Consider the following 56970-nt stretch of genomic DNA (forward strand, 5'->3'; position numbering starts at 1 on the left):
TCCAGCGCGCAGTGGTGCACCTTGGAATAGAACGCCACGTGGCGGCTGCCGGGCGGCGCGTTGGCCGGCGTTTCCAGCCCTTCAATGACGTAGAACTCCCACAGCGGGCGACTGCGGTCCAGCAGGCTGGAGTGCAGCCGGCCCACCAGTTTGTCCAGTTGGGCGCGGCTGCCCGGCTTGGGCAGCACGGTGCTGCGGATGTGGTATTCCATGTCCAGGTCGTCGTCGGCCACCCAGATCGGGTTGGCCAGCTCGAACGGCATGTTGACCAGCTTGCGCTGGAAGATGGGCGACAGGTGCATGCGGCTGGCGATGTGCTTGCGCACGTCTTCCAGGAAGTCGCCGTCGTAGCCTGGTGGCAGCTCAAAAATGTTCAGCCCGCCCACGTGCATGGGGGTTTCCGGGGTCTCCACGTAAAGGAAGGTGGCGTCCAGCCCGCTCAGATGGTCCATGGCAACTCCAGATGTTGGGCAACCATCTTGCCAGCTTTGTCCTGGGGCGGGCCACCTGAACGGCATCCTGACAAACCCGCATGGGTTGCCGGGTCGGATCTAAATAAGTTGTTTAAAGATACTAATTTAGTTGCTTTAAGAAACTTTATGGTTTACAGTCAGCGTATGCCGCGCCTGAAACCCAACGATTCCTGCTGTTCCGTCGCCAAGGCCATTGACCTGCTGGGCGAGCGCTGGATGTTGCTCATCGTGCGCGAGGTGGCCTTCGGCACCCGCCGCTTTGACGACTTCATCGCCAATCTGGGCATTGCCCGCAATGTGCTGACCAACCGGCTGGCCACGCTGGTGGCTGCCGGCGTGCTGGAGCAGCAACCGCTGCGCTCGGACGGCCGGCGCATGGGCTACCGCTTCACACCCATGGGTGAAGAGCTGATGCCCATGCTGATCGGCTTCATGCAGTGGGGTGACCGCTGGCTGCAAACCCCGGACAGCGTGCCGGTGCGCGTGCTGGAGCGCGCCACCGGCAAACTGTTGCCGTCCGTGCGCATACGCAACGACGAAGGCAAGGCGCTGGGCCTGCGCGACCTGGACTGGGAACCCGGCCCAGGCGCTGGCCACCCGCAAGTGGCGGCGCTGGTGAAGGCCTACGAAGCACAGCGTGTTGCAACGCCGCGGCCCGTGCCGGCGTCGCCAACAGCCGCCAAACCGGCCCGCAAGGCCGCCGTCAAACGAACCTGAGGAGCTCCGCACCATGAACCTTTACCTGCGCCTGATCTGGACCTGGCTGCGCGCCCGTTTCTTCAAACCCGACATCCAGATGGGTAACACGATAGAAATGCAGCTGCGTGTCTGGCCCAATGACCTGGACATCAACGGCCACATGAACAACGGCCGCTACATGACCATCACCGACCTGGCCCTGGTCGAGTATTTCACCCGCAGCGGCTTTCTGCCGCTGGCGCTGCGTCGCGGCTGGCGGCCCATGCTGGGCGGCAGCCTGATCTCGTTCCGGCGCGGCTTGAAGCCGTTCAAGACCTACACGCTGCGCTTCGCCGTGCTGTGCTGGGACGAGCGCTGGAACTACTTCCGCTTCGAGTTCCAGCACCAGGGCCAGACCATGGCGGTGGGCTACAGCAAGGGTGCGGTGGTGGGGCGCGACGGCATCGTCAGCAGCCTTGAGACCCGTGCCGCGCTGGGCCAGGACCCGGCATCGCCCGCCTTCCCGGCTGCGGTGGCCGCGTGGATAGAAGCCGACCGGCTGGTGCGCGGGGTGGCAGCATGAACGGCATCGTCACATTCACGGCCTGGCTGCTGGTATTGGCCTTTTCGCTGATCGGCGCCATCCACGCCTACTGGGTGGCGGGTGGCCGCTGGGCGCTGGCAGCCGCTGTGCCGACGCTGCCCGGCAAAAGCAATTCAGAACCCCGGCGCAAGGCCTTCAGCCCATCGGGTGCCGCCACGCTGGCGGTGGCGCTGGGCTTGTGGGGCATCGCGCTGCTGGTGGCCATGCGCGCCGGCCTGTGGGCCGATGCCGTCACCCACGTCGCGCTGCAAGGCATGCTGGCCCTGTTGGCGCTGGCCATGTTCGCCCGCGCCGTGGGCGATTTCAGGCTGGTGGGCTTCTTCAAGACGGTGACCGGCTCGCGCTTTGCCTGGTTGGACACGCGGCTGTTCTCACCGCTGTGCGTGGCACTGGGTGCGGGGCTGGCCTGCGTGGCCTTCGCCGGCTAGCCAATAGGCACTACCATTACGTACCTGCGCGCCGCGCAGCCCCACAAGGGCTGCGGGGCGTTTTGCCACAAGCTACTGAAAACGGAACTACCGTACCGCCATCACCATGTCTTCTGCCATTTCACCATCCCCCCTCTCGGATACCCGCCGCTGGGCCTGGCTGCCGCCCGTGGGCAGCTGGGGCTATTACGCGCTGCTTGCCGCCATCGGCATGCTGGTGCTGGGGCCGCTGGGCGGCATCACCGCCGCCTTCATGAACTTTTCCATCGGCTTCTTTGTCGGTGGCCAAGTGCTGGCCGGCATCCTGGGCTCGGTGGTGACTTATGGCTACGGTGCCGAGGGCAAGCACGGCGCCAACTACATCCAGACCACGGCTGCATCCGTGGCCGGCATGATGGCCATGAGCACGCTGATCCAGGCCATGACCTGGATGGGCATGCCCGCCATTCCCGCCTGGCAGCTGATCACCTACATGATGTGCATTGGCATGATGGCCGCCGGCATCGGCATGCTGTACACGCCCATCCTGGTGGAGCGCATGCGGCTGACGTACCCGTCGGGCCTGGCGGTGGCCAACATCCTGCGCGCATTGACCGACCCGGTGCTGCTGAAGCGCTCGGTCGGTCGCCTGTTCGGCGGCATGGGCACTGGTTTTGCCGGCGGCCTGGCGGCGGCCAAGCTGCCGATTCTGGGCGCCATCGACCTGTCGACCTCCACCTTCGGCGCCGGGCTGATCGTGGGCGCCCGCGTCGGCGTGCCGGTGATCGTGGCCGGCGTGATCTTCTGGCAACTGACGCCATATCTGGTCAGTATTGGTTGGCTGCGCGAGGGCGAGCCTTATCGCAAGCTGTCTTTCCTGATTGGCCTGGGCATGGTGCTGGGCGCGGCCATCGTGGACATGAGCCTGATCTTCTGGCGTGCCGTGGCACGCCTGCGCGCCACCGCCGACGGCAACCTGACGCCCGCCCCGGAAGAGCAGCGCACCGGCCCGCGCGCCAGCACGCCGCGACTGCTGGCCTGGGTGGCCTGCTGGACGGTGGCCACCATCTTCTGCGGCACCCAGTTCTTCAACGAGCCGCTGCTGTACATGCTGATCGCCGTGGCCCTGGTCTATGTGTTCGCCATGGTCAACGGCATCTCGCTGGGCCTGACGGACAACAACCCGATTTCGTCGGCCTTCGTGGTCACCGTGCTGGTGCTGGCCAGCATAGGCCTGAAGGACCCGGTGCTGGGCCTGCTGGCTGCCATGGTGGTGTTCATCTCGGCCAGCGTGGCCGGCGACATGCAGCAGGACCGCTCCACCGGCTGGCGTTTGGGCAGCAACCGCACGCTGCAGTTCCGCTTCCAGGTCGTGGGCCTGGTGCTGGGCGCGGTGATGGCGGTGGTGATCGCCAAGCTGTTCATGACCGCCTACCCGGTGCTGAACCTGGACCAGACGGTGATGAGCAAGGATCAGGCACCGGCGCTGTGGACTTCGGCCATGACCTACAAGTTCGTCGGCGCGCTGCGCAGCCTGGCCGACCCGAAACCGTTCCAGACCCACGCCATCCTGCTGGGCATTGGCCTGGGCTTCGCCATCGAGGTGGTGCGCAAGCTGCTGAAGGCAGCGGCCAGCTACAGGCGCTTCGTGGCCAGTGGCAAGGCCGGCTTTGCCACCGATTTCGCGCTGGACGCTTTCCTGCTGCCCAGCCCGTATGCGTTTGCCTTCGGCTGCTTCATCAACTTGCACACCTCGGCCTGGTTCGCCGGCGGCAGCGTGATCTCCAGCCTGGTCAACACCTTCACCAAGCCCAAGGAGGGTGAGGATGCGCTGCCTTCGGACATGAGCTCCACGTCGCTGGTAGGGGGAGGGCTGATCGCCGGTGACGCACTTGCGGCACTGGCGCTGGGGGTGGTCGGCCTGCTGGCGGTGATCTGACGCTCAGGGCGCGGGCGCCAGGTGCCCCCGGTCGAATTTGACCGGGTCGGTGGGCTGCAGGCGCTTGCGGAAGAACTCGGCCCGTTGCTCTTTGTAGTGCTTGCGGGATTCCGGCGTCAGCCAGGGGATGGCGGCTTCCACATACGCCTTGTTGCCGGCCAGCCGGGCCACCAGGGCATCGATCTTGACGATGGCCTCGCGTCCCCAGGGTGTGCGTGGGCACGCAATGCCCGACACCTGCGGTGCCGTGCCGGCAATCGGCACCGCCAACAGGTGTCTGTCCTTGAAGAACCCAGGTTCCGTGTGCTGCCGGTAGGTCAGCGCGAAGTCGTAGTCCACCGTGTAGTCGGCGCGGCTCAGCGCCACCATCTTGAACAGGTTCCCGCCGCCGGACGCCGGCGCCACGAATTCCACGCCGGCATGGCTGCTCTCGTCTTTCAGCAGCGCGTCCACCATGGGCATATAGCTGCGGCGGTGCTCCATCACGCCTCGCAGGGCGGCTTTGCGGAACAATGGGTCAAGCAGCACCTCGCCGGCGGCATTGCGCGGCAGCCGCGGCAGCACGTCGGGCCGGGTGATCAGCTGCAGCGGAATGACGAAGTTGGTGGGCGAAAAATACGCGATGCGCTCGTGCTCCGGCGTCAGCAGCAGGCCGTTGAGGCAGCTTGGTGCGCCGCTGGCCAGCAACGCGATGGCCCGCGGCACGTTGGACACCACGTAGCGGTGCTCCACCTGCGGCCATTGCTGCACGATCATGCGCAGCAGCACGTCGGTGACGCCGTCTGTGGGTTTGCCGTTGACGGGCTTGGCCAACGGCGGGAAGTCCTGCATGAGCCAGGTCATCACGGGCTTCTCGGGCGCCGCCAGGCACAGGCCTGACACCACCAGGGACACGGCCGCCAGCAACCGCGGCAGATGAGCGGAAAACGTCATACCCCGATTCTGCTTCAGGTTTTGCCGCACAATGCCCGCTATGATCACCGTACACCACCTGAACAACTCGCGTTCGCAGCGCGTGCTGTGGCTGCTGGAAGAGCTGGGCCTGCCTTATGAGATCAAGCACTACCAGCGCGACCCGAAAACCATGCTGGCGCCGCCGGAGCTGCGTGCAGTGCACCCGCTGGGCAAGTCGCCGGTCATCACGGACGACGGCAACACGCTGGCCGAGTCGGGCGCCATCATCGAGTACCTGGTGCAGCGGCACGGCGCAGGCCGCCTGAAACCAGCCGACGGCACGCCCGAGCAGCTGCGCTACACCTACTGGCTGCACTTCGCCGAGGGCTCGGCGATGCCGCCGTTGTTGCTGAAGCTGCTGTTCAACAAGATCGAGAAGGCGCCGATGCCGTTCTTCATCAAACCCATCGCACGCGGCATCTCGGCCAAGGCGAAGAAATCGTTCATCGATCCGAACATCCGCGCACAGTTGGATTTCATGGAGGCGGAACTGACGCGCAGCGCCTGGTTTGCCGGTGACGAATTCAGCGCTGCCGACATCCAGATGAGCTTCCCGGTGGAGGCCGCCGCCGCGCGCAGTGGGCTGGACGCCAGCCGGCCCCAGCTGATGGCGTATCTGCAGCGCATCCATGCGCGGCCGGCGTACCAAAAGGCGTTGCAGCGCGGTGGGCCGTATGACTTGCTGAGCTGAGTCTTTGTAAAGCGATTTGGGGGCCAAGAAAGCCTGAATCGCTTTACAGGTCTACCAGATTTGGCGCTTTTGCATAGGCGCCGTAAAGATATGCAAATAGCGGGGTTTTCTGCCTTTATCAGCCGCGCTTGCACCTGTCACTGCCGATATCCAATGGAACTCCTTCAACCCACTGAACGAGGTCCCAGCGATGAACATCAGCAGCATTTCCTCCACCTACAGTGCCTTGGGCACGAGTGCCGTGTCGGCGCCGCAGGTCAGCGGCGACATGCCACCACCGCCGGATGACGATTCCGGCCAGGTGCATCGCCGTCACGGCGGCCACGGCCATGGCCAGGGCGGCAGCCAGATGATGCAGGCCGTAGCGCAGGCGCTGCAAAGCCTGGGCCTGTCGCTGCCTGACAAGACAGAGGCCACCGATGGCGCCACGGCGGTGTCGGCGACAGACGCCGCCAGCAGCGCCACGTCGGCCACCACCAGCAGCGCCACGGCCAGCACCGCAAGCAGCGCTACGGGTGATATCCGCAAGGACATGCACGACTTCATGCACGCGCTGTTCGAGGCGGTGAAGGCCGACAGCAGCGCGGACAACGGTTCTAGCAGCGGCAGCAGTGGCGACAGCGGACAAGGCAACGGTGACCCGCGCGCCAATTTCGCTTCGGGCCTGGCGGCGCTGGTCACGCAGGCCGCCAATGGCAATGCGCCCAGCGAATTGCAGTCGGCGTTCGCCAAGCTGCAGGCCGACCTGACTGGCAGTTCCGGCACAGACACCGGCAGCAGCGACAGCACGGCGACCGCCAGCACGACCAGCGGCAGCGGCAGCGCCGCGCAAGCCACTTTACAGGCTTTATTGACGCAATTGCAGCAAAACCTGGGTTACGGCAGCAGCGCCAGCCTGGCGGCCACCGGCAACGTCATCAGCACCCAAGTCTGAGACGGGGCTGGGCGGACAGCCGGCGGCTGTGTTTCCTTGCTGTAGGCCTTTGCCTGACAATGCATTGCGCCGTACGCCGACTTACCGTCTTGGGGTGGCGGCAGTACAGTGACTTGACCGCGACACAATGCTTGCGGTCAAGGAGCCTGACATGATTACTGCCCCCATTCCACTGAACCCCTTTAGCCTGATGATGGAGCCTGACCGGGTGTTGAAGGCCATGGAGCGCTCCACCGAGTTGCGTCACCTGCGCCGCCGCACGCTGCGGCCGCTGGACAAGCCCGCCATCCCCTACAGCGCCGCCACCCTGCAAGCCATGCAGGACGACGAAGACGAAGGCAACGACGCGCGGGCCATGGCACTGGACGACGACATCGCCCCCTGACCGCGCCCTGCCTTCTCCTCCCTAGAGAGCTTCCCCCAAAACACCCCTGGGTCTGTCCGCATTGTCCGTTCCCACGCGCGCACCTTAAAGTGCGCGGCAGTTGCATGAACGGATTTGCGAGATGGATTTTGACTACATCGTCGTCGGCGGCGGTTCGGCCGGCAGTGTGCTGGCCGCCAGGCTGAGCGAGAACCCCCACGTCAATGTGGCCCTGCTGGAAGCCGGTGGTGCCGACAGCAGCGTGCTGATCCATTGCCCCGCCGGCCTGGCGCTGCTGGCCAAGACGCACCAGCACAACTGGGCTTTCGAGACTGTGCCGCAAGCTGGCTTGAATGGTCGCAAGGGCTACCAGCCGCGCGGCAAGACGCTGGGCGGCTCCAGCTCGGTCAACGCCATGGTCTACATCCGCGGCCAGCGTGAAGACTACGACGCCTGGGCCGCCGCCGGCAACCCCGGCTGGGGTTATGACGACCTGTTGCCCTACTTCAAGCGCGCCGAGCACAACGAGCGCGGCGCTGACGCCTTCCACGGCAGCGGTGGCCCGCTGAACGTGATGGACCTGCGCAGCCCCAACCGCTTTGGCCCGGTGTTTGTGCAGGCCGCGCAGCAGGCCGGTTACCCGCTGAACCCCGACTTCAATGGCGCCAGCCAAGAGGGCGTGGGCATGTACCAGGTGACGCATAAAAATGGCGAGCGCCACAGTGCCGCCAAGGCCTACCTGACGCCCAACCTGGTTCGCCCCAACCTGAACGTCATCACCCAGGCCCACACCACACGGCTGCTGCTGGAAGGCCGGCGCGTGGTGGGCGTGGAATACAGCGTGGACGGCGCGCTGCAAACCTTGCGCGCGCGCCGCGAGGTGCTGCTGTGCGCCGGGTCCCTGCAGTCGCCGCAGGTGCTGATGCTGTCGGGCATTGGGCCTGGCGAGCATCTGCAGAGCCTGGGCATTCCGGTGGCGCACGCCTTGCAGGGCGTGGGCCAGAACCTTCACGACCACGTGGACGTGGTGGCGGTGTACAACGCGCCGGAGCTGACCGAGCTGTTCGGCCTGTCGTTGACCGGCATGGTGCGCGCGTTCAAGGGCATTCAGGAATGGCGGCGCAGCCGCAGCGGCATGCTGACCACCAATTTCGCCGAGGCTGGCGGCTTCATCAAGAGCCAGCCGGGCGTGGCCACGCCGGATTTGCAGCTGCACTTCGTCATCGGCAAGCTGATGGACCACGGCCGCAAGACGGTGTTTGGCCACGGCTATTCCTGCCATGTGTGCCTGCTGCGGCCCAAGAGCCGCGGTGCGCTGACGCTGGCCAGTGCAGACCCGCATGCCGCGCCGTTGATCGACCCCAACTTCCTGGGCGAGCGCGAGGACATGGACGCGCTGCTGCGCGGCTTCAAGCAGATGCGGCAGATCCTGCAACAGCCGGCGCTGGCGGCCTTCCAGGCGCGCGAGGCGGCGATGTCGGCCGGCGCTCAGACTGATGCGCAGCTGGAGCAGTTCATACGCAGCTACGCCGACACCATCTACCACCCGGTGGGCAGTTGCCGTATGGGCAGCGACCCCATGGCCGTGGTGGACGCCCAGTTGCGCGTGCACGGCATGCAGGGCCTGCGCGTGGTGGACGCCTCCGTCATGCCGCAGGTGGTCAGCGGCAACACCAATGCGCCGGTGATTGCGATGGCCGAGAAGGCGGCGGACATGATCCGTAAAGAGGCCATCCTGGCTTAGCCCTCAACTGGCCCTAAACTCCCGGGCCATGCAGACTTACTACCAGGCCACCGCTGACGCGAACCTGCATTTCGCGCCGGCACATGGCGCGCAGGAGATCGACACGTTGGTCATAGGCGGCGGCTACGCCGGCCTGGCCACCGCCTTGAGCCTGTTGGAGCGTGGCCAACGCGACGTGGCTGTGCTGGAAGCTCAAACCATTGGCTTTGGCGCCTCCGGCCGCAATGGCGGTTTCGTGTTTGGCGGCTTCAGCCTGGACAATGCCGCGCTGGCGGGCCAGCTGGGCCTGCCTGCCGCGCGCGGGCTGTACCAGCTGACACTGGACGCGGTGCAGCGCATACGCCAACGCATTGCCACGCATCACATCGACTGCGACGCCCACTACAACGGCGTATTGCTGGCCAACTGGTTTCGCGACGAAGCCCCCTTGCGCGCCTTGCAGCAGCGCATGCAGGACCAGTTTGGCGTCGCCTGGCAGTGGCTGGACCGCGACGCCACGCGCGCCCGGCTCAACAGCCAGCGCTACCACGCCGCGCTGCTGGAGCCCAACGCCTTTCACTTCCACCCGCTGAAGTACGCCCAGGGCGAGGCCCGCGCGCTGCAGCAGGGCGGCGTGCGGGTGCACGAGCACTCGCGCGTGACGGCCATCACGCCGGATGGCGCCGGGTGGCGCGTGGCCACGGCTGATTCGCAATGGCGCTGCCGCCAGGTGGTGGTGTGCTGCGGCGGCTACATCGGCGCGCTGTATCCGGCGCTGGCGCGTGCCGTGCTGCCCATCGCCACCTATGTGATGACCACCGAACCGCTGGGCGAGCAGCGGCTGCGCGAGGCCATGACCACCCCCGCCGCGGTGTACGACACCCGCTTTGCCTTCGACTACTACCGGCCGCTGGCCGACACCCGCATCCTGTGGGGCGGGCGCATTTCCATCCGCGACCTGGCGCCGCCGCAGGTGCAGCGGCTGCTGCGGCGCGATCTGTTGCGGGTCTACCCGCAGTTGGAGGGCGTGCGCATCAGCCATGCCTGGAGCGGGCTGATGAGCTACGCCCGCCACCAGATGCCGCAGATCGGCCGCCTGCCCAACGGCCTGTGGTACGCCATGGGCTTTGGCGGCCACGGCGTGGCGCCCACCACGCTGGCCGGCGAGGTGCTGGCGCAAGCGCTGGTGGGTGAGGCACCCATCCCGGCCGGCTTCGCGGCCTATGGCCTGCCGCGTACTTATGGGCCGCTGGGTCTGGCTGCGGCGCAGGCGCATTACTGGTGGGCGCAGGCCAGGGACGCACTGCGCGAACGCATGTAAAGCGCCGCCACCCTTGCCCCCGGCGCAAGGCCGCCGTATGCTTGGCCGGCCCGCTCAGGAAGACAGCCGAAAGACCGCCATGGACCAAGCCGTACGCGATGCCGCCAGCCCCGCCACCGGTGACAGCAATTCCACCCCGCCAGCCAGCCCGCCGCTGGTGCGCCACATGCGGCAAATCCTGCTTTGGCCGTTGCGCTTGATGCCGCTGCCCGCCACGGAGCCGCGCCGGCCCTGGCAGATTCTGCGCGAGCTGCCCGGCTCGCCCTGGCAGGAGGTGGCCGACGAGTTCACCGGCGACGCCGCCAAGTTCCACGAGCGGCACTACAACGAGTTCGTCACCTTCCTGCCCTATGTGCAGCGTTTCCTGTATGGCGAAGGCCGCGCGCGCCGGGAGGCGGGCCACGGCCACAGCGGCGCGGATTCGCCCATGCGGGTGTTCCGCCGCCATGACGTGGCCGCGGTGCGGGTGCAACCGCGGCCGGGCGACACGCCGGTGCTGCTGAACATCGTGCACGTGGACCTGTACTTCTTCCTCGACGTCGACCTGGTGCTACTGAACGTGGAGGTCAGCACCGACAACCTGCCGTTGCCCCAGGCGCAGGAGCTGTTGTACCGCTTTGGACGTGGCTACCCGGCCGGTTGGGACGCCGAGGGCATGCCCATGCACAGCCCGGCCAGCGTGCAGTGGCTGGGCGCGGACGGCCAGGTGCTGGCGAGCTCGGATGCCCAGGACCGCAATGCCTTCATGTCCCATGTGGCGGAGCACCGGGCGCCGCGCATTGCCCAGCACTGGGCCTTCATGCTGCACCCGCTGATCAACCACCATTCGGGCGAGGCCGGTCTGCTGCGCTACCGCCAGATCGAGTACTACCGCATGCCGCTGATGGGCTATCTGGGGCTGGACGACCCGCGTGCCGTCAGCCGCAGCGAGTTCATCCGCCTGGGCCTGGTCACCGGCGCTAACCCGGAAGACCGCGGCAGCGACAACAGCCTGCCCTATGGTGAGGACCACCTGGCCGACTTCGAGCACCGCTTCTGCTACGACCGTTTCTGGACCCGTGGCGGCACCGCGCCCAACACCCGCTACCTGTGCAGCGGGCATTCGCTGATCGTGGTGGGCGACGCCAATTCCACCTTTTACAGTTGCCGCGACCGTGGCGTGCTGGCGCAGTTCCGCCACCAGCACTTCATGCTGTTCCTGATCGCGCATTTCCAGAAGGCCGCGCTGTTGATGTATTCCGACAAGCTGGTGGAGGCGCTGCAGCAGCTCAACATCCAGGACCCAGACAGCGTGCGCCGCTTCAAGCGCGCGATCCGCAGCAGCTTCGAGAGCTTCTTGCGCTTCACCCACCGCTACTGGTTCCACGAGGTGGCCGAGCAGGCGCAGTCGCGGGCGCTGTTCCACATGTGCGCCAACCACCTGGGGCTGGATGCGCTGCACAAGGAGGTGAAGGAGCGCGTGGCCGACATGAACACCTACCTGGAAGCCGACAGCCTGCGCCGACAGGCCAACACCGTGGTGCGTTTGACTGTGGTGACCATCTTCGGCCTGATAGGCACCGTCACCACCGGCTTTCTGGGCATGAACCTGATCGCCGAGGCCGATGCCCCCATGAGCCGGCGCGTGGTGATCTTCAGCATCGTGTTCGTACTGACCACTCTGTTGACCGTCTACACCATGGCCAAGTCAAAGCGCTTGTCGGATTTCCTGGACAATCTGTCGGACGAGCGCCTGACCGTGTGGCAGAAAACCAAGTCGCTGGCGGCCATCTGGGGCCGCGCACCGCAGGACTGATTGACCGCCCAGGCTCCCCATTTCCATTGTTGTTCAAGACCACCGATGACCGCTGCCTATTCTTCGCTGACCCACACCTTCACCCGCCTTTACCGTTACCAGCACCTGGGCGCCTTCGTCGGCTGGGACCAGGCCGCCATGATGCCACCCAGTGGCAACGACGCCCGCGGCGCCGCGATGGCCGAGCTGCAGGTGCTGATGCACCACACGTTGACCAACAAGGCCCTGCCCAGCCTGATGCAACAGGCCGCGCAGGAGCCGCTGGATGCCCTGCAAAAAGCCAGCCTGCGAGAGATGCGCCGCGACTGGGAGAAGGCCAACCTGCTGCCCGAAAAGCTGGTGGAGGCCAAGGCGCTGGCCGGCTCGCGCTGCGAGCACGCCTGGCGCAGCCAGCGGCCGGCCAACGACTGGAAGGGTTTTCTGGAGAACCTGCGCGAGGTGGTGAAGCTGGCGCGCGAGGAGGCGCACATCCTGTCGCAGGCCGGTGGCTTGAGCCCCTATGACGCGTTGATGGACAAGTACGAGCCCGGCACGCGCAGTGCCGACATAGAGCGCATCTTTGGTGACGTGAAAACCTGGCTGCCCGGGCTGATCCGCCAGGTGCAGGACAAGCAGGCCGGCGAGACCACGCTGGAGGCCAAGGGGCCATTCGCCATCGACAAGCAGCGTGCGCTGGGGCTGGAGATCATGGGCTTGCTGGGTTTTGATTTCAACGGCGGCCGGCTGGACATCTCCACCCATCCGTTTTGCGGCGGCGTGGCCGAAGACGTGCGCATCACCACCCGCTACAACGAGGACGACTTCAAGCGCAGCATGATGGGCATCGTGCATGAGACCGGCCATGCCCGTTACGAGCAGCGCCTGCCGCGCGAGCTGGTGCACCTGCCGGTGGGGCGGGCGCGCTCCATGGGCATCCATGAGAGCCAGAGCCTGTCGTTCGAGATGCAGATTGGCCGCAACCCGGCCTTCCTGCGTCTGATTGCACCGCTGGTGAAAAAGCACCTGGGCGAGCAGCCGGCCTTTGACGCCGACAACCTGGTCAAGCTGTACACCCGCGTCAAGCCCGACTTCATCCGCGTGGATGCTGATGAGTTGAGCTACCCGGCCCACATCATCCTGCGCTTCGAGATCGAGCGCGCGCTGGTGGACGGCGCCATCCAGCCCGACGACATTCCGGCGCTGTGGGACGAGAAAATGATGCAGTACCTGGGCGTGGACACGCGCGGCAACTACCGCAACGGCTGCCTGCAGGACGTCCACTGGACGGACGGCAGCTTTGGCTACTTCCCCAGCTACACGCTGGGCGCGATGTACGCGGCGCAGTACTTCCAGGCGATACGCGCGGCCCATCCGGATGTGGATGCGCGCATGGCAGCCGGCGACCTGTCAGTCGTCTTCAACTGGCTGGAGGCCAACATCTGGAGCCAGGCCAGCCGCTGGGAGACCGATGAGCTGGTGCGCCGCGCCACCGGCGAGACGCTGAACCCGGCGCATTTCAAGCGCCACCTAGAGCACCGGTACCTGGGGGTCTAGCTCGGGCGGGCCGGCCTTGGCGGTGCCCTTGTGCGGCGCCGGCAGGCTGCGCACATTGCGTATCACGGGGTGGCGCCAGGCCCAGGCGGCCAGCAGCAGCGAGCCGATACCGCCAATGCCCAGCGCATAACGCAACCCCAGGTGTTCGCCGACGTACCCGCCCAACAGCGCGCCGGGGCCGGCCGGTATCAGGATCAGCCAGCGCATGGTGCTGGTCATGCGGCCCAGCAGCGGCTCGGGCGTCACCGCCTGGCGCAGCGCCAGGAAGTTGATGAAGATCAGCACCGCACCGGCTGCAAAGCACAGCAGCATGAAAACAAAGGAGACGATGCCCCAGGTGCCCACCGGCGCCAGTGCCAGTTGCAGCCAGCCCACGCCGGTGACGGCAAAGCCCAGCACCAGGCACGGCCCCGGGCCGACGCGGCGCGAAATGCGGTTGCCCAGCGTGCTGGCGGTGATGGTGCCGACACCCAAGCCCACGTAGCACAGGCCGACTTGGTTTTCGTTCAGCCCCAGCTCGCGTGTGGCCACCAGGATCTGCACCACCATCGCGCACTGGTGCCACAGCTGCCAGCAACCCACTGCGGTGGCCAGCGACACCAGCAGCTTTTGGCTGCGCACGAAGTTCAGGCCCTCTTTCAGGTCGCGCCAGAAGTGCGCGTCTTCCTTGGTCTTCAGGTTTTCGGTGACTTTCAGGCCGCGCAGGATCCACACGCTCCAGAACAGCAGCGCGGCATCGGCCAGCAGCGCGAACGGCGCGCCCACCACCTTGATCAGCGCGCCGGCCACGCCCGGCCCCGCCACCTCGGCGCCGGAAGAAGCCAGCGCGTTCTTCGCGTGCGCCTCCACCAGCCGCTCGCGCGGCACCACCTGCGTCAGCACGATCTGCGCTGCGGTCCCGGCGGTGACGAACACGCAGCCAATGGCAAACGCCACGCAGTACATGTAGGGCATGCTGAGCCAGCCCAGGTACCAGCACAGGGGCACACTGGCCAGCACCACGCCGATCATGCCCTCGCCGGTCACGTAGACCGGCAGCTTGCGCACCCGGTCCAGCCACACGCCGGCAGGCAGCGACAACAACACGAAAGGCGCCAGCTCCACCGCGGTGAGCACGCCCATCTGCGACGGCGTGGCGTGCAGCAACACGGCGGCTGTCAGCGGCAGCGCCAGCATGGTGATCTGGCCTCCGAAGGAGCTGATCAGGATGGACGACCACAGGCGCCGGTACGTGGCATCACGCAACAGGTCCTGGGGCGGCAGCGCGAACCGGCTAGGCCACCATTTGAGCAGCCAGGAATGCCAGCGGCGCCCTGCGCTTGTGGCTTTGGGCGACATGAATGTGAACGGGAGTGCAACGGCGCCTGGCGTGGGTAACGACGGCGCCTTGGTATGTGCTCCATTCTAGCGAAGCTGTCGTGACCGCGTTGTGGCGGGGGACACGCTTTTTGTTTCTTCACGCATGCGGTTCGCTGGTGGCATTGGGTTGATGTCGTTTGGAGCACGATGTTTGGCGTGTTGATCCGGCCGCCACGGCACTCCGCTCCGCGGCTGTCCCCCGGCCCTGCGGGCCTCCTCCTTGATGCCGCTGCGCAGAGTGCCATGACGACCTGATCCTGCGAACGTGGCTGGTTGGCGTTCCGGCATTCAGGCGTTCCGGCGCGGCGTGCGCCAATTGATCCGATGTCGCTGGGGCGTGTGGCGGAGCGGAATCAAGGAGGAGGGCCGAAGGCCCGGGGGACATCCGCGTAGCCACGCGCCCCAGCGGCGTCGGCAGCCAGCAACCTTCGTCGGGAACACTGGCCCACAACGCGCGCAGAGCTACGCGGCAACGCAGCTCAGCAGGATGTCAACAAGCTCGCCCGGCGCCGTGATCATCGGATCATGCCCGGTGCGCATCTCCACCACGCGCGAACCCGACAGCCATGCGCCGCCCCAGAACTCGCGGCTGGCCACGCGCGGGCGTATCGCGTCTATCGTGCCCAGCGACGGCGCGACGCAGCTGATGAAGGTGCGCGGCAGGCTGGCCACGCGCTGCTCGTCGAACTGCAACGCGGCCTCATAAGGCTGGGCGGGTTGCGGGGTCTGGCGGCGCTTGACCCAATCGTAGTCATCACCGGAGAGGCCGAACACTGCGGGGTCCGGCGCCGGGAAGGCGTTCAGCGGCGAGGCTTTCGCGGCTTCCAGCCGTGCATTGCGGGTCGTGGGCGCATGCGTGCTGCCCCAGGCTTCGCCCGGCTTGGGCACCACGGCGTCCACGTAGACCAGGTGCGACAGGCGAGGGGTCATGCGGTCGGCCACGGCGGTGACCAGCATGCCGGCGTAGCTGTGGCCCACCAACACCACGTCGCGCAGTTCTTCGGCTTCGATGGTCTGCATCACGTCGGTGATGTGCGTCTCCAGCGTGATGTCGGCACTCAGCAAATGGGCGCGGTCGCCCAGGCCGGTCAGCGTGACAGCGTGCGTGCGGTGGCCGGCACGCATCAGCGCCGGCAGCACGCGCTGCCAGCACCAGGCGCCGTGCCAGGCGCCGTGTACGAGAACGAAATTGGCCATGATGACGGTGGCTCCTTCAGAGTGGCACCGCGGACGGCGCCTGCTTCGTCACATGTTGCGCCGGTACTGACCACCCACCTCGAACAGCGCACTGGTGATCTGGCCCAGTGAGCACACGCGCACCGCGTCCATCAGCACCTCGAACACGTTCTGGTTGTCGATCACGGCTTGCTGCAGCCGCTTGAGCATCGCGGGTGCCTTGCCGGCGTGGTGGGCGTGGAAGTCGGCCAGGCGCTTGAGCTGGCTCTGCTTCTCTTCCTCGGTGGAGCGGGCCAGCTCCAGCTTGTCCTGCACGGCGTCGCCATGCGGATTGCGGAAGGTGTTGACGCCGATGATGGGCAGCTCGCCGGTGTGCTTCAGCATCTCGTAGTGCATGCTCTCGTCCTGGATGCGGCCGCGCTGGTAGCCGGTTTCCATCGCCCCGAGCACACCGCCGCGTTCCGCGATGCGCTCGAACTCGGTCAGCACAGCTTCCTCCACCAGTTCGGTCAGCTCTTCAATGATGAAGGAACCTTGGTTCGGGTTTTCGTTCTTGGCCAGGCCCCACTCGCGGTTGATGATCAGCTGTATCGCCATCGCGCGGCGCACGCTGTCTTCGGTGGGGGTGGTGATGGCCTCGTCAAACGCGTTGGTGTGCAGGCTGTTGCAGTTGTCGTAGATGGCGATCAGCGCCTGCAAGGTGGTTCGGATGTCGTTGAACTGGATTTCCTGCGCATGCAGGCTGCGTCCCGACGTCTGGATGTGGTACTTCAGCTTCTGGCTGCGTTCGTTGGCGCCGTACTTCTCTTTCATGGCCACCGCCCAGATGCGGCGTGCCACCCGGCCCATCACGGTGTATTCCGGGTCCATGCCGTTGCTGAAGAAGAAGCTCAGGTTGGGCGCGAAGTCGTCGATGTGCATGCCGCGCGCCAGGTACGCCTCCACAAAGGTGAAGCCATTGCTCAGCGTGAAGGCCAGCTGGCTGATCGGGTTGGCCCCGGCCTCGGCGATGTGGTAGCCGCTGATGGACACCGAATAGAAATTGCGTACGCCGTGGTGCACGAAATACTGGGCGATGTCGCCCATCACCTTCAGGCTGAATTCGGTGGAGAAGATGCAGGTGTTCTGGCCCTGGTCTTCCTTCAGGATGTCGGCCTGCACCGTGCCGCGCACGTTCTCCAGCACCCATTCGCGTATCTTCTGCGCCTCAGTGTCTGTGGGCTCGCGGCCATTGTCGGCCTTGAACTTGTCCAGGTTCTGGTCGATGGCGGTGTTCATGAACATCGCCAGGATGCTGGGCGCCGGGCCGTTGATGGTCATGGAGACCGACGTGGCCGGGTTGCACAGGTCAAACCCGCCGTACAGCACCTTCATGTCGTCCAGCGTGGCGATGGACACGCCGCTGTTGCCCACCTTGCCGTAGATGTCGGGTCGCGGCGCCGGATCGGCGCCGTACAGCGTCACCGAGTCAAAGGCGGTGGACAAGCGCTTGGCCGGCAGGCCTTCGCTGAGCAGCTTGAAACGCGTGTTGGTGCGGAAGGCGTCGCCCTCGCCGGCGAACATGCGGGTCGGGTCCTCGCCCTCGCGCTTGAAGGCGAAGGTGCCGGCGGTGTAGGGGTAGCTGCCCGGCACGTTGTCCAGCATCAGCCACTTCAACTGCTCGCCGTGGTCTTCAAACTGCGGCAACGCCACCTTGCGGATGACCGTGCCGGACAGCGATTTGACGGTCAGCGCGGTGCGGATTTCCTTGTCGCGAATCTTCACCACGTACTCGTCACCGGCATAGGCCTGCTGCATCTGCGGCCACTGGGCCAGCAGCTTTTTCGCCGTCGGATCCTGCACCGCCTCGCGCTGCTCGGCCAGGTCAATGGCCGCCTCGGCGGCGCGCGCCTTGTCGGGTTTGCCCACGGTCAGCATCTGGGCCGCCGCGCGCAGTTGCTGGATTTCGCGCGCCAGCTTGGCCTGCTCGCGGGCACGCTGCTTGTAGCCGCGCACCGTGTCGGAAATTTCGGCCAGGTAGCGGGTGCGCGCTGCCGGCACCACCGGCGTCTGGTTGGTGCTGGCACGGCCGGCCACGTGCGGCAGCATGCCGTCCTTCAGCGCCAGGCCCAGTGCGGCCAGCCGGCGCTTCAGCGCCTGGTACAGCGCGGTGACGCCGTCGTCGTTGAAGCGTGCGGCCATGGTGCCGAACACCGGCATCTGGTCGGCCGGGGTGGTCCAGGCCTCCTTGTTGCGCTGCACCTGCTTGGAGACGTCGCGCAGCGCGTCGGCCGCGCCCTTGCGGTCGAACTTGTTGATGGCCACGAATTCGGCAAAGTCCAGCATGTCGATTTTCTCGAGCTGGCTGGCGGCGCCGAACTCGGGCGTCATCACGTACATGGGCACATCCACATGCGGCACGATGGCGGCGTCGCCCTGGCCTATGCCCGAGGTCTCGACGATGATCAAATCAAAACCGGCGCACTTGCAGGCCGTCAGCACATCGGGCAGGGCGGCGCTGATCTCGCTGCCGAAGTCCCGCGTGGCCAGGCTGCGCATGAACACGCGCGGCCCGGCCTGCCAGGGGCTGATGGCGTTCATGCGGATGCGGTCGCCCAGCAGCGCGCCGCCGCTCTTGCGGCGCGACGGGTCGATGCTGATGACGGCGATGCGCAGCGCGTCGCCCTGGTCCAGGCGCAGGCGGCGGATCAACTCGTCGGTCAGCGACGATTTGCCAGCACCGCCGGTGCCGGTGATGCCCAGCACGGGCGTCTTGGTGTTGGCGGCCTGTGCACGCAGTGTCTCCAGCAGCTTGGCATCGGCCTGGCCGGCCTCCAGCACCGTGATCAGCTGCGCCAGCGCGCGCCAGGCGGCCGGCTCGCCACCTTGGATGGCTTGGATACTCTTGGGGGCGTGGGCTGACAGGTCCTTGTCGCACCGCATCACCATCTCACCGATCATGCCGGCGAGACCCATGCGCTGGCCGTCTTCGGGGCTGTAGATGCGTGTCACGCCATAGGCCTGCAGCTCGCGGATTTCCGGCGGCACGATGACACCGCCACCGCCGCCAAACACCTGGATGTGTTCGCCGCCACGTTGTTTCAGCAGGTCCACCATGTACTTGAAGTATTCGACATGGCCGCCCTGGTAGGAGCTGATGGCGATGCCCTGCACGTCTTCCTGCAGCGCGGCGGTCACCACTTCATCGACACTGCGGTTGTGGCCCAGGTGGATCACCTCGGCGCCCATGCCCTGCAGGATGCGGCGCATGATGTTGATGGCGGCGTCGTGGCCGTCGAACAGGCTGGCCGCGGTGACGAAACGCACCTTGTGCGTGGGGCGGTAGTTGGCGAGGGCCTTGAATTCGGCGGACAGGTCGGTCATGGCGGGCTTCCAGAACCGGCGCCCCAGCCGGCACCCTGGGGCAGGGGCCTGGCCGCGCGCCGTCAATTGACGTTTACGTAAACGTCAATCTTACTGCTTTTCCCGTTCGGCGGGGCCACTGCGTACTGGATAGCCGTTCAGCCTCCGCCATAGAGGTACTTGGGCAGCCACAAGGTCATGCCGGGCCAGATGTACATGAACACCATGCACAGGATGACGATCAGCATGTAGGGCATCATGCCGGCGAAGATCTGGTTCAGCGTCACATGCGAGGGCGATACCCCCTTCAGGTAGAAGGCCGACATGGCCACCGGCGGCGACAGGAAGGCGGCTTGCAGGTTGACGAACACCAGCACGCCCCACAGGATGGGGTCGATCTGGAAGTGCGCCAGCAGCGGCAGGAAGATGGGCACGAAGATGACGATGATCTCGGTCCACTCCAGCGGCCAGCCCAGCACGAAGATGATGGCCTGCGACACCAGCAGGAACTGCAGCGGCGACAGGTTCATGGACAGCACCCAGCGCTCCACCAGGCCCTGCCCACCCAAGAGCGCGAACACCGCCGAGAACAGCGCCGAGCCGACGAACAGCCAGCACACCATGGAGGTGGTCTTGGCGGTCAGGAACACCGCCTCCTTGATGCGGGCGAAGGTCAGCGTGCGGGCCTGCCAGGCCATCAGGAAGGCACCAGCCGCCCCCACCGCCGCCGACTCGGTGGCCGTGGTGATGCCAAACAGGATCACCGCCAGCACGACGAAGGTCAGGATGCCCAGCGGCATCACCGAAGTGACCAGCATGCTGAGGATTTCGTACTGCTCGGCATCGAACTTCCAGTAGTACCAGGCCAGCAACAGGGCGCAGACGGCGCAGGTGATCCAGAAGCCGGTGTAGAACGCCGGTGGCACGGGCTCCGCCTGCTGCGCCTGCACCTGCGAGGGGTCGCCCAACTCGCGCAACGGTTCTTCGACGGCGGCACCGGGTGGCGGCTGCAAACCGCCGCTGGCTGGCTTGGCCTGCGGCGTGCTGCCGGGTGGCTCCTGCAGGCCACCGCTGGCCCCCGGCGGCTCTTGCAAACCGCCGCTGGCGCCTGGGGGCTCCTGCAGCCCGCCGGAGCCGGGTGGCTCTTGCAGGCCACCGGAAGCGGACGGCGCTGCGGCGGTTTTGGCAGCGCCTGCGGCAGCCTTGGCCTGCACCTGCGCAACCGGCGGCGGGGCGGCGTCGGGCTGCGAATGAATGACGACATACCACCATACCGCGCCCAGCGTCACCAGCGCGAACCCCAGCGGCACCAGCGATTTCAGCAAACCGCGCAGCAGCCACCACCAACGGATGGCAACCCCCTCGGGGCCGTCGCGCAGCGCGCGGCCGGGTGCCACCACGGCGGCCAGGAAGGCCGGCAGCATGCGTGGCGAGTACCGGGCGGAGATGTGGGCCAGCCAGGGCGGCACGGGCACCCGCATCTGGTCCATGGGCAGGCGGGGCGCGATCTTGGGGTTGATCAGCACCCAGCCGATGACGTAGACCAGGTACAGGAAAGCCAGGAAAAAGCCCGGGAACATGGCCGCCGCATACAACTTGACCACCGACTGGCCGGCCACAGCGGCATAGACGATGATCATCACCGACGGCGGGATCAGGATGCCCAGTGTGCCCCCGGCGGTGATGACGCCTGCGGCCAGCCGCGTGTCGTAACCGGCGTTGAGCATGGGCCGCATCGCGATCACGCCCATCAGCACCACCACCGCGCCCACCAGGCCGCTGGCAATGCCCCAGAAGGTGCAGATGATCAGCGTGGTGACCGCCAGGGAACCCGGCACCCGGCGGAACGCCAGTTGCACGCTGTGGAACATCTTGTCCACCAGCGCGCCGCGTTCCATCACATACCCCATCAGCACGAACAGCGGGATGGACAGCAGGGTCTCGTTGGTCATGGCCCCAAAGGCGCGCTGCACCATCAGGTCGAAAATCTTGTTGGCCCAAAACGGCGTGGACGGGTCCCAGAAGGCGATGTAGCCAAACACCATGCCCAGGCCCATCAGCGTGAAGGCGGTGGGGAAGCCCATCATGATGACCACCACGATCAGGCACAGCATGGTCATGCCCAGTGCTGCGTTGCTCATGACTTGAGTCCCTTCGATTGTTCCACCGCCAGTTTGCGGGACTCCTCGTCCACGTATTCGCTGGCTTCCAGCTGCTGGGCCACCACGTCGGCCTCCTCAGCATCCTTCAGGCGCGGCGTCCAGACGCCGGTGCGTATGCAGACTACGCAGCGCAGCATCTCGGACAAGCCTTGCAACAGCACGATGGCACCGGCCACCGGGATGATGAACTTGAACGGGTACAACGGGATGGGCACCGCGTTGAAGGTCTGCTCATGCATGGCCAGCGAGTCCTGGAAGTAGGTCCAGCCGGCCCAGGTCAGCGCCAGCACGCCGGGCAGGAAGAACACCACGTACAGCACCAGGTCCACCCAGGCCTGGGTGCGCGGCTTGAAGCTGCCATACAGAAAGTCACCGCGTACATGGCCATCATGGGCCAGGGTGTAGGCGCCGGCCAGCATGAACAGGCTGCCGTACATCATGTTGTTGGCATCGTAGATCCAGGCGGTGGGGGCGTTCAGCGCGTAGCGCTTGAAGACCTCAACGCACACCACCAGCATCAACAGCACAATGAGCCAGGAGGCGGCCTTGCCCACCCAGGTGCTGAGTGAGTCCACCGCATGCAAAAGTTGTTGGGTCGTCATGGTTCCATGGCCTGGGCGGCCAGACAAAAGCCAGCCATCCGGGCAATCCGCCGAACGGCTGGCTGGGTCAGTGCAAAAACGAGATCAGGATTTTCTGGGGTTGAAGTAATGGTTGTAGGCCATCTTGAAGTCCACCTGGTAGTCGTTCCACCACGGGCAGACACGTTGGGCAAAGGCCTTTTGCGAATCCAGCACCTTCTTGAACAGGGCGTTGTCGGTGGCCTTCTTGGCAATCGTCTTGTCCCAGGCCGCGAGTTGCGCCTGCAGCATGGCGTCCGGGGTCTTGTAGAACTTGACGCCCGACTTTTTCATCTCGGCATAGTCGGATGAGTTGCGGTCGATCGACTTCCAGCTCATGTCGGCGCTGGCGGCCTGCACCGCGTAGTCGATGATGTGGCGCAGTTCAGCCGGCAACGCGTTGTACTTGGTCTTGTTGAACAGGATTTCGAACTGCTCGCCGCTTTGGTGGAAGCTTTGCAGCATGCAGTTCTTCACCACATCGGGGAAGCCCAGGATGCGGTCGCTGGAAGCGTTGTTGAATTCGGCCGCCTCGATCAGGCCACGGTCCAGCGCCGCCACGATCTCGCCGCCGGGCAAAGGGTTCACCGCCGAGCCCATCTCGGTGAAGATGTCCACCGCCAGGCCCACGGTGCGGTACTTCAGGCCTTTCAGGTCTTCGGTCTTGGCGATGGGTTTCTTGAACCAGCCCAGCGGCTGGGTGGTCATGGGGCCATACAGGTAGGACACCACGTCCATGTTGATGGCCTTGTAGATCTCTTCCAGCAGCGCCTTGCCACCGCCATAGTTGTGCCAGGCCAGCACCATGTTGGCATCCATGCCGTAACCGGGGCCGGAGCCCCACAGCGCCAGCGCCGAGTTCTTGCCGTAGTGGTAGGCCACCACGCCGTGGCCGCCGTCCAGCGTGCCCTTGTTCACGGCTTCCAGCAACTGGAAGGCCGGCACCACCGCGCCGGCGGGCAGCACCTCGATCTTCAGCCGGCCGCCGGCCATGTCATTGACCTTCTTGGCGAAGTCGTTGGCGAACTCGTGGAAGATGTCCTTGGCCGGCCAGGTGCTCTGGAAGCGGAAGGAGGTGGCGGTCTGGGCCTTGGAGATCATGGGCGCGGACATCGCGCCCGCCGCAACCGCGGCACCCTTGAGCAGGTTGCGGCGGCTGGGCGTCTTTCTGTCAGTCATGGGAAGTCTCCTGTGGATGAATGTGAATGGAATGTAAAGGCGCCCCATCTTTCTCCTTTCGCCAGCGAACGCAAACAGGGTTTCCACCAACGCGCGCCGGGCGCAATCTCTTATGCTGCGTGTGAGGGCAAACTATTTACTTTTGGAGGCAGGCACACATGGACAGGCGTTATTTCTTTCAGGGTGCGGCAGTGGCGGGCGCGGGCGCGCTGACCGGCTGCGCGGCCACCGGTACGGCGTCCCCGGCGACGGCCCGCACGCCGTTTGCGGTGCCGCAGGTGACGGTGCCCATCGTCGGCAGCGACGAGCAGTTCCCGGTGCGCCGCATCTACTGCATAGGCCGCAACTACGCCGCCCATGCGCGGGAGATGGGCTCAGACCCCAACCGGGAGCCGCCGTTCTTCTTCCAGAAGCCCACCGACGCCGTGCAGCATGTGCGCGCCGGCACCGTGGCCGACCACCCCTATCCCACGCTGACCAAGAACTACCACTACGAAGCCGAGCTGGTGGCTGCGCTGGGCAAGGGTGGCCGTGACATCCCGGTGGAGAAGGCGCTGGACTGTGTCTACGGCTACACGCTGGGCCTGGACATGACGCGGCGCGACCTGCAGCGCGGCATGGGCGACGAGAAAAAGCCTTGGGAAATCGGCAAGAGCTTCGATCGCTCCGCCCCCATGGGCGCCATCCACAAGGTGGCGCAGACCGGCCACTTCACCAAGGGCGCGATCTGGCTGAAGGTCAATGGCCAGACCAAGCAGAGTGCCGACCTGAACCAGATGATCTGGTCGGTGGCCGAGCAGATCGCCAAGCTGTCCGCCGCCTTTGAGCTGTTCCCCGGCGACGTGATCTATTCCGGCACGCCGGAAAACGTCGGTCCGGTGGTGCGGGGCGATGTCATCGAAATGCACATCGACGGCCTGCCCAACCTCAGCGTCAAGATCGTCTGAGGTTTCAGCCGGCAACGGCTTGTTACCGGCGTCAGCCTTGTCTGACGCCGGTCCTCTCCGCAGCCCGACAGACCCCGGCCGGCCGCTCGCCTAAGGTTGGCATACCCGCCGCAACATCGCGGGGGTGTTCCACCCATGAAGGAGAGACGAGCATGAAGAAACACGGCAACACGCACAAGGCGCCGCGCAGCAGCAAACGCCAGGCACCCTCCCACCAGGCTGGCGACGGCGGCGCGCAGGCGTCCAGCAGCGACACTGGCAAGATCAACATCGGCAGTGGTGACGATGTCATGGGCGTGCATGATAATGACCGCGACAGTGGTGACCGCTCGCTGAGCGGCGGCAGTTCGGGTGGCCGCAAGTCGCGCCGCAACGACCGCGCCAGCTGACACATCCGAGCGCAGCCGGCTCCCTTACCACTGCGGTGACGGGGCCGGCCGAGGCTGGTAGAGTTCCGGCCATGAAGCCCATCCAGCTGTTCGACCCCGCCTCCAGCACCTACACCTACGTGCTGTTCGATGAAGCCAGCCGCGAGGCGCTGATCATCGACCCGGTGGATGAGCAGCTGGAGCGCGACCTGGGCGTGCTGCGCCAGTATGGCTTGCAGCTGAAATGGACAGTGGAAACCCACGCCCACGCCGACCACATCACCAGCGCCGGCCACCTGGCCGAGCATGCCGGTGCCAAGACGGCCGCGCCAAGCGGTTGCGGCATCACCACCGCCGCCGTGCAGTTGCAGGACGGCGACGTGCTGAGCTTCGGCGGCGAGCAGATTCGCGCCTTGCATACCCCTGGCCACACGGCGGGCAGCATGAGCTTTGTCTGGCGCGACCACGTGTTCACCGGCGACACGCTGCTGGTCAACGGCTGCGGGCGCACCGATTTTCAGTCCGGCAGCGCCGAGGCGCTGTACCACAGCCTGACCGAGGTGCTGTTCAAGCTGCCCGATGCCACCACCGTGTGGCCGGGCCACGACTACCAGGGCCGCACGCACAGCAGCATAGGCCACGAGAAGGCGCACAACGCGCGCGTGGCCGGCAAGAGCCTGGCCGAGTTTAAGGCCATCATGCAGGCCTTGGATTTGCCGCGACCCAAGCGCATCGACGAGGCGGTGCCGGCCAACCTGACGTCCGGCTTGCGGCATGACGCCGGCGGCACCCAGCTCAGCGCCAGCGGCGCGCAGGCTGATCAGCCGCGCCAGGTGGCCGGCTATGCCGGCGACGTGTCACCGCAGCTGGCCTGCAAATGGTGGCTGGAGGGTGACGCGGTGCTGGTGGATGTGCGCACCGACGCCGAGCGCGAATGGGTGGGCTTTGTCCCCGGTGCCGTGCCGCTGGCCTGGAAGCAATGGCCCGGCATGGCCGTCAACCCCGCCTTTGATGCTGGCGTGCGTGCCGCCGTGCCCGAGGGCAAGAAGCTGTTGCTGCTGTGCCGCAGCGGCGTGCGTTCCGTGGCCGCTGCCAAGCGCGCCACCGAGCTGGGGCTGGAGGCCTACAACATCCTGGAAGGCTTTGAGGGTGATCCCGACGAGCAGGCACAGCGCGGCCACAAGGGTGGCTGGCGCTATCACGGCCTGCCGTGGCGGCAGGGCTGAAGCTCAAGCAAATTTTCCGTGCCGCTTGAAGGCGTCGGTGGCGGCCACCAGCGCCGCCGCGATGCCGGGCTCGAACGCCGAATGGCCAGCGTCTTCCACCAGGGTGAACTGCGCCTGCGGCCAGGCCTGGTGCAGCCGGTAGGCCGACAGGGGCGGGCACACCACGTCATAGCGTCCCTGCACGATGGTGGCCGGCAGGTGGCTGATGCGTGGGATGTTGCGCAGCAATTGGTCCTCGCTGAAGAACCCCTGGTTCAGGAAGTAGTGCGCCTCCAGCCGGCCCACCGCCAGGCCCTTGGCGCCGGAGACAAACTCTTCCTCCACCTCGGGATGTGGCAGCAGGTGCAGGCAGCTGCCCTCGTAGCGGCTCCAGGTGCGCGCGGCCTGGGCGTTGTGCGTTTCATCGTCGCTGAACAGGCGCTTGGCATAGGCCTGCAGCAATTCGCCGCGCTCCTTGGGCGGGATGGGGGCGGTGAATTTATCGTGCGCCTGCGGAAAAAACCAGCGCATGCCGTTCATGAACCAATCGATCTCGGCCGGTGTGCACAGGAAGATGCCGCGCAGCACAAAGCCCAGGCAGCGCTGCGGGTGGGCCTGGCCATAGGCCAGCGCCAGCGTGGAACCCCAGGAGCCGCCAAACACCAGCCAGCGCTCAACGCCCAGCATCTCGCGCAGGCGTTCGATGTCGTCCACCAGCAGCGGTGTGGTGTTATGGCGGTGCTCGCCCAGCGGCGTGGAGCGGCCGGCGCCGCGCTGGTCGAATAGCACGATGCGGTAATGCGCCGGGTCGAAAAACTGCCGGTGCTTGGGTGACAGGCCGGCACCCGGCCCGCCATGCAGGAACAGCACGGGTTGCCCTTCGGGGTTGCCGCACTCTTCCCAATACAGGGTGTGCAGCGCATCGACATTCAGCATGCCGCTGCGGCGCGGCGCCAGCGGCGGGTACAACGGGGCGTCAGAGGATGAGTTCATGGTCAGGGGCTCAATCGTCACCGGCGGCGTCATCGTTGCCTTCGCCGTTCTGCTTTTCACGCAGCCGCTGGTCCAGGCGCTGTTTCAGCGCCTTGCTCTCATCCATGAACTGGGACACCGGTATGGCAGGCGCCACCCGCCATGTCGGCGGGAACAGGCTGGACAGGTGGCGCTGGCTCAGCAGGCGCTTGGTCTGCAGCCAGTTGTTGCCCAACAGGCCGGTCATGGCCAGCAGGAAGATGGTGGTCATGGCGATGCGCATGCCGCGCTGGTGGTGCGGCGACACCACGGTCAGCTGGCGGTAGATGCCCAGCGTCACGATGAAGGCGCTGATGAGCAGGTCCAGCCGCGCCAGCCACTCCAGCGAGAACATGAAGGCCAGCAGATGGGCCAGGCCGTTGACCACGCCGTCCAGCAGCACCACAGCGCTGAAGATGCGCACGTGGCGCCAGAAATGCGCCTGGCCGGCAAAGATCTTGGTGGCCAGCGCCCATAACAGGCACCACACCATCAGCACCCCCAACAGGCCACCCAGGCGCAGCGGCACACCTTGGGCGAATTTTTCGGTGTCCGCGCTGCCGTACCACAGCAGCACCAGTTGCCAGATGGCCAGCACGACCACCAGCAGCGCGGTGCCGCCGGTGCGCCCCCATGGGAAGGTGGGCATGGCCTGCTCGGGCAACAGCGGTGCATCGGCCAGGCGCAGGTTCAGCTTCAGCAGGCCCAGGCGCAGGTCTTGCTGCGCGGTCCAGTTGAACTGGTCGCCGCTGGGGTGGCGATGCAAGCCCAGCTGCACGCCGTTGCGGGTGTCCAGCACCTGGGCGCTGATGGGGCCGCCATCGGCCGCGCGGTCCAGCCGCAAGTGGTGGGGTGCCACGTGCGGGTCGTCCAGCACCAGGTCGCAATCCAGTGCCCGGCCTACCGTCACCGGCCAGCGGTTCACGGTCAGGCGGGCCACGATCAGGTTGTTGCGGTCCAGTGCCTCCAGCATGGCCAGCCGGGGGGCAGCGCCGCGCAAATCGGTGGTGGCGGAGGCGGACTGGGATGCCGGTGAGAGCGCTTCCTGCGTGACGGGTTCCAGCCCCGTGGTGGCCTGGTTGCCGGGCAGGTCCTCGGGCTGCAACGGGCCGCTCATTTGCCGCCCTCCCACTTGAAACCATTGATGTAGAAGCCCACCAGCGCCAACGCGTTGTCAAAGCTGAAGCCCTGCACGTCGATGCGACCCTGCACGCCCTGGGTGGGCTTGTTCAGTGACATCACCACCGCCGAGGCGTTGTAGAGCCCGGGCAGTTTGCGCTGGGCGTTGATGCACACCACCACCCGCATGGGCATGCCGGCCTGCTCTACATAGCGCTCATTGCATTCGGTGGGGGTCAACTTGGCTGAGCCATTGCCTGCAAGGTACTCGTTGCGCATGCTGTTGGAGTAGAAGCTGGCAAAGCGCAGCGCGCTGAACTTGGGCGCGTTGTAGGCCTCCGAGCGTATGCGGATGAAGCCGGTGTTGCCCTCGCCGGTGAACACCTGACTGTCGAGCTGGCAGTTGGTGCGCTCGATGTCGAAGGGTTTGAAATCAGGGTCGCGCGCGCGGCCCCAGCAGCGCGCCAGCGTGTCGTCGGGCACCGGCACGCCGTAGCCGGCCTGCAATTGCGACTTGAACGGCATGCCGAGGAACTTTTGCGCCACCTTGGCCTGGTGCGCCAGCAACTGGCGCGCCACCTCGGCATGCGACTTCTGCGTGATGGGCTTGGCATTGGCGGAGCGCGCCAGCAGCGCCTGGGCGAACTCGCCCGGAATCAGGAAGCTGACCAGCTCGCCGTCCAGCCGCTTGGCCACATTGACGCCGATCACCCGGCCGGCGTCGTCCAACGCCGGGCCACCGCTCATGCCGGGGTTCAGCGCACCGGCGAAGAAGATGCGTGGGTAGAAGCTGCGCTGCACCAGGCCGTTGAAGGTGCCCTCGGTGACGGCAAAGCCGATGTCCAGCGGGTTGCCCAGGGAGTAGATGCGCTCGCCGCGCGACAACGGTTTGTCCTTGGCGCGGAACTCCAGCGCGGTAGTGGCGCCGCCACCCTTGGCGCGCAACAGGGCCAGGTCGTGCTGCACATCGAAGGCCAGCAATTGAAGGTCGATTTCCTTGCCGTCCACCGGCACCGCGACGCCGCGGTACTGGTCGGGCTCCAGCGCCAATTGGCTGGCGACATGGAAGTTGGTGATGATCAGGCCGTCGTCAGAGACGAAGAACCCCGAACCCACGCTGGCCTGCGAGTTGGTGTTGCGCAGCAGCGTGCGCACCTGCACCAGCTTGCCGCGCGTGGTCTCATAGGCGCGCTGGGCGTCGCGCGACACCGGCTGCGGCGGGTCGGCCTCGCGCTTGGCCAGGTCGGCAAAGGAAGGGGGAGCGGCCAAAGGCGCGCGCGGGGCAGCAGGCTGTTCCGGCGCCGGCCGCTGGGCCAGCGCCGATGTGGCCACAGCCAGCAGTGCCGCCGTGATCAACCCCACCAGCCCCCTCCGTCCCCTGGGCCAGCATGCATGTGTGCTTGTCATCATGGATGGATTCTAGGACCGCGCGGGGGTTCCCCGCTTGCGCCACAATAGAGCATGCTCTACCAGCCTGACTTCATCGCCCCCACCCGTCACAGTGACCCTGCTGCCGCCCTGGCCGAGGTGCGGCGCATTTATGACAACAGCATCGCCCACCTGCGTGAAGCCATGCAGCGTTTCGTGGCCGGCGAGAACCTGCCGGGCAATGTGCGTGCCTGCTATCCCTTTGTGCGCATTCACACAGACACGGTGATACGGCATACCTCCGCACTCACCGCGCGCCTGAGCTTTGGTTTTGTGGCCGGTCCGGGGCATTTTGAGACCACGCTGACGCGGCCCGACCTGTATGGCGCCTACTACCTGGAGCAATTTGGCCTGCTGCTGCAAAACCACGGCGTGGAGCTGGAGGTGGGTACCAGCACCCAGCCGATCCCGGTGCATTTCTCGTTTTCCGAGCATGACCATGTGGAAGGCAACCTCAGCGCCGAGCGCCGCCTGCTGATGCGCGACGCGTTCGACCTGCCAGACCTGACCGCCATGGACGACGGCATCGCCAACGGCACCCACGAGCCGCGTCCGGGCGAGGCGCAGCCGCTGGCGCTGTTCACCGCGCCGCGGGTGGACTATTCACTGCACCGCCTGCGCCACTACACCGGCACGGTGCCTGAGTGGTTCCAGAATTTCGTGCTGTTCACCAACTACCAGTTCTACATCGACGAGTTCGTGCGCCTGGGCCATGAGGCGATGGCTGACCCGGAGAGCGAATACATCGCCTTCATCGAGCCCGGCAATGTGGTGACGCGCCGCGTCGGCCTGCCACCCGAGGCGGCGGATGAGCTGGGTGCGCCGCCGCCACGCCTGCCGCAGATGCCGGCCTACCACCTGATGCGCGCCAACCACAGCGGCATCACCATGGTGAACATCGGTGTCGGGCCCGCGAACGCCAAGACCATCACCGACCACATCGCCGTGCTGCGCCCGCATGCCTGGATCATGCTGGGTCACTGTGCCGGCCTGCGCACCACCCAGCAGCTGGGCGACTACGTGTTGGCGCACGGCTATGTGCGCGAAGACCATGTGCTGGACGAAGAACTGCCGCTGTGGGTGCCGATCCCCGCGCTGGCCGAGATCCAGGTGGCGCTGGAGGCAGCGGTGTCGGACGTGACGCAGCTCAAAAGCGCCGAGCTCAAGCGCGTGATGCGCACCGGCACCGTGGCTTCTACCGACAACCGCAACTGGGAACTGCTGCCGCAGACCAACGTGACCACCACGCCGCAGCGCCGCTTCAGCCAGAGCCGGGCGGTGGCGCTGGACATGGAAAGCGCCACCATCGCCGCCAATGGTTTCCGCTTCCGCGTGCCCTACGGCACGCTGCTGTGCGTCAGCGACAAGCCACTGCACGGCGAGATCAAGCTGCCCGGCATGGCCAACCATTTCTACCGCGAGCGCGTGGACCAGCACCTGCGCATAGGCATACGGGCGGTGGAGCTGTTGCGTGCACAGGGGGTGGACCAGCTGCACAGCCGTAAGCTGCGCAGTTTTGCCGAGGTGGCGTTCCAATAGAAAAAGCGGGCCTCGGCCCGCTTTTACTTGCCGACAATGACCTGTCAGGCGGCAGCCAGGCCGGCCAGCTTGGCGCGGCGGCTGCGCCGCGTCCAGCCCAGCAGGCCCAGGCCGGCGAGCAGCAGTGCCAAGCTTTCCGGTTCCGGCACCGTTTCCGTGACCAATGCAGCGGAGAAACTGGCGTAAGCAAGGTCGGTGGCAAAGTAGGCTTCCAGGATGTCCATGCCATAGCCGAAGGCGAAGCTCGCGCTGCTGGCATCGAGGCCCAGGAAACTGGTGCCGTTGAACATCGCGTCACCGTAGTCCAGATCGGTTTTGCTGTAGTTTGAACCATTGAAGTCAAAACTGAAGCTGGTCAATGCAAACCGGGTGTCGGAAACGCCGTCGGGAGTGCCGGTGGCATTGTCGAAGCTGAAGGTGCCTTCGAAACTCTGGTTGGCCAGAGGGCCTGTGTTGTCGACAGTGACTTTGAAGGTGTAGTTCACTACATCAGCGTGCGCCGACAAAGCACTCAGGCCGAAAGCCGCGGCAAGTGCGGCAGAGCGCAGGAATTTGGACAAAAGTTTGTTCATGATGCTTGGTCTGTGAGTTGTTGAAAACTGTTGAAAGCGATATCAAGCGGCCGGGTGGTACAGGCTCGGGTCCAGCAGGACCGCCGCATTGGACACGCTGACGCCGGTCAGGATCACCAGCTGACGCGGAACACCCGCGCCGGCAGTGCCGTCAACGTCGAACATCACCGCAGTGGAGCCGTTTGTCAGCGCCATGGTGCTCAGGTAGCCGGCTCCGACCGGGTTGTTGCCCGTGTAGCCAACAGAAGCCAACAGAGCGGTGATGACCAGGCTGTCGCTGCCCAATGTGAAGTCCGTGATGGTGTCGACACCTTCCAGTGTGCTGTTGTAGACGAATTTGTCGGCGCTGGCGCCACCCGTCAATGTGTCTGTGCCCCGGCCACCGGTGATGGTGTCCTTGCCGGCGGTACCGACCAGGTTGTCCTTGCCATTGGTGCCGTTGATCGGCAGCCCAGCCGGCTCGATCAGGAAGCGTGCCACCAACGGGTCATGGTCGCTGACCTGGACCTGGAACTCGGAGTTGATGTGCACCACGTCGAAGCCGGTCAGGCTGGACATCAGGGTGTCGCTGGCCATGATGTGGTCGATGGCCTGTGCGTTGCCCTGGTAGTTGTAGGTGTACTGCTCGTTGGCGGGCAGGGTTTCGATCAGCGTGTTCAGGCCGGCGTTTTCCAGGATGGTCAGCGGTGTCGAGAACTGGAAATCGTTCAGGTCACCCATCACGATGATCTTGGCGTTGGGGTTGGAAGTTTCCAGGTTGTGCACGTAGTTGGCGACGACGGTGGCCTGCTGGTCGCGCTGCACCTCGCTGGACAGCACCGGCGGTTGCACGGGGCCGTACAGCGGGTCGTCCCCACCCTTGGAGGCGAAGTGGTTGCCGATGACGGTGACCTGCTCGCCGTTGAACTCGAAGGTGCCCACCAGCGGCTTGCGGCTGCCGCTGAAGGCGGCGTTGGTGGGGTCGATCAGCGTCAGCGAACCTTCCACGAACGTCACTCGCTCCGGGTTGTACAGGAAGGCCACGCGGATGTTGCCGCCGCCTTCGCCGCCGTTGGTGCCGTTCACCGGGTCGATCTGGCGGTACTCGTAGTGCGGCCCGCCGGCAAGGGCGATGGCGTCGATCAGCATCTGGATGGTGACGTTGGCCGCCACCACGCCGTTGTTGGTGGCGCCGTTGTTGTCCTGGATTTCCTCCACGCTGAGGATGTCGGGGGCCTTCAGGTTGTTCACGATGGCCGTGGCCAGCGCGTTGAACTTCACAGCGCCGTCAGACGGGTCCAGGTTCTCCACGTTGAAAGTGGCCACCGTCAGCTGGTTGGCGCTGCCGGTCACGGTGGTGACTTCACGCGCGTTGGTGGAGGGCTGGAGCACGGTGGGCGTGGAGGGCACCAGCAGCTCGTAGTTGTTGCCGAAGTAGTTGATGACGCCGGTCAGATCGGACAGCTTGGCCCCCACGTCCACGTCGGGCATGGCGATGCCGGCCTTCAGGCCGTCGATCTGCAGGCGCTCGGGGTTCATGTCGGTGGCCGAGATGACCACGCCGCCGCGGTCCGTCACGCCGGTGGCCTCGGCGCCGTTGTTGGCCAGCACGTACAGCTCGCCGTCAGTGTTGGTGGCGGAGTAGATGGTGGGCGACACGGCCACCGGGTTTTGCACCGAGACCAGCATGCCTTCCAGGCTTTCCCAGAAGTCGATGCCCTCGGTGGTGGGGTCAAAGTCGCCGCCGGTCTCTACGTTGACGCTGCCGTCATTGTTGATGCTGGAGGTGGGCGGCGTGCGGTCGACGCCGATCACCACCGGGGCAATGGTCGTGATCGGCGCGTCGGTCCAGGCGGTGACCACGGGGCTGGTGATTTCGGTGACGGTCAGGTTGTCCGCGCTGTTGCTGGGACGGAATTCCTGCACCAGCCCGCTCACCTTCACCGCGTCGCCCACATGCTGGGTGGGGGCTGTGCTGGTGAAGACGAAGATGGCCTCGGAGGTGGCCGGGTTGGCGTCCGGTGTCGGGTCCTGCAGGTAGAAACCGTTGCCAGCCACCATGGTGACGATGCCGGCGACGTCAAACACGTTCTTGCCGTTGAAGGATGAGATGTGCGTGGCGCCCTGGATCTGCGCAATGGTCAGCTTGTCGTTGTCGGTGATGGCGATGTTCTGCGTCGTCGTGGCGCCCAACTGCACGCCGCCGCTGGGGTTGGTGATGCTCAGCACGGCGGTCTCGGTGCCTTCGGCGATGGCGTCGTCCTTCACGGTGAAGGTGACCGTGCCTTGCGTGGCGCCGTCGGCGATAGTGATGATGCTGTCGGACAAGCTGTAGTCGTCGGCGGTGATGCCGGTGCCGCCGACGTTCAGCTTGACCGTCTGGTCGCCGATGACGGACTTGGAAGCGGTGGCAGTGACGGTGATCAAGGTGGTGCCGGCCTCGCTGCCCGCATTGGTGCTGATGCTGAGGTTCACCAGCGCCGCATCGTCGTCGGCGATGGTGACGCTTTGCGTGGCTGTGGTGCCCAGCGTGATGCCCGAACTGGGGTTGGAGATGGTCAGCAACGCGGCCTCGGTACCTTCGGGGATGGTGTCGTCCACCACGGTGAACGTGACGCTGCCCTTGGTCTGGCCGCTGAGGATGGTGATGGTGTCGCTGGACAGCGTGTAGTCGCCGATGGTGATGCCGGCGCCCGACACGCCCAGATGCATGGTCTGGTCGCCGCTGACCGCGCCGGAGGCGGTGGCGGTGACGGTGATGACGGTGGTGCCGGCTTCGCTGCCGGTCGTCTTGTCGACGCTGAGGTTGACGTTGGGCGTGGTGGCGGTGATGCCTGCGGTCAGCGAGAAGTTGTCAATCGCCAGCCCATGGTCGTTTCCGGCGTCGTTGACTTCGACCCAGCGTATCCACATCGTGCTGCCGGCTGCCCAGTTGGTTGTCAGCGTGCCGCCCAGCGCCGGGACCAGGCCAGCATTGTTGCCGTCCACCGCCGCCGCAGTGGTTGAGGCCACGGGCGACGTCCAGTTGAAGCTGCCGCCGGGCTGGTTCCAGGTCGTCACAGCCGTAAAGCTGCTGCCGAAGCCGTATTCGAGCACCATGCTCTGTGCCGTGGCGTTGCCACCGTTGCGCCACTCTTCGCCATTGAATGACAGCGTGATGCTGTTGATGGTGGCGCCCGTGTTGTTGGTTGCCGCAACCGCGATCCAGCCGGCCACCGCGTTGTTGCCGGGCGAGCCGTAGTAGGCACCCCCAGAGCCCAGGCCGCCCAGGGCCCTGTCACCAATGGCGGCGGCGCTGCCGAAACTGTAGAAACTGCCCGCATTGCCGCTGCCGGTGCCACCGGCATACGCCGTGAGCGCCGTGCTGGACTTGTCAAACAGGTACCAGCCTTGCAGGGTGCTGTCGTTGCTCCAGGCGTTGGCTGTGCCGGTCTGGGCCAGTGCGTCAAAGTTCTGCGTGTAGGCTGTCCCGTTGGTGATTGAGATTGGCATGTTCTGTCCTGCTGATCAGTGAATGTGGAGAGGGGCTTCGTGAATGATCAAAATTGGTGCGCCGGCGGATGCACCAAAACAACCGCGTTCCCAAGGCTCGGTGGCGAGCCGTGTAAAGCACTATTCGTGCCGGGGGCGTCAGCGTTGTGTGGCGACCAGCATGGCAAATGCGTCAAAAAAATGGCGCCTACATCCTGACCAAACAGTTAGTTTTATAAAGCCATTGTGTGAAAGTTTCGTGGATGTTTGCCCGCATGATGCACCCCTCGAAAACCCTAGGTTGTCAAATATTCCGACATCTCTTCTGGCCGCTTGCGCGCGCGGATGCACCGCTAAAGGGCAGGCAGCTTCTCTGTGCCGTATGCAAGACGCGCGTACCATGCGGGGCGGGCCGACCGGAGCTGCGCATCCGCAACCGGTCCGTGGCCGTAACCGTGTTGTGATCGATCCTTGGAGGAGAGCTTGATGACGAAGATGCACCTGCTGCTGGCATGCGCCCTGGCCCTGCTGTTGCAAGCCTGCGGCAAGGAGGACGGGCTGATGGCGGCCAAGCCGGCCCCGTTGGCGGGCGCCTCTGCACCCGCGCCGACGGCCGCTGCGGCGGTGGCCACGGCCTACCTGGACTATTCGGGCCGCGATGACCAGCTCAGCGGCGGCGCCCGGCTCATCCCCATCACCACGCCCAAGGGCAAATTCAACGTCTGGACCAAGCGGGTGGGCAGCAACCCGACCATCAAGGTGTTGCTGCTGCATGGCGGCCCCGGCGCCACGCATGAATACTTCGAGGCCTTTGACAGCTACTTCCCCAACGCCAGCATCGAGTACTACTACTACGACCAGCTGGGCTCGTTCAACAGCGACGCGCCGGACGACCCGGACCTGGTGAACCTGCCGCGTTACGTGGAAGAGGTGGAGCAGGTGCGCCAGGCGCTGGGCCTGGACAGCAAGAATTTCTACCTGCTGGGCCATTCCTGGGGCGGCCTGCTGGCGATCGAGTACGCGCTGAAGTACCAGCAGAACCTCAAGGGCCTGGTGATCTCCAACATGATGGCGAGCATCCCGGCCTACAACGACTACGCCAAGAAGGTGCTGATGCCGGCCATGGACCCCAAGGCGCTGGCCGAAATCCAGAAGATGGAGGCCGATGGCAAGACCGAAGACCCGCGCTACATGGCGCTGCTGATGCCGCACCACTACGAGAAGCACATCCTGCGCATGCCGGCCGCGCAGTGGCCGGAGCCGGTGAACCGATCGTTCAAGCACCTGAACCCCAAAGTCTATGTGCCGATGCAAGGCCCGAGCGAGCTGGGCGCCAGCGGCAAGCTGCTCAATTGGGACCGCGTGGCCGACCTGGGCAAGATCACCGTGCCCACGCTGGTCATCGCCGGTCAGCACGACACCATGGAGCCGGCCCACATGGAGATGATTGCCAAGACGGTGAAGAAGGGCCGCTACCAGCTGTGCCCCAACGGCGGCCACATGGCGATGTACGACGACCAGAAGAACTACTTCCCCGGTCTGATCCAGTTCCTGAAGGATGTGGACGGCGGCAAGTTCTGAGCGGCCGGGTGCCTTTGCCGTGAGCGGACCTGACGCCACAGCCCTGTTCGAGCACGGCGTGCGCCTGATGCTGACCGGCGACACGGCGGCGGCGCAAGACTGCTTCCAGCAGGCCGCAGATGCCGCGCCGGACCTGGCCGAGGCGCATGCCAACCTGGGCTACTTGCAAGACCTGCGCGGCGCGCGCGAAGCCGCTGAGGCCAGCTATCGCCGCGCCTTGGCGTTGCAACCGCACAGCGTGGAGACCTTGCTGAACCTGGGTGGCCTGCTGGCGCAGCGCAAGCATCTGGGCGAGGCTGAGGCCTGCTACCGCCAGGCGTTGGAGCTGCAGCCGGACCAGCCCCAAGTCTGGTCCAACTTGGGCGCGTTGTACGCCAATTTGCACCGCGACGTCGAAGCCGAGGCCTGCTGCCGCCGAGCCATCGCACTGGCGCCCGAGCGGCCGAAGGCAACTTTCAACCTCAGCTACCTGCTGCTGCGCCAGGGCCGCTATGAAGAGGGCTGGGCCTGCTTCGAAGCGCGCGACTGGTACGCCGCGCTGGCGCGCCATCTGCAATGCCCACGCTGGCAGGGGGAGCCCTTGGCGGGCAAGTCCGTGTTGCTGGGCTACGAGGCCGGTCATGGCGACATGATCCAGTTCTGCCGCTACGCCGCCGAGCTGAAGGCGCGTGGTGCGGCGCACGTCACGCTGCTGTGCCATCCAGCGTTGAAGCGCTTGTTTGCCAGCCTGGCTGCGGTGGACAGCGTGATCGCCTTTGACGAACACGTGCCCCACACCGGGTGGGATGTGTGGACACCGCTGATGAGTTGCCCGTTTTACTGCCAGACGCGGGTGGACAGCCTGCCTGCAACGCTGCCCTACCTGCATGCGCAGGCTGCTCTGGTTGATCAATGGCGCGCGGCGCTGCCGGTGTCTGGCCTGCGCGTGGGATTGGCCTGGAGGGGCAACCCCAAGTTCGACAACGATGGCGACCGCTCGCTGCCTGATCTCTCGGTGCTGGCGCCGCTGTGGCAAGTGCCAGGCGTCAGCTTCGTCAGCCTGCAAAAAGGCGCAGGCGAGGACCAGGCACGCCATCCGCCCGCCGGCCAGCCTTTCCTGGACCTGGGTTCACAGGCGCAGGATTTCGCCGACGTGGCCGCGATGGTCGCCAACCTGGATCTGGTCATCAGCGTGGACACCGCCGTGGCGCACCTGGCTGGCGCTTTGGGCAAGCGGTGCTGGTTGATGCTGCCGGCCTACCAGACCGATTGGCGCTGGCTGGATGCGCGCAGCGACTCGGTGTGGTACCCCGATGTCATGCGCTTGTTCAGGCAGCGCGTCATGGGCGATTGGGCACCGGTGGTCGAACAGATCAAAGCTGAACTGGCGGCGCTTGGGCAAGCGCAAGGCGAACGCTAGCCTCACCCCTCCATCAAGCCCGCCAGCTGCATGTGCTGCAACAGCATGATGGTCTTGGCATCGCAGATCTCGCCGCTGGCCATCATCTCCAGCGCGCGTGCCAGCGGCAGCTCCAGCACCTCGATGTCCTCGCCTTCGTGCGCGTGCCCGCCACCCTCGGACACCTTGTCGCCAGGTTGGTATTCACCGACGAACAAATGCAGCACCTCGGTCACCGCCCCTGGGCTCATGTAGGCCTGGAACACCTTGCGCATCTCGTGTACGCGGTAGCCGGTTTCCTCCTCGGTCTCGCGGCGCACGCAGGTCAGCGGGTCGTCGGCGTCCAGCGCGCCGGCACAGGCCTCGATCAGCATGCCGTCGGCATGGCCATTCAGGTAGGTGGGCAGGCGGAACTGCCTTGTGAGCAGCACCGTGCGCTGTGCGCGGTTGTACAGCAGGATGGCGGCGCCGTTGCCGCGGTCGTAGGCTTCGCGGCTTTGGCGCTGCCAGTTGCCGTCGCGGCGCTGGTAGTCGAACACGTGCTTTTTCAACACGGACCAGTTGTCGGACAGCATCTCGCTGCTGACCATGCGCACGCGGGGGTTCATGCCTGAAGTCTAAATCAGTGACAATGCCGCCCATGCAAGCGCCTTCCGCCACAACTCCGGCCACCGCGTTGTTCAGCGTCAACCACCTGACCAAGCGCTATGGCGATGCCACCGTGGTGCAGGACCTGTCCTTCACCGTGCAGCCGGGCGAGTGCCTGGGCGTCATCGGGCCCAATGGCGCCGGCAAGACCACCACGTTGCGCATGTGTCTGGGGCTGGTGGTGCCCGATGGCGGCGCGGTGGAGGTGATGGACCTGCACATGCCGCGCGACGCGCTGGCCATCAAGGCGCAGCTGGGTGTGGTCAGCCAGTTCGACACGCTGGACCCGGATTTCAGCTGTGCCGAGAACCTGCTGGTCTACGGCCGCTACTTCGGCATGAAAGATGCCGCCATCAAGTCGCGCATCCCCGAGCTGCTGGAATTTGCCGCGCTGTCGCACAAGGCCGATGCCAAGCCCGGCGACCTGTCCGGCGGCATGCGCCGGCGCCTGAGCCTGGCGCGCGCGCTGGTCAATGACCCGCGCCTGCTGATGCTGGACGAGCCCACCACCGGGCTGGACCCGCAGGCCCGCCACCTGATGTGGGAGCGGCTGCAACTGCTGTTGCAGCGCGGCAAGTCCATCTTGCTGACCACCCACTTCATGGACGAGGCCGAACGCCTGTGCAACCGCCTGCTGGTGCTGGACCATGGCAAGAAAATCGCCGAAGGCCGGCCGCGTGACCTGATCGCCGAACACCTGGAGCCCGATGTGGTGGAGGTGTATGGCGTGGGCGCGCTGGACTTGGCCGAATCCCCGTTGCGCGCGCTGGCCGGGCGGGTGGAGGTGAGCGGCGAGACGGTGTTCTTCTACACCCAGGACGCCCAGCAGTTGCTGCAGGCGCTGGCCGCGTCACACGCGCAGCTGCGCACACTGCACCGGCCGGCCAACCTGGAAGACCTGTTCCTGAAACTGACCGGGCGGCAAATCCGGGAGGATGGCTAGATGAGCACAACCACAGCAAGCACCGGTCCATCAACGGCGCCCCCCGGCATCTGGCGTCCACCGGCACTGTCAATGCGCTTCTGGCCGGTGTTCCTGCGCAACCTGCTGGTGTGGCGCAAGCTGGCCATCCCCAGCCTGGTGGGCAACATCGCCGAGCCGCTGATCTGGCTGGTGGCCTTCGGCTATGGCATGGGCATGCTGGTGGGGCAGGTGGACATGGGCGGCACCAAGGTGCCCTACATCCTGTTCCTGGCCAGCGGTTCCATCTGCATGAGCGCGATGAACGCGGCCTCGTTCGAGGCGCTGTATTCTGCCTTCTCGCGCATGCATGTGCAAAAGACCTGGGACGGCATCATGAACGCGCCGGTGGGGCTGGACGACGTGGTGCTGGCCGAGATGCTGTGGGCGGCATACAAGTCGCTGTTCACGGTCACAGCCATCCTGGGCGTGATGCTGGCGCTGAACATCAGCCATTCACCCAAACTGCTGCTGGCCTGGCCCATCCTGCTGCTGGTGGGCATCACCTTCTCCTGCCTGGCGCTGATCTTCAACGCGCTGGCCAAGGGCTACGACTTCTTCACCTACTACTTCACGCTGTTCCTCACGCCCATGATGTTTCTGAGCGGCGTGTTCTTCCCGCGCGAGCAGTTGCCCGGTGTGGTGCGCGTGCTGTCCGACTGGCTGCCGCTGAGCAATGCGGTGGCGCTGGTGCGCCCGCTGTTCATGGACCAGTGGCCTGACCACTGGCTGCAGCCGGTGCTTGTGCTGGTGGCCTACACCGTGGGTGGCTTCTGGATCGCGCTGGCGCTGACGCGCAAGCGCTTTCGCGGTTGAGCTTGGCAGGGTGCAGGCGCGCGGCCGCTCAGCGGGGGTCCGCCAGTGGGCCAAGAGGTACTCCAGGCCTCCATGACCCCCCGAGCTTGCTTCTTGTGCAAGCATCTGTGGGAAGCCACAGAGGCCCTGTCAGGTTCAGTCGTTCAACTGGAAGTTGAATTCCTGCACGGCCGTCACCTCACCGGCGCTGGCCTCGCAGCGGTACTGCAGCATGGCGGCCTTCACGGCGGCGTAGAACACCTTGGGGCCGGAAAGGTTTGTTACGTTTGTTACGGCGCCGCCCCGGATGGTGGCGGTGGCACGCACCACACCGGTGGTGCCGGCCATCACCGCCGCGCGCGGCATTTCGGGCTTGACCATGCGCGGGCAGGCGACGTGGATGTCAGCCGAAGGCGGGGCTGGGTTGGCCACCACCACCGGGGCGGGCGGTGGCGTCACGTCCGGCACCGGCACCGGTACCGGTGTAGCCTCAATCTGCATGGCCGGGGCTTCCACCGGTGCCACGTCCGGCGGCGGCACGAAATCCGGCACGGTTTGCGGCAGCGCCTTGGCGGTGGGCGGCTCGATCTTCTTGGGCGGCGGCGGGGGCGGCGGCTGTATCTCTTCCGGCACGTCCACCATCACGATCTGCTTCGGCATCATCTTGACGATGTCGCGGTGCAGGCCGGTGGCAAAGCCATAGACGATGAGGATGTGCAGGGCAATGACAAAGATCACGCCAGTGGTCTTGCCGCTACTGCCCGGGGGGCGGTAGACGTGGGGGGTGGTCAGCAAGGCTTCCATGTGGGGCTCCCTTTCTGGTTGTTGCGGTATGCAAAACCATTGTGGGAAACGCCCCGGGACGCGTCAATCAGACGGCATGCCGTCTGTTGGCCGCCTTGTTACAAATCTCGCGGCCCCTGCGCTGTGGCTGCCATGGTCAGGCATACAGCCCCGCTGCGACAAGCGAATGTTTGCGCCTACTTCAGCAGGCAGGCTGTCTGCGAGTCGGCATTCAGCGCATGCAGTTGCGGCAGCTCCGTGCTGCAACGCGCCTCGGCCTTGGGGCAGCGCGTGCGGAACACGCAGCCCGAAGGCGGGTTGATGGGCGAGGGCAGGTCACCCTGCAGCAGTTGCACCACCTTGTTGCGTTCGGTATCCGGGTCGGGCACGGGAATGGCGGACAGCAGCGCCTCGGTGTAGGGATGGCTGGGGTTGCTGTACAACGCCTGCTTGCGCGACAGCTCCATCTCATGGCCCAGGTACAGCACCAGGATGCGGTCGCTGATGTGCTTGACCACCGCCAGGTCGTGCGCGATGAAGATCAGCGACAAGCCCTTCTTCTTTTGCAGGTCCTTCAGCAGGTTGACGATCTGCGCCTGGATGGACACGTCCAGCGCCGACACCGGCTCGTCGCAGATGATGAGCTTGGGCTCCAGGATCAGCGCGCGCGCGATGCCGATGCGCTGGCATTGGCCGCCGGAGAACTCGTGCGGGTAGCGGTTGATCTGCTGCGGCGTCAGGCCCACCTCGGTCATCACCGCGCGCACCTTGTCCAGCACTTGCGCGGGTGTGAGCTCGGGCTTGTGGATGCGCAATGGCTCGCCGATGATCTGCGCCACCGTCATGCGCGGGTTCAGCGAGGCCAGCGGATCCTGGAAGATCATCTGGATGTCCTTGCGCGCGCTCATCCATTCGCGCGCGCTGGCGTTGTGCATGGGTTGGCCCAGCCACAGGATTTCACCCGCGGTGGAAGGGATCAGGTTCAGGATGGCGCGCGCCAGCGTGGACTTGCCACAGCCGGACTCGCCCACCACGCCCAGCGTTTCGCCCTGGTAGAGGTCGAACGACACGCCGTCGACCGCGCGCAAAGTCTTCTTCGGCTCCCAGGCCCAGGCGTTGTGGCTCTTGACCTTGAAATGCACGCGCAGGTCGCGCACCGACAGGATGGGTTCACCCTGGTGAAGTACATCAGACATGGGTTGCCGCCTCTTGTTGTGCGCGCACGGCCACACCGCCCAGCTCGCTCACCGGCACATGGCAGGCGCGCAGCGTCGGGCTGCCGGGTACAGCCGCCACCAGTGGCGGTAGGTCGTCGGCGCAGCGCGGCAGCACGTTGCGGCAGCGCGCGCTGAAAGGGCAGCCCTTGGGCAGGTCGTTCATGTTGGGCGGGTTGCCGGGGATGCTGACCAGTTCGGTGTTGTCGCCGTCCAGGCGCGGCAGCGCGCCCAGCAGGCCAATGGTGTAGGGGTGGGTGGGGTGGTAGAAGATCTGCTGCGCCGGTGCGTGCTCCATCGCGCGCCCGCCGTACATCACCATCACCTCGTCGCAGATGCCGGCCACCACGCCCAGGTCGTGCGTGATCATCACGATGGCGGTGCCGAAGTCGCGCTGCAGGTCGCGCAGCAGTGACAGGATCTGCGCTTGCACCGTCACGTCCAGCGCGGTGGTGGGCTCGTCGGCCACCAGCACCTCGGGCTCGCACAGCAGCGCCATGGCGATCATCACGCGCTGGCGCATGCCGCCGGAGAACTCGTGCGGGTACATGCGGATGCGCCGGGCGGCGTCGGGGATCTTCACCGCGTCCAACAGCTCGGTGGCGCGCTTGGTGGCCTGCTTGCGTGACATGCCCTTGTGCAACTCCAGCACCTCGGTCATCTGGCGCTCCACCGTCAGGTAGGGGTTCAGCGAGGTCATGGGGTCCTGGAAGATCATCGCCATGCGGTTGCCGCGGATCTTGTTCAGCTCGCCCGCCGGCATGGCCAGCAGGTCGCGCCCCTGGTACAGCACCTGGCCGCTGGCGCGACCGTTCTTGGCCAGCAGGCCCATCATGGCCAGCACGGTCTGTGATTTGCCCGAGCCCGATTCGCCCACGATGCCCAGCGTCTGCCCCCGGTCCAGCGCGAAGTTCAGGCCGTTGACGGCGTATACCAGGCCGTCGTTGGTGGTGAATTGCACGCCCAGGTCCTTGACCTGCAGCAGTTTGTCCGTTGTCTGCGTCATCAGCGGTCTTTCGGGTCCAGCGCGTCGCGCATGCCCTCGCCAATGAAGTTGGCGCAATACAGTGTCAGCGACAGCATGCCGCCAGGGAACAGGATCATCCACGGGCTGGTGGACATCACGTTGGAGCCATCGTGGATCAGCACGCCCCAGCTGGTCATGGGCTCTTGCACACCCAGGCCCAGGAAGGACAGCACCGACTCGGTCAGGATCACCGAGGGCACGGTGATGGAGGTGTAGATCACCACAATGCCCAACAAGTTCGGCACCACGTGCTGGAAGATGATGCGCCAGGTCGGCACGCCGATGGCGCGCGCCGCCTCCACATACTCCTTGGACTTGATGGACAGCGTCTGGCCGCGCACCACGCGCGCCGTGTCCATCCAGGAGAAAGCCGAGATGGTCAGCACCACCAGGTAGAACTCGCGGCCCAGGATGGTCACCATCAGGATGGCGATCAGCAGGTAGGGCACGGCGTACAGCATGTCCACCACGCGCATCATGAAAGCGTCCACCTTGCCGCCCAGGAAGCCGGCGGTGGCGCCCCAGACGATGCCCAGGCTGACCGACACCAGCGTGGCCAACAGGCCCACCACCAGCGAAATGCGCCCACCGATCAGCGTGCGCACCAGCAGGTCGCGGCCCAGTTCGTCGGTGCCGAACAGGTGCAGTGCGTTCCAGGTGGGCGCCATGCCCATGGAGTTCCAGTCGGTGTCCTCGTAGGAGTGCGGCAGCACCCAGGGGCCGACGATGCAGACCAGCGTGACCAGCGCCAGCAGCGCCATGCTGACCACGGCGGCGCGGTTGCGCATGAAGCGCAGGCGCGCGTCGGTCCAGGGGCTGCGGCCCGGCGGCGCGCTGGCGGTGGCCTGGGCGATGTTGTCTGCGAGAGCCGCTTCTTTGGCATTCATGGTGAGTTGCATCTCAGTAGCGGATCTTCGGATCGAGGAAGGCGTAGGCCAGGTCGACCAGCAGGTTCAAGGTGACCGCCAGCAGCGTGACCAGGATGACCAGGCCCAGCACCAGCGTGTAGTCGCGGTTGCCGGCGCCGTTGACGATCAGCTTGCCCAGGCCGGGCAGCGAAAACCAGGTTTCCGTCACCACTGCGGCGGTGATGGACGAGATGGCCAGCGGCCCCAGCACCGACACCACCGGCAGCAGCGCCGGGCGCATGGCATGGCGCAGCACCACGGTGCGCAGCGGCAGGCCCTTGGCGCGCGCGGTGCGTATGAAGTTGGAGCTCAGCACCTCGATCAGGCTGCCGCGCATCACCCGGCCGATGGTGGAGACGTTGATGAACGTGAGCAGCGCGATAGGCAGGATCATGTAGCGCGCCTCGAAGTTGTTCCAGCCGCCCGAGGGCAGCCAGGGCAGCCAGATGGCGAACACCAGCACCAGCACCGGGCCGATGACGAAGGAGGGGAAGGCGCTGCCGATATTGCCGATCAGCATCACCGCATGGTCGACCATGCTGTTCTGCTTCAGCGCCGCCACGATGCCCAGCAGCACGCCGATGACGATCGAGATCACCATGGAAATGCCGCCAATGGCCAGCGACACCGGCAACGCAGCGGCCACCAGGTCGTTGACCGACCAGTCGGCAAAGCGGAAGGAGGCGCCCAGGTCACCGTGCAGCAGGCCGTCCAGGTAGTACAGGTACTGCTTCCACAGCGGCATGTCCAGGTGGTACTTGGCCTGCAGGTTGGCCAGCACCGCTTCCGAGACCTTGCGCTCGCTGTCAAAAGGGCCGCCGGGGGTGGCGTGCAGCATCAGGTAGCAGACCGTGATCACGGCCAGGACCGTGGGCAGGGTCGCCAGGATGCGGCGAAGTGTGTAAGACCACATGGGTGCGGGATCTCCGTTTGTGTCACGCCAGCGCGGCGCCGGACTTTGGTCCGGCTTGGCGGTTGGGGGGCTGCCTTGTGGGCGGCTCGCCTGGCGTTGGGGAAACTGATGGTCGGACGGTCACCGGGGCACACCGTCCCGCCGTATCAATGCTTGATGATGTACAAATCCTTGCTGCGGAAGCGGTCCAGCCAATTGATGTTGGTGTAGCCGCCCACATAGGGTTTGACCAGCCGTGGCACGGTGTACTGCACCAGCGGGATCATCGGGTAGTCCTCCATCACCATCCGGGCCGACTGGGTCAGCAGCGCCTTGCGCTTTTCCGGGTCCGTCTGCAGGTTGCCCTGGCGTGCCAGTTCGTCGGCCTGCTTGTTGCAGTTCTTGTTGTCGTTCTGGTCGGAGCTGCACTGCACGGTGGCCAGGAAGGTGGTGGCGTCGTTGTAGTCGGCGATCCAGCCATTGCGGGCAATCTGGTAGTCGCCGTCATGGCGCTTCTTCAGCAGTACCTTGAACTCCATGTTCTCCATCTCGGTTTCCAGACCCAGCTTGGTCTTCCACTCCGAGGCGGCGAAGATGGCCATCTTCTTGTGGTATTCGCTGGTGTTGTAGGCCAGTCTCAGCTTGGTGCCGGGTTTGACGCCCGCCTCAAGCAGAAGTTTCTTCGCCTCGGCCACCTTTTTGTCCATCGGCCATTTGGCCCAGTCGTATTCGGTCACGTCGGCGCCGGCCAGGCCCTTGACGATCAGGCCATAGGCCGGAATCTGGCCGTCCGCCGTCACCTTCTTGGCCAGCACGTCGCGGTCAATCACCAGCGACAAGGCCTTGCGCACGCGCACGTCCTTCAGCAGCGGGTCGGTGTTGTTCAGGCCGAAGTAGCGTATGCCCAGCATGGGCGAGTTGCGGATGTCTTTCGGGTTGGAGGCGCGAAACTGGTCGAAGGTGCTGGGCGGCAGCTGGTAGACCCAGTCGTTCTCGCCGGACTGGAACAGCTTGACGTCGGCATTGCCGTCTTCCACCGGCAGGTAGGTCACCTTGTTCACCACCACGGACTTGGCGTCCCAGTACTTCGGGTTCTTCTCGATCACCACCTTGCTGTTGACCTGCCACTCTTTCAGCACATAGGCACCGTTGCCCACCAGGTTGCCGGGCTTGGTCCAGTCCTTGGTGTGCTTTTCCAGCACGGTGCGGTCCAGCGGGGCAAACTGCGTGTTGGACAGCAGCTCGGGTAGGAAGGGCGTGGGCGCCACGGTCTTGACTTCCAGCGTGTACTTGTCCAGCGCCTTCACGCCCAGCTCGGAGGGCTGTTTCTGGCCCTTGGCGATCTCCAGCCCGTTGACGAAGAAGATGCCGTAGGTGGTGGAGTAGGTCGAGGCCGTCTTGGGGCTCAGGAAGCGCTGCCAGGCGTAGACGAAGTCTGCCGTGGTGATGGGGTTGCCGTTGGAGAACACCGCGTCCTTGCGCAGTTTGAACACCCAGGTGGTGGCGTCCACCTGTTTCCACGACTCGGCCACGCCGGGCACGATCTTGCTGTTGTTGTCCGCCGCCGTCAGGCCCTCGAACAGGTCACGGCAGATGTTGTTGGCGCCCACCGACTCGGCCACCGCCGGGTCCAGCGTCTCGGATTCCGAAGCGTTGTTGCGCACCAGTTCCTGCTTGTCGCTCAACAGCGTGCCGGGGGGCACCACGGCCGACAGGGCGATTCCGCCGAGGCTCAAGGCGGCCGCCACGGCCACGGCCTTGAGAAGCAGGGTTTTCTTCATGGCGATCAATCTCCTGGGTATCGGCTGACACGGTGAAAGGGGTGAATCGGCGTGTCCCCGCGAGGGGCTCAAGAATCGGCTTTGTGGGCTCGTTTCCGAGAGCGCAGCAACTGCGCAAAACGGCTGGAATTATGCCCGTTTGCGCATGCGCTCCCTCAGGCTCAGCGCAACGGCTGGCCAAAATAGTGTGACGCCTTGACGAAAAGAACACATTTTACCTTACGGGCATAAAGGTTTCTCAAAATTAAATTTGACACAATTTAATTGCGAACATACAATTCCCTCCATGTCAAAACACACCCTGCCCTCCACCGATGCCGCGCTGCTGCTGGACAACCAGCTGTGCTTCGCGCTGTATTCCGCGTCGCTGGCCATGACCAAGCTTTACAAGCCTCTGCTGAAGGAGCTGGGACTCACTTACTCGCAATACATCGCCATGCTGGTGCTGTGGGAGCGCGACGCATTGATGGTCTCCGAGCTGGGCGAGCGCCTGCACCTGGATTCGGGCACGTTGACGCCATTGCTCAAGCGCCTGGAGTCCAGTGGCCTGGTAGCCCGCATCCGCGCCACCGACGACGAGCGCCGCGTGCACATCCGCCTGACGGCCAAGGGCCGGCAGCTGAAAGACAAGGCGCTGCGCATCCCCAGTTGCGTGCTGGAAGCCTCGCAGTGCGAAGTGCCCGAGCTGGTGGCCTTGACGCGCCAGGTGCAGTCGCTGCGCGACACGCTGGCCCAGGCGGCCTGATCCCCTTTTACGTTCACTCACCCTTTCTCAACCCGCCTCATCACTACCCAGAGGCCAACCCAAGGAAAACACACCATGGTTACCAAAGTCGATCAAGTCCTGTACAAAGCCCATGCTACCGCCACCGGTGGCCGCGACGGCACGGCCAAATCTTCGGACGGCCTGTTGGACGTCAAGCTGGCAGTGCCGAAGGAAATGGGCGGTGGCGGCGGCGGTGTCAACCCCGAGCAGCTGTTTGCCGCCGGTTACAGCGCCTGCTTCATCGGCGCGCTGAAGTTCGTGGCCGGCATGCAGAAGATCCCGGTGCCGGCTGACGCCTCCATCGACGCCACCGTGGGCATTGGCAAGACGCCCAACGGCTTCGGCATCGAAGCCCAGCTGGTGGTCAAGCTGCCCGGCGTGGACCGCGCTGTGGCCCAAGCCCTGGTCGACAAGGCCCACCAGGTGTGCCCGTACTCCAACGCCACCCGTGGCAACATCGAAGTGACGATCACGCTGGCTGAGTAAGCTTCTCGCTGCATCACTTCTGGACAGCGCGGCGGGGTTTCCTGTCGCGCTGTTTTGCTTTGTTGCTGGCTGATAGCGCTGGGGTAGCCGGTTTTGTCGCTGCCGACGCCGCTGGTGCGCGTGGCTACGGAAATGTCCCCCGGCCCTGCGGGCCTCCTCCTTGATTTCCCTCCGCCACGCGCCCCAGTGACATCGGGTTATTTGGCGTACGCAGCGCTTGAATGCAAAGCGTAAGCAAGCCAACCACGTTCGCAGGATCGGGTCGATGCGGCATTCGGCGCAGCGGCATCGAGGAGGAGGCCCGCAGGGCCGAGGGACAGCCGCGGAGCCGAGTGCCGCGTCGGCATGATCAGCAACCCATCCTGGTTTTGATTGCGCAGCGCTGTCACCTAGGTTCCGCTTCACGATTGTGGCCGCCACGGGTTTGCGCTTATCGTGCGGCGCATGAACACGACCACCACCACCACCGAATTTTTGGTCCGCAAGGACAAGCTGACGCAGACCGAAGTCCGCGACGTGCCGCAAGCGCCACTGGCCGATGGTCAGGTGCGCGTGGCCATAGACCACTTTGCGCTGACCTCCAACAACATCACCTATGCCGCCTTTGGCGACACCATGAATTACTGGGGCTTCTTTCCGGCCGACGACGGCTGGGGCAAGATTCCGGTGTGGGGCTTTGGCAGCGTCAGCGAATCGCGGCATCCCGACGTGCCGGTGGGCGAGCGGCTGTATGGTTACTTTCCCATGGCCTCGCAGGTGGTGCTGCAGCCCGGGCGTGTGCTGCCGGGGCTTTTGACCGACGGTGCGGCGCACCGCGCCGGTCTGCATCCGGTGTACAACCAGTACGCCCGCTGCGCGGTGGACCCGTTCTACACCGCCGACACCGAGGCCATCCAGGCGTTGCTGCGGCCGCTGTTCATCACCTCCTGGTTGATCGACGACTTCCTGGCCGACAACCAGTTCTTTGGCGCCACCGCCACGCCTGGCGTGCCTGCTGTGATGCTGTTGTCCAGCGCCTCCAGCAAGACGGCCTATGGCAACGCCTTCCAGTTGTTCCAGCGGTCTGGCATTGAGGTGGTGGGGCTGACCTCGGCCGCCAACATGGCGTTTTGCGAAAGCCTGGGCTGTTACCACCGCGTGCTCAGCTATGAGCAGCTGGATCAGGTGGCGGCCGATGCGCCGGCCATCTACATCGACTTTGCTGGCAATGCGGCCCTGCGCCGCGCCATCCACACGCGGTTCACCGCGCTGCACTACAGCTGCTCCATCGGCGGCACGCACGTGGACCAGCTGGGTGGCGCCAAGGACTTGCCCGGCCCGCGCGCCACGCTGTTCTTCGCACCGGCGCAGATCAAGAAGCGCAGCACCGAGTGGGGTCCCGATGGTTTGAACCAGCGCCTGCTGCAGGCTTGGCAGGGTTTTCTCAGCCGCGTCACCGATCCCGCGTCGCCCTGGCTGGTGGTGGAGCAGCACCTGGGGCCGGCGGCTGTCAGCGCCGCTTATGCGCAAATCCTGGGTGGGCGTTCCAATCCGCGCCTGGGGCACATGCTGTCGCTGGCCTGAATGGCGACGCCGCCAGCGCGCTGGCGGGATGGTGCATGATGGCGGTGTGATTTTGCCGCGCCTGCGTGCGCCTTTGCCGTCTGTTGCCGCTTATTTGCCGCCCATGAAACTGGCCCTGTTGTCCGACATCCATGCCAACTGGCAGGCCTTCGAAGCCTGCCTGGAACACGCCAAGGCGCATGGCGCCCAGCGCTATGCGCTGCTGGGGGACTTTGTCGGTTACGGGGCTGACCCGTTGCCGGTGGTGCAGCGGGTGATGGCCATGCAGGCCGCGGGCGCGCTGGTGGTCAAAGGCAACCACGACGCCATGGCTGTTGCGCCACCCCCGGAGGTGCAGACGGTGGGCGAGAGCAGCGCCGCCTGGAGCCACCAGCAACTGGGTGTGGATGAGCTGGCTTTTCTGGACCAGCTGCCTTTGACCGCGCAGGACGACACGGTGTTTCTGGTGCATGCCAGTGCCGACCAGCCCGAGGCCTGGCACTACGTCTACGGCCATCCGGCGGCCGAACGCAGCCTGGCGGCGGTGGCCCATCTGGACGAGGTGCGCTACGTGTTTGGCGGCCATGTGCACCAGCAGGCCCTGTACTACCGGGGCGCCGGGCCGGGCTTGATGGCGTTCGTACCGGTGCCCGGCGTGGCCTTGCCGGTGCCGCACCACCGCCACTGGCTAGCCACGGTGGGTTCGGTGGGCCAGCCGCGCGATGGCGACCCGCGTGCCATGTACGCCATGCTGGACTTGGCTGGCGCGCAGCTGACTTTCCACCGCGTGCCCTACGACCACCTGGCCGCCGCAGCCGCGATACGCGCGGCCGGCCTGCCGGAATTCTTTGCCAAACGGCTGGAGACCGGGCGGTGAAGTTGCTGGAGCCCGGCAGCGTGGTCGACGGCTTTGTCGTCGGCGAGTGCTTGCATGCCGGTGGTATGGCGCACATCTACGCCGTGCGTTATGCCTCGGGCCAGGGTGACCCCGGCTTTCCCATGGTGATGAAGATCCCGCGCATGACAGCGGGCGATGGCGCCGAGAATATCGTCAGCTTCGAGGTGGAGTTGCAGATCCTGCCGGCCCTGCGCGGCCCGCACATGCCGCGCTTCGTCGCCGCCGGCGACCTGATGCGCATGCCCTACCTGGTGATGGAGCATGTGCCGGGCCGCACGCTGGAGACTTGGCTGGACGGCGATGCCCCGGTGCCGGTGGACGAGATCACCCGCCTGGGCGCGGCCATAGCCCACGCACTGCACAGCCTGCACCAGCAGAACGCGGTGCACCAGGACCTGAAACCCGCCAACGTGCTGATCAGGCCCGATGGCGTGGCCGTGCTGCTGGACTTTGGCCTGTCTTGCCATGCGCAATACCCCGACCTGCTGGCCGAGCAGATGCGCAAGGCGGTGGGCTCACCGGGCTGGATCGCGCCCGAGCAGGTGGTGGGGGTGCGCGGCGATTTGCGCAGCGATATCTTCGCGCTCGGTGTCGTGCTGTACCAGCTGGCCTGCGGCTGCCTGCCCTTTGGCAGCCCACAAACCGAGGGTGGTTTGCGCCAGCGCCTGTGGGCGGACCCGGTGCCGCCGCGCAAACTGCGACCCGAGCTGCCCGAGTGGCTGCAAGAAGTAATACTGCGCTGCCTGGAGCCAGTGGCGGCGGCGCGCTACCCGTCGGCGGCGCAACTGGCTTTCGACCTGACCCACCCCGGGCAGGTACCGGTGACTGTTCGCGGGCGCATCACCCAGGCCACCGGCTTCTGGACACATTTCAGACGCTGGCTGCGCGCGGCCGGCATGCACTACCGGCCCAGCCCGGTGCCGGCGCAGCAGATTGCTGAGGCGCCCATCGTCATGGTGGCGGTGCCGCACCGCGATGCCAGCGATGCCACGCTGTACTCGCTGCGCCAGTCCGCCGCCCGCACGCTGGGCACCCGCCCCGGTGCACGCCTGGCCTGCGTCACCGTGGTCGCCGAAGGCAGCACCACCGATGCGCAGGCCAGCGAAACCCAGTTGCACCGGCGTCACCTGGCGCAACTGCGCCAATGGGCGCAGCCCCTGGACCTGAGCGGCCACACCGCTTCCTTCCACGTGCTGGAGTCCAGCGACGTGGCGCAGGCGCTGCTGGCCTATGCGCGCAACAACCGCGTCAGCCTGCTGGTGATGGGCGCCGCTACCCATGGGCTGAAGCTGCAGCGCTTTGTCGCCACGGTGCCGATAAGGGTGGCGATGGAGGCGCCCTGCACGGTGATCCTGGTCAAGCAGGCGCTGCCGTTTGAGCTGTTGGGCCGGGCTAACGCAGAAGACGAATCGCCCAGCAGCTAGCGGCAGGCGGCATGCGATTGGCGAGCCGGTCGCGGTGCAGCGGCGACAATGCTGCATGTCTGATGCTTCCCCCACTGCCGACCGCGCTGACCCGCTTCACCCCTTTGAGGCGCTGACGCCCGACGTCGTGATGGACGCACTGGCCAGCGTGGGCCTGTATGGCGATGGCCGCCAGCAGGCGCTGAGCTCCTATGAAAACCGTGTCTACCAGGTGCATCTGGAGGACGGCAGCGCCGTGGTGGCCAAGTTTTACCGGCCTGAGCGCTGGAGCGATGCGCAAATCCTGGAAGAGCACCAGTTTTCTGCCGAGCTGACGGCCGCCGAGGTGCCGGCCGTCGGGCCGCTGAGCTTGAACGGCAGCACACTGCACCACTTCGGCGGCTTTGCCTTCAGCGTCAGCCCGCGCCGCGGCGGGCGCTCGCCGGAGCTGGACGATGACGAGGTGCTGGAGTGGATAGGGCGCTTCCTGGCCCGCATCCACGCCGTGGGCGCGCGCCAGCCCTTCAAAGTGCGTCCGGCGTTGGATTTGCAAAGCTTCGGCCAGGACTCGCTGGATTGGCTGCTGGGCCATGAGATGGTGCCGCTGGACGTGCAAGGCGCCTGGGGCGCCATGTGCCGCCAGGCGCTGGAACTGGTGGCCGCTCATCCCAGCCTGGCGCGGCCGTCGCAGCAGCCGCAGGACGGTTCGGCCATCAAGCTGTTGCGCCTGCATGGCGACTGCCACCCCGGCAACATCCTGTGGACGCCGGTGGACGTGCCTGCCGCTGCCGGCCCGGGGCCGCATTTTGTCGACCTGGACGACGCCCGCATGGGGCCGGCCGTGCAGGACCTGTGGATGCTGCTCAGTGGCGACCGTGCCCAGCGCACCCGGCAGCTGAGCTGTCTGTTGGACGGGTATGAGCAGTTCCGCGATTTCGACCGCCGCGAACTGGTGCTGATCGAGCCGCTGCGCACATTGCGCCTGGTGCACTACAGCGCCTGGCTGGCGCGGCGCTGGCGCGACCCGGCGTTTCCGCGCGCCTTTCCCTGGTTCGGCAGCAGCGACTACTGGCAAGGCCAGGTGCAGATGCTGGAAGACCAGATCGAGGCCATGCAGGAAGAACCCCTATCGGCGTGAGCCGTCAGCGGCCTGGACGTGTTCGCGGCCTGAGCCGCCTCAGATGCTGGTGTCCTTCACCCGGTCCAGCCGCCAGCAGGCGCCGGTGGCGCGGCTGAAGCGGAAATCCATGTGGTAGGCGTCGGAATCGGGCAGGTACACCTCGACGGCGGCGGTGCTGCCGCTGACCTTCACGCGCGACTCCAGCTTTTGCTGGCGCTGCGTGGTGACCAGCGGGTACAGCGGTTGCGCCTTGCTGCGCAGCGTGTCGGCCGACAGTGACAACATGCGCGTGTCGGAGGTGCAGCCCACGCCGCAGCGCGTCCTGGCCACGCCCTCGAACTTCAGCGGGTTGGCGGTGTTGCTCTCCTGAAACTGCCGGTCGGTCTCGAAGCGTGTCAGGAAGCGGTCGAAATTTCCTTCACAGCCGCTCCCCGCCAAGCCGCCGCCCGGTTGGGACGCGCAGGCCGCCAACAGCAACACGCTGGCCAGCAGCATGGGGCGATGGAAGGCGGGCAGGGCGTTCATGCAGCCAGTTTATGGCGCAGGCGCGCCGCCGCACCGCCTGCATAACCGCCCCTTGCGGGGCTTACTCTGACTTACGCCAGTTTACCGGTACTTACCTGCTCACTTGGCGATGGGCGTCAGGTCACCATGGCCAATACCCGCGGCAACGGCGGGTTCAGCCGGCGCCTCTTCCGGCGCTGTCACCGGGCCGCGACCGCTGAAGCGGTCCAGCGCCAGGTAGATCACCGGCGTGATGTACAGCGTGATGGCCTGCGAAAACACCAGTCCACCCACCACCGCCAGGCCCAGTGGCTGGCGCAGCTCCGCGCCAGCACCCAGGCCCAGCGCGATGGGGATGGCGCCCATCAGCGCGGCCAGTGTGGTCATCATGATGGGGCGGAAGCGCAGTTTGCAGGCCTCGCGTATCGCCTGCTGTGGCGTCATGCCCATGTGGCGCTGCGCGTCCAGCGCGAAGTCGATCATCATGATGGCGTTCTTCTTCACGATGCCGATCAACATCAAAATCCCGATGGTGGCGATCAGTGTCAGGTCCTGGCCGAACAGCTCCAGCATCAGCAAGGCGCCCACGGCCGCTGACGGCAGACCGGCCAGGATGGTCAGCGGGTGGATGTAGCTCTCGTACAGCACGCCCAGCAGCACGTAGATCACCAGCAGCGCGGCAATGATCAGGATGGCCTGGCTGCCCTGCGAGTCCTTGAACACCGCCGCATCGCCACCGTACTTCGCAATGATGGACGGCGGCATGCGAAGTTCGTCGCGGAACTTCTCGATCTTGGTGGTGGCGTCGCCCAGGGCGCCGCCGGGTGCCAGGTTGAACGACACCGTGACCGCCTGCAACTGGCCCACGTGGTTGATGGCGGTGGGGCCCACGCTGCGCTCCACCGTGGTAAAGGCCGACATGGGCACCAGCGCCCCGGTGCTGGAGCGTACGTAGATGTTGCTGAAGGCGTTCTCGTCCTCCTTGGCGCGCGGCGCCACCTCCATGATCACCTGGTAGCTGTCCACGCTGGTGAAGATGGTGGAGACCTGGCGCTCGCCGAAGGCGCTGTACAACGCCGAGCGGACCGCGTCGATGGACACGCCCAGCGTGTTGGCGCGGTCGCGGTCTATCTTCAGCGAGGCCTGCAGGCCTCGCAGCTGCGAGTCGCTGGTGACGTCGCGGAACAGCGGGTCCTTGCTCATGCGGTCCTGCAATTTGAGCGCCCAGCCGTTGATCTCATCGGCCTGCACACTTTGCAGGATGTATTGGAACTGCGCCTTGCTGGGCCGCCCGCCCAGTTGCAGGTTCTGGATCGGCCGCATGAAGGCGGTGATGCCGGGCACCGAGCTGAGTTTCTTGCGCAGGCCTTCCACCACCTTCTTCATCTCCGGCCGCTCACCGCGCGGCTTCAGGTTGAGGAAGATGCGGCCGGTGTTCTGCGAACCCTGGCCACCGTTGAAGGAACTGACTGTGGCCACGTTCGGGTCGTTGCGCAACAGCGTCGCCAACTGGTCCTGCAGGCGCACCATCTCGGGGAAGGAGGTGTCTTCCGAGGCCTCGGTGTTGATGAAGATCTGGCCCAGGTCCTCCTGCGGGAAGAAACCCTTGGGGATGACCGTGAACATCCAGGCGGTGGCGATGAAGGTGGCCAGCGCCACCACCAGCACCACCTTGCTGTGGCGCAGCGCCAGCTCCAGCGAGCGGGTGTAGGCGGAAAGCGTGGCGTTGAAGCCGCGTTCGAACAGGCGCACCATCGGGCCGGGCGGCTTGGTCTCGTGGGCCTCGTCAGGCAGGAAGCGGCTGGCCAGCATGGGCACCAGCGTCAGCGACACGAAGGCCGACACGACGATGGACAGCGACACGATGACCGCAAATTCGTGGAACAGCAGGCCGATGACACCTGGCATGAAGAAGATCGGGATGAACACCGCGATCAACGAGGTCGAGATGGAGATGATGGTGAACCCCACCTCGCGCGAGCCCTTCAGCGCCGCCTGGAACGGGTGCATGCCCTCTTCCACATGGCGCATGATGTTTTCCAGCATCACGATGGCGTCATCCACCACCAGGCCCACCGCCAGGGTGAGGCCCAGCAGCGAGATGTTGTCCAGGCTGTAGCCCAGTCCCCACAGCAGGAAAATCGCGCCCACCAGCGACACCGGCAGCGACATGGTGGGGATGGCCGTGGCAATGAAGCGGCGCAGGAACAGGAAGATCACCAGCACCACCAGCGCCACCGTGCCCAGCAGCGTCAGCATCACGTCATGCAGGGCGTCGCGGATGGAGATCGAACGGTCGTTCACCGCCGTGATCTTCACCGACTGTGGCAACTGGCTCTGGAAACCCGCCAACGTGGCGCGCACCGCATCCACCACCTTCACGGTGTTGGCATCGGGCAGGCGCTGCACGCCCATGGTGATGGAGGCTTCGCCGTTGAAGGTTGCGGAGGTCTTCACCGATTCGTAGCTGTCTTCCACCTGCGCAATGTCACGCAGGCGTACCGGGGCGCCGTTGCGGGTGGTGATGATCAGCTGGCCGAACTCGGCCGCGTTGGTCAACTGCTTGTTGGCCTGCAGCGTCAGCAGTTGCTTGGGGCCGTCCAGCGTGCCCACCGGCGTGGTCACGTTGGCCAGGCGCAGCGCGGTGCTGACCTCGTCCAGGCTGATGTTGCGCGCCGCCATGGCATCGGGTTGCACGCGCACGCGCACGGCAAAGCGTTTCTGACCGTTGATGAACACCTGGGCCACGCCGGGCAGTGTGGACAGCACCGGCACCATCATGTGCTCGGCGTAGTCGTTCAGTTCCGACAGGTTCAGCGACGGCGAGGTCATGGCGATGAACATCACCGGCGCATCGGCCGGGTTGACCTTGCGGTAGGAGGGCGGCGCCGTCATTTCCTGCGGCAGCGCGCGCAGCGAGCGCAGGATGGCGGCCTGCACGTCCACCGCAGCGTCGTCGATGTTGCGGCTTTCGTCGAACTCCAGCGTCAGCGAGGTGTTGCCCAGCGTGCTGCTGGAGCTGATGATGTTCAGGCTGGGGATGGTCTGGAACTGCTTCTCCAGCTGCAGTGCCACCGAAGTGGCCATGGCTTCGGGGCTGGCGCCGGGCAGCGAGGCGCCCACGTTGATCACCGGCGTGTTGTAGCTGGGCAGCGCCGAGACCGGGATCTTGCTGTAGCCAATCACGCCGGCCACCACCAACGCCAGGTTCAGCAACACGGTCATCACCGGGCGGCGTATGAACAATTCGGACAGGTTCATCAGAGACCTCCGTTACTTCGCCGCAGCCTTGCCCGCCTGCGCGCCGCTGGCGCCGCCAGCAGCGCCACCCGCAGCCACGCCGGAGCCGGCACCCCGGTCCACCACCGTGCTGCCGTTGCGTAGGTTCTG

The 56970-nt window shown here is 65.7% G+C and carries 47 protein-coding genes and 2 pseudogenes (2 of these 49 cut by a window edge); 26 read left to right on the forward strand and 23 right to left on the reverse strand.

All coding sequences use genetic code 11. The features are described 5' to 3' along the window. Positions 1-452 carry the 5' portion of a WS/DGAT/MGAT family O-acyltransferase gene (locus AC1DX2_RS13795; RefSeq protein ID WP_477196934.1) on the reverse strand. It extends 1177 nt beyond the left edge of the window, so only the first 452 of its 1629 coding nucleotides appear in the window; its start codon is at positions 450-452; its stop codon lies beyond the left edge, outside the window. A gap of 165 nt (positions 453-617) precedes the next feature. Here AC1DX2_RS13795 and AC1DX2_RS13800 point away from each other — a divergent pair, with 165 nt between their 5' ends. The 4 genes from AC1DX2_RS13800 (at position 618) to AC1DX2_RS13815 (ending at position 4101) form a co-directional block, all read left to right on the forward strand. After that, positions 618-1190: a winged helix-turn-helix transcriptional regulator gene (locus tag AC1DX2_RS13800; RefSeq protein WP_477196935.1), complete on the forward strand. Its 573-nt coding sequence runs from the start codon at positions 618-620 to the stop codon at positions 1188-1190. Between the two features lie 13 nt (positions 1191-1203). Continuing rightward, positions 1204-1734 (forward strand): thioesterase family protein, encoded by a 531-nt coding sequence (locus AC1DX2_RS13805; RefSeq protein ID WP_477196936.1) that lies wholly within the window; start codon positions 1204-1206, stop codon positions 1732-1734. Beyond that, positions 1731-2183 (forward strand): DUF3995 domain-containing protein, encoded by a 453-nt coding sequence (locus AC1DX2_RS13810; protein WP_477196937.1) that lies wholly within the window; start codon positions 1731-1733, stop codon positions 2181-2183. Before AC1DX2_RS13805 ends, AC1DX2_RS13810 begins: the two co-directional genes overlap by 4 nt. A gap of 106 nt (positions 2184-2289) precedes the next feature. Continuing rightward, positions 2290-4101, forward strand: coding sequence for an OPT/YSL family transporter (locus AC1DX2_RS13815; protein ID WP_477196938.1), 1812 nt, complete (start codon positions 2290-2292; stop codon positions 4099-4101). 3 nt (positions 4102-4104) lie between these two features. Here AC1DX2_RS13815 and AC1DX2_RS13820 read toward each other — a convergent pair whose 3' ends face one another. Continuing rightward, positions 4105-5034, reverse strand: coding sequence for a TIGR02285 family protein (locus AC1DX2_RS13820; RefSeq protein ID WP_477196939.1), 930 nt, complete (start codon positions 5032-5034; stop codon positions 4105-4107). 40 nt (positions 5035-5074) lie between these two features. Here AC1DX2_RS13820 and AC1DX2_RS13825 point away from each other — a divergent pair, with 40 nt between their 5' ends. The 7 genes from AC1DX2_RS13825 (at position 5075) to AC1DX2_RS13855 (ending at position 13416) form a co-directional block, all read left to right on the forward strand. Continuing rightward, complete coding sequence (locus AC1DX2_RS13825; protein ID WP_477196940.1) at positions 5075-5746, forward strand: glutathione S-transferase family protein; 672 nt, start codon at positions 5075-5077, stop codon at positions 5744-5746. Between the two features lie 190 nt (positions 5747-5936). After that, on the forward strand, positions 5937-6680 hold the full coding sequence (locus tag AC1DX2_RS13830; protein ID WP_477196941.1) for a hypothetical protein: 744 nt from the start codon (positions 5937-5939) through the stop codon (positions 6678-6680). A gap of 151 nt (positions 6681-6831) precedes the next feature. Then, the gene (locus tag AC1DX2_RS13835; RefSeq protein WP_477196942.1) at positions 6832-7065 is read left to right on the forward strand and encodes a hypothetical protein; all 234 of its coding nucleotides are present in this window, start codon (positions 6832-6834) and stop codon (positions 7063-7065) included. A 121-nt stretch (positions 7066-7186) separates the two neighbouring features. Beyond that, positions 7187-8788 carry a GMC family oxidoreductase gene (locus AC1DX2_RS13840; protein WP_477196943.1) on the forward strand — a complete coding sequence of 534 codons (1602 nt, stop codon included), beginning with the start codon at positions 7187-7189 and terminating at the stop codon, positions 8786-8788. Positions 8789-8816: 28 nt separating this feature from the next. Then, entirely contained in the window at positions 8817-10088 is a 1272-nt protein-coding gene (locus AC1DX2_RS13845; protein WP_477196944.1) for an NAD(P)/FAD-dependent oxidoreductase, read from the forward strand. Between the two features lie 166 nt (positions 10089-10254). Beyond that, positions 10255-11883, forward strand: coding sequence for a magnesium transporter CorA family protein (locus AC1DX2_RS13850; protein ID WP_477197683.1), 1629 nt, complete (start codon positions 10255-10257; stop codon positions 11881-11883). Positions 11884-11928: 45 nt separating this feature from the next. Next, complete coding sequence (locus tag AC1DX2_RS13855) at positions 11929-13416, forward strand: carboxypeptidase M32 (protein WP_477196945.1); 1488 nt, start codon at positions 11929-11931, stop codon at positions 13414-13416. On the opposite strand, the gene AC1DX2_RS13860 is transcribed toward AC1DX2_RS13855, so the two are convergent. The 6 genes from AC1DX2_RS13860 to AC1DX2_RS13885 form a co-directional block, all read right to left on the reverse strand. Next, positions 13390-14661: an MFS transporter gene (locus AC1DX2_RS13860; protein ID WP_477196946.1), complete on the reverse strand. Its 1272-nt coding sequence runs from the start codon at positions 14659-14661 to the stop codon at positions 13390-13392. The genes AC1DX2_RS13855 and AC1DX2_RS13860 overlap by 27 nt on opposite strands. Positions 14662-15237: 576 nt before the next feature. Further along, entirely contained in the window at positions 15238-15972 is a 735-nt protein-coding gene (locus tag AC1DX2_RS13865; RefSeq protein ID WP_477196947.1) for an alpha/beta fold hydrolase, read from the reverse strand. Positions 15973-16020: 48 nt separating this feature from the next. Further along, positions 16021-19314, reverse strand: a complete 3294-nt coding sequence (gene icmF, locus AC1DX2_RS13870) for a fused isobutyryl-CoA mutase/GTPase IcmF (RefSeq protein WP_477196948.1) — start codon at positions 19312-19314, stop codon at positions 16021-16023. Between the two features lie 137 nt (positions 19315-19451). Next, complete coding sequence (locus AC1DX2_RS13875; protein WP_477196949.1) at positions 19452-21434, reverse strand: TRAP transporter large permease subunit; 1983 nt, start codon at positions 21432-21434, stop codon at positions 19452-19454. Beyond that, positions 21431-22057: a TRAP transporter small permease subunit gene (locus tag AC1DX2_RS13880; RefSeq protein WP_477196950.1), complete on the reverse strand. Its 627-nt coding sequence runs from the start codon at positions 22055-22057 to the stop codon at positions 21431-21433. Before AC1DX2_RS13880 ends, AC1DX2_RS13875 begins: the two co-directional genes overlap by 4 nt. Before the next feature lie 84 nt (positions 22058-22141). Beyond that, on the reverse strand, positions 22142-23254 hold the full coding sequence (locus AC1DX2_RS13885; RefSeq protein WP_477196951.1) for a TRAP transporter substrate-binding protein: 1113 nt from the start codon (positions 23252-23254) through the stop codon (positions 22142-22144). 158 nt (positions 23255-23412) lie between these two features. Between AC1DX2_RS13885 and AC1DX2_RS13890 the strand changes: the two genes are divergently transcribed. The 4 genes and pseudogenes from AC1DX2_RS13890 (at position 23413) to AC1DX2_RS13905 (ending at position 25795) form a co-directional block, all read left to right on the forward strand. Further along, positions 23413-24201, forward strand: coding sequence for a fumarylacetoacetate hydrolase family protein (locus AC1DX2_RS13890; protein ID WP_477196952.1), 789 nt, complete (start codon positions 23413-23415; stop codon positions 24199-24201). A gap of 152 nt (positions 24202-24353) precedes the next feature. Beyond that, positions 24354-24590: a hypothetical protein gene (locus AC1DX2_RS13895; RefSeq protein ID WP_477196953.1), complete on the forward strand. Its 237-nt coding sequence runs from the start codon at positions 24354-24356 to the stop codon at positions 24588-24590. A gap of 71 nt (positions 24591-24661) precedes the next feature. Continuing rightward, positions 24662-25342 (forward strand): annotated as a pseudogene (locus AC1DX2_RS13900) (MBL fold metallo-hydrolase); the annotation flags it as partial. A gap of 60 nt (positions 25343-25402) precedes the next feature. Beyond that, positions 25403-25795 (forward strand): rhodanese-like domain-containing protein, encoded by a 393-nt coding sequence (locus AC1DX2_RS13905; RefSeq protein ID WP_477197684.1) that lies wholly within the window; start codon positions 25403-25405, stop codon positions 25793-25795. Between the two features lie 3 nt (positions 25796-25798). Here the strand turns inward: AC1DX2_RS13905 and pip are convergent, their stop codons facing one another. From pip to AC1DX2_RS13920, 3 genes are read right to left on the reverse strand one after another with little or no spacing between them, the layout of a single operon-like run. Continuing rightward, positions 25799-26767: a prolyl aminopeptidase gene (gene pip, locus AC1DX2_RS13910; protein WP_477196954.1), complete on the reverse strand. Its 969-nt coding sequence runs from the start codon at positions 26765-26767 to the stop codon at positions 25799-25801. 10 nt (positions 26768-26777) lie between these two features. Further along, positions 26778-27902, reverse strand: a complete 1125-nt coding sequence (locus AC1DX2_RS13915; RefSeq protein WP_477196955.1) for an FHA domain-containing protein — start codon at positions 27900-27902, stop codon at positions 26778-26780. Then, on the reverse strand, positions 27899-29266 hold the full coding sequence (locus AC1DX2_RS13920; protein WP_477196956.1) for a S1 family peptidase: 1368 nt from the start codon (positions 29264-29266) through the stop codon (positions 27899-27901). The genes AC1DX2_RS13915 and AC1DX2_RS13920 overlap by 4 nt, the downstream gene beginning before the upstream one ends. A gap of 99 nt (positions 29267-29365) precedes the next feature. Between AC1DX2_RS13920 and AC1DX2_RS13925 the strand changes: the two genes are divergently transcribed. Further along, positions 29366-30871, forward strand: coding sequence for an AMP nucleosidase (locus tag AC1DX2_RS13925; RefSeq protein ID WP_477196957.1), 1506 nt, complete (start codon positions 29366-29368; stop codon positions 30869-30871). 44 nt (positions 30872-30915) lie between these two features. Here AC1DX2_RS13925 and AC1DX2_RS13930 read toward each other — a convergent pair whose 3' ends face one another. Both AC1DX2_RS13930 and AC1DX2_RS13935 read right to left on the reverse strand, forming a co-directional pair. Continuing rightward, the gene (locus tag AC1DX2_RS13930) at positions 30916-31443 is read right to left on the reverse strand and encodes a PEP-CTERM sorting domain-containing protein (protein ID WP_477196958.1); all 528 of its coding nucleotides are present in this window, start codon (positions 31441-31443) and stop codon (positions 30916-30918) included. A gap of 42 nt (positions 31444-31485) precedes the next feature. Further along, positions 31486-34914, reverse strand: a complete 3429-nt coding sequence (locus tag AC1DX2_RS13935; protein WP_477196959.1) for an endonuclease/exonuclease/phosphatase family protein — start codon at positions 34912-34914, stop codon at positions 31486-31488. 465 nt (positions 34915-35379) lie between these two features. On the opposite strand from AC1DX2_RS13935, the gene AC1DX2_RS13940 reads away from it, so the two are divergent. Next, the gene (locus AC1DX2_RS13940) at positions 35380-36474 is read left to right on the forward strand and encodes a proline iminopeptidase-family hydrolase (RefSeq protein ID WP_477196960.1); all 1095 of its coding nucleotides are present in this window, start codon (positions 35380-35382) and stop codon (positions 36472-36474) included. Between the two features lie 19 nt (positions 36475-36493). Further along, the gene (locus AC1DX2_RS13945; RefSeq protein WP_477196961.1) at positions 36494-37873 is read left to right on the forward strand and encodes a tetratricopeptide repeat protein; all 1380 of its coding nucleotides are present in this window, start codon (positions 36494-36496) and stop codon (positions 37871-37873) included. Between the two features lie 2 nt (positions 37874-37875). Here the strand turns inward: AC1DX2_RS13945 and nudK are convergent, their stop codons facing one another. After that, entirely contained in the window at positions 37876-38460 is a 585-nt protein-coding gene (nudK, locus tag AC1DX2_RS13950) for a GDP-mannose pyrophosphatase NudK (RefSeq protein WP_477196962.1), read from the reverse strand. Positions 38461-38588: 128 nt separating this feature from the next. Here nudK and AC1DX2_RS13955 point away from each other — a divergent pair. Then, a pseudogene (locus tag AC1DX2_RS13955) lies at positions 38589-39443 on the forward strand (ATP-binding cassette domain-containing protein); the annotation flags it as partial. After that, positions 39444-40277 (forward strand): ABC transporter permease, encoded by an 834-nt coding sequence (locus tag AC1DX2_RS13960; protein WP_477196963.1) that lies wholly within the window; start codon positions 39444-39446, stop codon positions 40275-40277. It begins immediately after the preceding pseudogene. A 135-nt stretch (positions 40278-40412) separates the two neighbouring features. Here AC1DX2_RS13960 and AC1DX2_RS13965 read toward each other — a convergent pair whose 3' ends face one another. The 6 genes from AC1DX2_RS13965 to AC1DX2_RS13990 form a co-directional block, all read right to left on the reverse strand. Beyond that, positions 40413-41060 carry an energy transducer TonB gene (locus tag AC1DX2_RS13965; protein ID WP_477196964.1) on the reverse strand — a complete coding sequence of 216 codons (648 nt, stop codon included), beginning with the start codon at positions 41058-41060 and terminating at the stop codon, positions 40413-40415. 176 nt (positions 41061-41236) lie between these two features. Next, positions 41237-42235 carry a murein tripeptide/oligopeptide ABC transporter ATP binding protein OppF gene (gene oppF / locus AC1DX2_RS13970; RefSeq protein ID WP_477196965.1) on the reverse strand — a complete coding sequence of 333 codons (999 nt, stop codon included), beginning with the start codon at positions 42233-42235 and terminating at the stop codon, positions 41237-41239. Continuing rightward, a complete protein-coding gene (locus AC1DX2_RS13975; protein ID WP_477196966.1) occupies positions 42228-43259 on the reverse strand; it encodes an oligopeptide/dipeptide ABC transporter ATP-binding protein in 1032 nt (343 codons plus the stop codon). Before AC1DX2_RS13975 ends, oppF begins: the two co-directional genes overlap by 8 nt. Beyond that, positions 43259-44167, reverse strand: a complete 909-nt coding sequence (locus AC1DX2_RS13980; RefSeq protein WP_477196967.1) for an ABC transporter permease — start codon at positions 44165-44167, stop codon at positions 43259-43261. The genes AC1DX2_RS13975 and AC1DX2_RS13980 overlap by 1 nt, the downstream gene beginning before the upstream one ends. A 13-nt stretch (positions 44168-44180) precedes the next feature. Continuing rightward, on the reverse strand, positions 44181-45101 hold the full coding sequence (locus AC1DX2_RS13985; RefSeq protein ID WP_477196968.1) for an ABC transporter permease subunit: 921 nt from the start codon (positions 45099-45101) through the stop codon (positions 44181-44183). A 146-nt stretch (positions 45102-45247) separates the two neighbouring features. Beyond that, on the reverse strand, positions 45248-46861 hold the full coding sequence (locus AC1DX2_RS13990) for a peptide ABC transporter substrate-binding protein (RefSeq protein ID WP_477196969.1): 1614 nt from the start codon (positions 46859-46861) through the stop codon (positions 45248-45250). Positions 46862-47147: 286 nt separating this feature from the next. Between AC1DX2_RS13990 and AC1DX2_RS13995 the strand changes: the two genes are divergently transcribed. From AC1DX2_RS13995 to AC1DX2_RS14020, 6 genes are all read left to right on the forward strand, one after another. Further along, positions 47148-47606, forward strand: coding sequence for a MarR family winged helix-turn-helix transcriptional regulator (locus AC1DX2_RS13995; protein WP_477196970.1), 459 nt, complete (start codon positions 47148-47150; stop codon positions 47604-47606). Positions 47607-47681: 75 nt separating this feature from the next. Continuing rightward, positions 47682-48113: an organic hydroperoxide resistance protein gene (locus AC1DX2_RS14000; RefSeq protein ID WP_477196971.1), complete on the forward strand. Its 432-nt coding sequence runs from the start codon at positions 47682-47684 to the stop codon at positions 48111-48113. A gap of 444 nt (positions 48114-48557) precedes the next feature. Beyond that, positions 48558-49676 carry a DUF2855 family protein gene (locus AC1DX2_RS14005; protein ID WP_477196972.1) on the forward strand — a complete coding sequence of 373 codons (1119 nt, stop codon included), beginning with the start codon at positions 48558-48560 and terminating at the stop codon, positions 49674-49676. Positions 49677-49779: 103 nt separating this feature from the next. Continuing rightward, on the forward strand, positions 49780-50532 hold the full coding sequence (locus AC1DX2_RS14010) for a metallophosphoesterase family protein (RefSeq protein ID WP_477196973.1): 753 nt from the start codon (positions 49780-49782) through the stop codon (positions 50530-50532). Continuing rightward, positions 50529-51977 (forward strand): serine/threonine protein kinase, encoded by a 1449-nt coding sequence (locus AC1DX2_RS14015; RefSeq protein WP_477196974.1) that lies wholly within the window; start codon positions 50529-50531, stop codon positions 51975-51977. Before AC1DX2_RS14010 ends, AC1DX2_RS14015 begins: the two co-directional genes overlap by 4 nt. Before the next feature lie 55 nt (positions 51978-52032). Then, a complete protein-coding gene (locus AC1DX2_RS14020; RefSeq protein WP_477196975.1) occupies positions 52033-53094 on the forward strand; it encodes a serine/threonine protein kinase in 1062 nt (353 codons plus the stop codon). A 39-nt stretch (positions 53095-53133) separates the two neighbouring features. On the opposite strand, the gene AC1DX2_RS14025 is transcribed toward AC1DX2_RS14020, so the two are convergent. The 3 genes from AC1DX2_RS14025 to AC1DX2_RS14035 form a co-directional block, all read right to left on the reverse strand. Further along, positions 53134-53601: a hypothetical protein gene (locus tag AC1DX2_RS14025; RefSeq protein WP_477196976.1), complete on the reverse strand. Its 468-nt coding sequence runs from the start codon at positions 53599-53601 to the stop codon at positions 53134-53136. 99 nt (positions 53602-53700) lie between these two features. After that, on the reverse strand, positions 53701-56841 hold the full coding sequence (locus AC1DX2_RS14030; RefSeq protein ID WP_477196977.1) for an efflux RND transporter permease subunit: 3141 nt from the start codon (positions 56839-56841) through the stop codon (positions 53701-53703). A 12-nt stretch (positions 56842-56853) separates the two neighbouring features. Further along, on the reverse strand, positions 56854-56970 hold the 3' portion of the coding sequence (locus tag AC1DX2_RS14035) for an efflux RND transporter periplasmic adaptor subunit (protein WP_477196978.1). The gene runs 1149 nt beyond the window's last position; only the last 117 of its 1266 coding nucleotides appear in the window; its start codon lies off the right edge, out of view; the stop codon is at positions 56854-56856.

It is taken from the genome of Hylemonella sp. P2_B10 (assembly GCF_056404875.1).

Excerpts from the sequence above, each read along its gene's own strand:
- AC1DX2_RS13890 (WP_477196952.1), top strand. The coding sequence starts at position 23,413 with ATGGACAGGCGTTATTTCTTTCAGGGTGCGGCAGTGGCGGGCGCGGGC.
- AC1DX2_RS13825 (WP_477196940.1), top strand. The coding sequence starts at position 5,075 with ATGATCACCGTACACCACCTGAACAACTCGCGTTCGCAGCGCGTGCTG.
- AC1DX2_RS13990 (WP_477196969.1), bottom strand. The coding sequence starts at position 46,861 with ATGAAGAAAACCCTGCTTCTCAAGGCCGTGGCCGTGGCGGCCGCCTTG.
- AC1DX2_RS13820 (WP_477196939.1), bottom strand. The coding sequence starts at position 5,034 with ATGACGTTTTCCGCTCATCTGCCGCGGTTGCTGGCGGCCGTGTCCCTG.
- AC1DX2_RS13925 (WP_477196957.1), top strand. The coding sequence starts at position 29,366 with ATGCTCTACCAGCCTGACTTCATCGCCCCCACCCGTCACAGTGACCCT.
- AC1DX2_RS13930 (WP_477196958.1), bottom strand. The coding sequence starts at position 31,443 with ATGAACAAACTTTTGTCCAAATTCCTGCGCTCTGCCGCACTTGCCGCG.
- AC1DX2_RS14005 (WP_477196972.1), top strand. The coding sequence starts at position 48,558 with ATGAACACGACCACCACCACCACCGAATTTTTGGTCCGCAAGGACAAG.
- AC1DX2_RS14025 (WP_477196976.1), bottom strand. The coding sequence starts at position 53,601 with ATGAACGCCCTGCCCGCCTTCCATCGCCCCATGCTGCTGGCCAGCGTG.
- oppF (WP_477196965.1), bottom strand. The coding sequence starts at position 42,235 with ATGTCTGATGTACTTCACCAGGGTGAACCCATCCTGTCGGTGCGCGAC.
- AC1DX2_RS13895 (WP_477196953.1), top strand. The coding sequence starts at position 24,354 with ATGAAGAAACACGGCAACACGCACAAGGCGCCGCGCAGCAGCAAACGC.
- AC1DX2_RS14010 (WP_477196973.1), top strand. The coding sequence starts at position 49,780 with ATGAAACTGGCCCTGTTGTCCGACATCCATGCCAACTGGCAGGCCTTC.
- AC1DX2_RS13850 (WP_477197683.1), top strand. The coding sequence starts at position 10,255 with ATGCGGCAAATCCTGCTTTGGCCGTTGCGCTTGATGCCGCTGCCCGCC.
- AC1DX2_RS13840 (WP_477196943.1), top strand. The coding sequence starts at position 7,187 with ATGGATTTTGACTACATCGTCGTCGGCGGCGGTTCGGCCGGCAGTGTG.
- AC1DX2_RS13835 (WP_477196942.1), top strand. The coding sequence starts at position 6,832 with ATGATTACTGCCCCCATTCCACTGAACCCCTTTAGCCTGATGATGGAG.
- AC1DX2_RS13815 (WP_477196938.1), top strand. The coding sequence starts at position 2,290 with ATGTCTTCTGCCATTTCACCATCCCCCCTCTCGGATACCCGCCGCTGG.
- AC1DX2_RS13885 (WP_477196951.1), bottom strand. The coding sequence starts at position 23,254 with ATGACTGACAGAAAGACGCCCAGCCGCCGCAACCTGCTCAAGGGTGCC.
- nudK (WP_477196962.1), bottom strand. The coding sequence starts at position 38,460 with ATGAACCCCCGCGTGCGCATGGTCAGCAGCGAGATGCTGTCCGACAAC.
- AC1DX2_RS13965 (WP_477196964.1), bottom strand. The coding sequence starts at position 41,060 with ATGGAAGCCTTGCTGACCACCCCCCACGTCTACCGCCCCCCGGGCAGT.
- AC1DX2_RS13960 (WP_477196963.1), top strand. The coding sequence starts at position 39,444 with ATGAGCACAACCACAGCAAGCACCGGTCCATCAACGGCGCCCCCCGGC.
- AC1DX2_RS13830 (WP_477196941.1), top strand. The coding sequence starts at position 5,937 with ATGAACATCAGCAGCATTTCCTCCACCTACAGTGCCTTGGGCACGAGT.
- pip (WP_477196954.1), bottom strand. The coding sequence starts at position 26,767 with ATGAACTCATCCTCTGACGCCCCGTTGTACCCGCCGCTGGCGCCGCGC.
- AC1DX2_RS13855 (WP_477196945.1), top strand. The coding sequence starts at position 11,929 with ATGACCGCTGCCTATTCTTCGCTGACCCACACCTTCACCCGCCTTTAC.
- AC1DX2_RS13915 (WP_477196955.1), bottom strand. The coding sequence starts at position 27,902 with ATGAGCGGCCCGTTGCAGCCCGAGGACCTGCCCGGCAACCAGGCCACC.
- AC1DX2_RS14030 (WP_477196977.1), bottom strand. The coding sequence starts at position 56,841 with ATGAACCTGTCCGAATTGTTCATACGCCGCCCGGTGATGACCGTGTTG.
- AC1DX2_RS13875 (WP_477196949.1), bottom strand. The coding sequence starts at position 21,434 with ATGAGCAACGCAGCACTGGGCATGACCATGCTGTGCCTGATCGTGGTG.
- icmF (WP_477196948.1), bottom strand. The coding sequence starts at position 19,314 with ATGACCGACCTGTCCGCCGAATTCAAGGCCCTCGCCAACTACCGCCCC.
- AC1DX2_RS13940 (WP_477196960.1), top strand. The coding sequence starts at position 35,380 with ATGACGAAGATGCACCTGCTGCTGGCATGCGCCCTGGCCCTGCTGTTG.
- AC1DX2_RS13985 (WP_477196968.1), bottom strand. The coding sequence starts at position 45,101 with ATGTGGTCTTACACACTTCGCCGCATCCTGGCGACCCTGCCCACGGTC.
- AC1DX2_RS13975 (WP_477196966.1), bottom strand. The coding sequence starts at position 43,259 with ATGACGCAGACAACGGACAAACTGCTGCAGGTCAAGGACCTGGGCGTG.
- AC1DX2_RS13805 (WP_477196936.1), top strand. The coding sequence starts at position 1,204 with ATGAACCTTTACCTGCGCCTGATCTGGACCTGGCTGCGCGCCCGTTTC.
- AC1DX2_RS13980 (WP_477196967.1), bottom strand. The coding sequence starts at position 44,167 with ATGAATGCCAAAGAAGCGGCTCTCGCAGACAACATCGCCCAGGCCACC.
- AC1DX2_RS13935 (WP_477196959.1), bottom strand. The coding sequence starts at position 34,914 with ATGCCAATCTCAATCACCAACGGGACAGCCTACACGCAGAACTTTGAC.
- AC1DX2_RS13880 (WP_477196950.1), bottom strand. The coding sequence starts at position 22,057 with ATGACGACCCAACAACTTTTGCATGCGGTGGACTCACTCAGCACCTGG.
- AC1DX2_RS14020 (WP_477196975.1), top strand. The coding sequence starts at position 52,033 with ATGTCTGATGCTTCCCCCACTGCCGACCGCGCTGACCCGCTTCACCCC.
- AC1DX2_RS13810 (WP_477196937.1), top strand. The coding sequence starts at position 1,731 with ATGAACGGCATCGTCACATTCACGGCCTGGCTGCTGGTATTGGCCTTT.
- AC1DX2_RS13865 (WP_477196947.1), bottom strand. The coding sequence starts at position 15,972 with ATGGCCAATTTCGTTCTCGTACACGGCGCCTGGCACGGCGCCTGGTGC.
- AC1DX2_RS13800 (WP_477196935.1), top strand. The coding sequence starts at position 618 with ATGCCGCGCCTGAAACCCAACGATTCCTGCTGTTCCGTCGCCAAGGCC.
- AC1DX2_RS14000 (WP_477196971.1), top strand. The coding sequence starts at position 47,682 with ATGGTTACCAAAGTCGATCAAGTCCTGTACAAAGCCCATGCTACCGCC.
- AC1DX2_RS13845 (WP_477196944.1), top strand. The coding sequence starts at position 8,817 with ATGCAGACTTACTACCAGGCCACCGCTGACGCGAACCTGCATTTCGCG.
- AC1DX2_RS13995 (WP_477196970.1), top strand. The coding sequence starts at position 47,148 with ATGTCAAAACACACCCTGCCCTCCACCGATGCCGCGCTGCTGCTGGAC.